Raw genomic sequence first — 57,487 nt, forward strand, 5'->3', positions numbered from 1 at the left:
CAGGAGGCCGCCGCGGACTTCGAGGCGGCGATCGAGTGCGCGGGCCGCCTAGGCGCCCGCGCCCACGGGGCCGTGCTCACCGCCCGCCTGGGCAGCGCGCTGCTGGAGGCGGGTGACCCGGAGCGCGGTGAGCGGCTGCTGCGCGGGGTCATCGAGGACTCGCGGGGCCGGCACACCGAGGCCCTGCCCGCCGCCCGGCTGTTCCTGACCGGCTGGCTCTGCTCGACCGGGCGCACGGCGGAGGCGCGCGAGCATCTGCGCGCCCTGCGCGAGGAGTTCGTCATCGCGCACTACGTCGTCTTCGACGCCTTCATCCTCGGTGCCGAGGGCTGGCTGGAGGTGGCCGAGGGCAACGACGAGCAGGCCCTGGTGGTCGTCCGGGCGGCGGTCCGGCAGGCGGGCGACCCCCTGGCCGCCGCCATGGCGCCGCACATGCGTGCCGCGTACCTCACCCTGGGCGCGGTCGCCCTCGCCGGACTCGACGCCGGGCGGCACGCCCGGGACGCGGCCCGCTGCGTCGGCGCCGCCGACTCCTGGCTGCCGCCCGGGCACCGCGCCGGGCTGGTGGAACGCGAGGTGCGCGAACGCGCGGAGGCGCGCGCCCGGGCGGTCCTCGGCGACACGGCGTACGAGACCGCGTACGCGGAGGGCGCCGGCCTCTCCGAGGAGGAGGCCGTCGCCCTGCTCGAACCCGCGTGATCAGGTCTTCGTACGGAACTTGTGGATGGCGACCGGCGCCATCACCGCGGTGATCCCCACCGACCAGGCCAGCGTCATCCACAGGTCCTGCGCGACCGGGCCGCCCACCATCAGTCCGCGGGCGGCGTCGGCCAGGGAGGACAGCGGGTTGTACTCGGTGAAGCTCCGCAGCCAGCCCGGCATCGACTGCGGCGGCGCGAAGATGGACGAGCCGAACTGCAGCGGCATCAGCACCAGGAAGCCCATGGCCTGCACCGACTGGGCGTTCTTCATCACCACACCCAGGGTGAGGAAGACCCACATCAGCGCCGACCCGAACACCGCGGACAGTCCCACGGCGGCGAACAGCCCCGGCCAGTCGGTGATGTCGAACCCGACCAGCACCCCGACGACCATGAGGATCGCCGTGGCGATCAGCATCCGCATCATCTCGACCGAGATCTTCGCGAACAGCACCGAGCCGCGTCCGATCGGCAGCGACCGGAAGCGGTCCATGACCCCGGTGTTGAAGTCCTGGTTGAACCCCGTCCCCACCCCCTGGGCCATGTTCATGCCCATCATGGCCATCAGGCCGGGCACGATGTACTGCACGTAGGCGTCCTGCCCGCCGCCCAGCGACTGCCCGATGGAGCCGCCGAAGACGTACACGAACAGCAGGGTGAAGACGATCGGGAACAGCACGGCGTCGAACATCGACTCCGGGTCCTGCCGGATCCACAGCAGGTTGCGGCGCACCAGTGCGCTGGTGTGCCGCACATGGGCGCGCAGCGGGATGCGCCCGTCGGCGCGGAGACCGGTGACGGCGGCGCCGGCCGTGGCGGTGGTGGTGGTGGCGCTCATACGGCGACGACCTCCTCGGGGGTCTCGGCGGGCACGGCGTCCTGCGGGGCACTGGCACGGTGGCCGGTGAGGGACAGGAACACCTCGTCCAGGCTGGGCAGTTCGGTGGTGAGGGAGCTGAGCGTGATCCCGTGCGCGGTGACCGCGCCGATCACGGCGGTGAGCTGCTCGTCGCTCAGCACCGGTACCAGCACGGCACCCCGCTCGGTGTCCACGGTGGTGGTGGCGAGCCCGGTGATGCCGAGGGCGTCGAGCGCCTCGGCCAGCGGGCGCAGCCGCAGCGGGTCGGCCGGGCGGATGCGCAGCGTGCGGCCGCCGACCCTGGCCTTCAGCTGCTCGATGCCGCCGCTCGCGATGACCTTGCCCCGGTCCACCACGGTCAGCTCGGAGGCGAGCTGCTCGGCCTCCTCCATGTACTGGGTGGTCAGCAGTACCGTCACCCCGTCCCCGACCAGCCGCTTGACCTCGTCCCACACCTCGTTGCGGGTACGGGGGTCGAGGCCGGTGGTCGGCTCGTCCAGGAACAGCACGGCGGGCCGGCCGATCATCGAGGCGGCCAGGTCGAGGCGCCGCCGCATCCCGCCGGAGTAGGTGGCCGCCGGCCGCCGTGCCGCCTCGGTGAGCGAGAACCGCTCCAGCAGCTCGTCGGCACGGGCCCGTGCCTCCTTGCGGGGCAGGTCGAGCAGCCGCCCGATCAGGTACAGGTTCTCCCAGCCGGGGAGCTTCTCGTCCACGGAGGCGTACTGCCCGGTCAGCCCGATCACCCGGCGCAGCTGCCGGGGCCGGCGGACCACGTCGTACCCGGCGACGGTGGCGTGCCCGGCCGTCGGCGTGAGCAGCGTGGACAGGATCCGCACCAGCGTGGTCTTCCCGGCCCCGTTCGGCCCGAGCACCCCCATGACGGTGCCCTCGCGCACCTCCAGGTCGACCCCGTCCAGCGCCTTGGTCTCCCCGTAGTGCTTGACCAGCCCCCGTACGGAAACGGCGCTCCCCGATTCCTTGTCGTTTCGCGTCATGCCGACGACTGTCCCAACGCCCGCCGACAAACCCCCGACATCCCGCCGACAGGCCGGCCGGCGGCACCGACAGCTCCCGGAGGCGCGAAGGGGTCGGCCCCGCCGACGGGGGAAGATCAGCGGGGCCGACAGGTGGTGCGGCAGTGGCTCGGTGACCCGAACGGGTCAGCGGCGGCGAAGCCGCTCAGTGCACGGAGTGCGCTTCCTCGGGGAACGTGCCGCCCACGACGTCCTCGGCGAACGCCTTGGCCGCCCCGCTCATGACCTCACGCAGGTCGGCGTACTGCTTGACGAACTTCGGCACCCGCCCGCCGGTGAGGCCCAGCATGTCGGTCCACACCAGCACCTGCGCGTCCGTCTGCGGCCCGGCCCCGATCCCGACGGTGGGGATCTGCAGCACCCGGGTCACCTCGGCCGCCAGCTCCGCCGGGACCAGCTCCAGCACCACCGCGAACGCGCCCGCGTCCTGCACGGCCTTGGCGTCCCGCAGCAGCTGCTGTGCCGCCTCCTCGCCGCGCCCCTGCACCCGGTACCCCATCGCGTTCACCGACTGGGGGGTCAGCCCGATGTGGGCCATCACCGGGATGCCGGACTCCACCAGCAGCTCGATCTGCCGGTGCGAGCGCTCGCCGCCCTCCAGCTTCACGGCGCCCACGCCCGCCTCCTTGACCAGCCGGGTCGCCGAGCGCAGCGCCTGCACCGGACCCTCCTGGTAGGAGCCGAACGGCAGGTCGGCCACGATCAGGGCGCGGGAGGTGCCCCGTACGACCGCGGCGGACAGCATGGTCATCTCGTCCAGGGTGACGGGCACGGTGGTGTCGTACCCGAGGTGGCAGTTGCCCGCGGAGTCGCCGACGAGCATGACCGGGATGCCGGCCTCGTCGAACACGGACGCGGTCATCGCGTCGTACGCGGTGAGCATGGGCCACTTCTCGCCGCGCTCCTTGGCGAGAGCGATGTCACGGACAGTGATGCGGCGCGAGCCCTTGCCTCCGTACAGCGTCTTGCCGCCGGAGGGGGAACCGGGTGCCGTCCCGGTCGGGGCAGCCGAAAGCTGCGTCATGGAACCGTCTCCCAACACGTCATCTCGAGGCGCCCTGACGGCGTCCCCGGACCACGTCCATGGTGGCACTTCGACCGGGCGAGGGCCAGAGGCAGCACCCGGGCCCGGCATCCGGGTGCAATATCCGGTGAGAACGGGGCACCACGCGCGCCTTACGAGACGGCGCCGTATCGAAAATCGTTACGCTGCGCCACATGACCTCACCTGCCGCCACCACCCCTGCCCGCCAGGTCCCGGAAGCCGTGCACCGGCGCCGCTGGGCGATCCTCGGCGTGCTGATGCTGAGCCTGCTGATCGTCGTCCTGGACAACTCCATCCTGAACGTCGCCATCAAGACGATCTCCACCCCGGCCCCGGGCGGCCTGGGCGCCACGCAGAGCGAGCTGGAGTGGGCGATCAACTCCTACACGCTCGTCTTCGCCGGCCTGCTCTTCACCGCGGGACTGCTGGGGGACCGGCTCGGCCGCAAGAAGGTGCTGATCGGCGGCCTGGCGGTGTTCGGCATCGGTTCCGCGCTCGCCGCGTTCTCCGGTTCCCCGGCCGAGCTCATCGGGTTCCGCGCCGTGATGGGGCTGGGCGCGGCGTTCGTCATGCCGGCCACCCTGGCCGTCCTGATGAACGTCTTCGAACGCGACGAGCAGCCGAAGGCCATCGGCATCTGGACCGGCGGCGTGGGCCTGGCCATCGCGATCGGCCCGATCACCGGCGGACTGCTCCTGGACCACTTCTGGTGGGGCTCGGTCTTCCTGGTCAACGTGCCCATCGTCGTCCTCGCCGCCGCCCTGATGCTGTGGCTGGTCCCCGACTCCCGCGACCCGAACCCAGGCCGGATCGACCCCGTCGGCGTCGTACTGTCCGTCACCGGCCTGGTGCTGCTCGTCTACGGCATCATCCAGGGCGGCCGGCTCGCCGACTTCTCCGACGCCACCGTGCTCGCCACCACCGGCGCCGGTCTCGCCGTACTCGTCGCCTTCGTGGTGCACGAGAAGCGCAGCGACCACCCGTCCATCGACGTCACCTACTTCCGCGACAAGGTGTTCACCGCGTCGATCGTCGCGATCACCCTGGTGTTCTTCGCCCTGATGGGGGTGACGTTCTTCGCGGTGTTCTACGTCCAGAGCGTCCGCGGCTACTCGCCGCTGGAGACGGGCCTGCTGCTGGTGCCGCTGGCCGTCGCGCAACTCGTCTCCGCGCCCAGGGCCCGCCTCGCGGTGGACCGCTTCGGCAACCGGGCCACCACGACCGCCGGCCTGCTCGTGGTCGCGGCGACACTGGCCGCGTTCACCGTCCTGGACACGGACACCCCGATCTGGGTCCTGGAGGTCGTCTTCCTCCTCATGGGCACCGGCATGGCGCACGTCATGACGCCGGTCAGCGTCCTCGTCATGCAGGCGCTGCCGCGGCAGAAGGCGGGCTCCGCGTCCGCGCTCAGCAACACCTTCCGGCAGGTCGGCAGCGCCCTCGGCATCGCCGTACTCGGCTCGGTGCTGTCCGCCGCCTACCGCGGCGGCATCGAGGACGAACTCGGCCTGCTGCCGCCCGCCGCCCGGCACGCCGCGGGCGAGTCCATCGAGGCCACCCTGGCCGTCGCGGACCGCCTGGGCGCCCGGGGCGAGGCCCTGACCGTCGCCGCCGACGAGGCGTTCCTGCACGCCATGCACGTCACGGCGCTGTGGGGGGCGGGCATCGCGGTACTGGGCGCGATCGTCGCCGCCGTGTATCTGCCCGGCCGCCCGCCGAAGCCCGAAGAGGGCGACCGGGGCAAGGAGTTGGTCGCGGCGGCGGACTGAGAGGAGAGAATCACCGCAGCCCACCGAAAGGATCCGACGACGTGAGCCCGTCCGGCACCGCCCCCCGCCAGGAGGGCCCCGCGCGGGGCCGCCCCCGCAGCGAGGCGGTCGAACACGCCATCATCGAGTCGGTGATGACGCTCCTGGAGGACGGCGTGCCCCTCGCGGAGCTCTCCATCGAACGCGTCGCCCGCACCGCCGGCGTCGGCAAGGCCACCATCTACCGCCGCTGGAGCGGCAAGGAGGAACTCTTCGTCGACGTCATGCGCGCCGCCGAGCCCCCGGACCCCGAACTCCCCGGCACCTCCGTGCGCGACGACCTGGTCGTCCTGCTGGAGTCCCTGCGGCTGCGCGGCCTTGCGGGCAGGACCTCGGCGATCCTGCACCACGTGCACGCCCAGATGAAGAGCAGCCCCGGCCTCTGGGCGGCCTACCACGACACCGTCATCGGGCCCCGGCGCAGGCTAGGCCTGGAGGTGCTGCGCCGGGGCCGGGAGAACGGCGAACTGCGCGCCGACGTCGACGTGGAACTGCTCAACGACATCGTCGTCGGCCCCGTCCTCGTCCGCACCGTCCTGCGCCCCGACGCCGACCTCCCGGACGACCTCGCCGAACGTGTCGTGGACACCCTCCTCCAGGGCCTACGCCCCGTCAGCGGCTAGTCCCCGTGCGCGTTTCGTCACAGACGGCGCTTTCACCACCCGCGCCCGGAACTACCCGAGCGTCCCCGTACGTCCTCGCCGGAGTACGGCCGCCGAGCGGCGGCGAGATCGGAGCCGATCATCCCCTAGGGTCTAACCGACACGGGGTGACGGTGTGCACGGCAGGTTGTGAGGCGACGGTATGGCGCAGCAGGCGTACGCGACGGAGACGGACGGCGGCTCGGGGCCCGAGCGCCCGGACTCCCCGTTCCGGCGCCTGATGGACCGCCTGGGCAGAGGGTGGCGCGGCGACCGCCGCATCTGGCGCCGGGGCCTGGTCCTGGCGGCCTGCGCGGGCCTGCTGGCCCTGGTCATGCTGGCCCACTCCCGCATCCCGAACCGGATCGGCAACCTCGGCAGCCTGGTCGAGACGTTCCTGCCCTGGCTGGGCCTGTTCATCCCGGTGCTGCTCGTCCTCGCCCTGGTCCGCAAGTCGGCGACGGCGCTGATCGCGACGGTCCTCCCGGCGGTCGTCTGGCTGAACCTGTTCGGCGGCCTGCTCAGCGACAAGAACGTGCCCGGCGGCGACCTGACCGTGGTCACGCACAACGTCAACGCCGACAACCCGGACCCGGCGCGCACGGCCCGCGACGTGGCCGCGGCGGGCGCGGACGTGCTGGCGCTGGAGGAGCTGAAGGCGTCGAAGGTCCCCGCCTACGAGTCGGCGCTGGCACCGACGTACAAGCACCACGCGGTGGTGGGCACGGTCGGCCTGTGGAGCAAGTACCCGATGACCGACGTGAAGGCGGTCGACATCCGCCTCGGCTGGAAGCGCGCGATGCGTGCCACGGTCTCCTCACCCGCCGGTCAGGTCGCGGTCTACGTCGCCCACCTGCCCTCGGTCCGGGTGAAGATGGAGGCCGGCTTCACGGCCCGGCAGCGCGACAAGAGCGCCGACGCGCTGGGCGAGGCCATCGCCGGTGAACCCCTGCCGAACGTCGTCCTGCTCGGCGACCTGAACGGCACGATGAACGACCGCGCCCTGAACGCCGTCACCTCCCAGATGCGCTCCACCCAGGGCGCCGTGGGCAGCGGTTTCGGCTTCAGCTGGCCGGCGTCGTTCCCGATGGCGCGGATCGACCAGATCCTGGTCAGGGGCGCCGAACCGGAAAGCTCCTGGACCCTCCCGGCCACCGCCAGCGACCACCTCCCGGTCGCGGCCCGCGTCAGACTCACGACACCGTCCGACTGAACGGCCCCCGACGGTGGGGGCACGGGGCGCTCCACAGCCCCGGTGCCCGCCGGCGCCGGCGGGGGCGTTCCCGCGCCCGGCGCCGCACCACCCACCCACCGCAGGCGCTACCCGAGCTCCCACCGCATGGAAAGCTGCGCCGCAGGCATACGACCGACCACCGTCAGCCGCCCGTCCGCGCCCCCTCGCGCCACCCGTTGGTGATCGGCAGACGGCGGTCCTTGCCGAACCCCTTCGGGGAGATCTTCGTGCCCGGCGGGTACTGCCGCCGCTTGTACTCCGCCCGGTCCACCATCCGCAACGTCTTCGCCACCAGCTCCGCGTCGAACCCGGCCGCGACGATCTCGTCGGCCCCCCGGTCCCGGTCCACGTACAGCGCCAGGATCGCGTCCAGCACCGGATAGTCCGGCAGCGAGTCCGTGTCCACCTGTCCCGGCCGCAGCTCCGCGCTCGGCGGCTTGGAGATCGAGTTCTCCGGGATCGGCGGCGTCTGCCCCCGCTCCGCAGCCGCCCGGTTGCGCCACTCCGCCAGCTGGAACACCGACGTCTTGTACACGTCCTTGATCGGCCCGTACGCCCCGACCGAGTCCCCGTACAGCGTCGAGTACCCGACCGCCAGCTCCGACTTGTTCCCGGGGGCCAGCACGATGTGCCCCTCCTGGTTGGAGATCGCCATCAGCAGCGTCCCCCGCAGCCGCGACTGCAGGTTCTCCTCCGCGAGCCCCGTCAACCCCAGCGACCCCATGTACGCGTCGAACATCGGCTCGATCGCGACGGTCCGGAAGTTCAGCCCCGTCCGCCGCGCCAGCTCCGCCGCGTCGCCCTTCGAGTGCTCCGAGGAGTACTTCGACGGCATGGACACGCCGTACACGTTCTCCGCGCCCACCGCGTCACAGGCGATCGCGGCGACCAGCGCCGAGTCGATCCCCCCGGACAGCCCGATCAGCACGGACCGGAACCCGTTCTTCGTGACGTACGCGCGCAGCCCCACGACCAGCGCGGAGTACACCTCCTCGTCGTCGTCGAGCCGCTCGGCGTACCCCCCGGCGGGCTCCGCCGCGTACGCCGGCACCGGCTCCTCGGACAGCACGAGCCGGTCGATGCGCAGCCCGTCGTCGACCACTCCCACCGGTGCGTCGGCGACGCCCGCCGGCAGCTCCAGGTCGACCACGACACACGCCTCGGCGAACTGCGGCGCACGCGCCACGACCTCGCCTGCACCGTCCACCACGATGGAGTCCCCGTCGAAGACGAGCTCGTCCTGCCCGCCCGTCATCGCCAGGTACGCGGTCGTGCACCCGGCTTCCTGCGCCCGCTTGCGCACCAGTTCCAGCCGGGTGTCGTCCTTGTCCCGCTCGTACGGCGAGGCGTTGATGGACAGCAGCAGTCCGGCCCGTGCCGAGCGCGCCGCCGGCACCCGGCCCCCGTCCTGCCACAGGTCCTCACAGATGGCGAGGGCGACATCCACACCGCGCACCCGCACCACCGGCATGGTGTCGCCGGGCACGAAGTACCGGAACTCGTCGAAGACGCCGTAGTTCGGCAGGTGGTGCTTGGCGTAGGTCAGCGCCACCTCACCCCCGTACAGCACGGCCCCCGCGTTCTGCGGCGCACCGGCCGGCTGCCCGTACCGGGGCTGGGCGGCGGCGCTGCGGTCGAGGTAGCCGACGATCACCGGAAGCTCCCCGAAGCCCTCCTCGGCGAGCCGCGCGGCGAGGGAGCGCAGCGCCGCACGGGAGGCTTCGACGAAGGTCGACCGGAGGGCGAGGTCCTCGACGGGGTACCCGGTCAGCACCATCTCGGGGAACGCCACGAGGTGCGCTCCCTGTTCGGCGGAGTGCCGGGTCCAGCGGACAATCGTTTCGGCGTTGCCGGCGAGGTCACCGACGCGCGAGTCGATCTGGTTCAGGGCGAGACGTAGTTGAGGCACGCGCCCCAGTGTAATCGTCAAACCGACACGATGTCTCGGAGTCCCGGTATCGCCACGGCCCTCGGCCCTCCGGAGCCCCGCTACGGCCGGCGGGCCGCGGCCCCCCGGTCCTCCAGCATCTCCGCCATCAGCGCGATCTCCGACTCCTGCGCCTCCACCATCCCCCGCGCCAGCCGCTTCTCGACCCCGACCTCACAGGCGCTCACGCACCCCTGCGCCATGTGGACCCCACCCTTGTGGTGGTCCGTCATGAGCTGGAGGTAGAAGATCTCCGCCTGCTTCCCGTTCAGCGTCCCCAGCCGCTTCATCTCGGCGTCGGTCGCCATCCCCGGCATCAGCGCCCCGTCCTCGCCGGAGGCGCTGTCGCCCATGCCCATCCAGGCCATGGGTGGCTCCGCGGACACCTTGGGCAGCTCCCACAGGTCGAGCCAGCCGAGCATCATGCCCCGCTGGTTGGCCTGCGTCTGGGCGATGTCGTAGGCGAGCCGCCGGACCTCCTCGTCGTCCGTCCGGTCCCGCACGGTGTACGACATCTCCACGGCCTGCTGATGGTGCACGGCCATGTCCCGGGCGAACCCGGCGTCCGCCGAGTCCGCGGCCGGTACGACGGTCGACGACCCCTCGTCCCCGGCCACCGCGTAGGTGATCGCACCGGTCGCGACGAGCGCCGTCACCGCGGCCCCCACGATCAGCGGGAACTGCCTCACTTGCTCAGTCCGTTGGTGCACGCGGCCCCGGGCTCGGGGGTCTGCTCACCCTGGACGAACTTCTGGAGGAACGCGTCCACGGCCGGGTCGTCCGCCCCGGTCACCGCACGCTGGTGCCCCCAGGCGGTCAGCAGCAGCGGCTCCTTCTGCCCGTCCACCGGGCTCATGAACGTGTACGGCGTCTTCTTCACCTTCGCCGACAGCGCGTCCACGTCGGCCTTGCCGGCGTCGCCGTTGTACGTCACCCACACGGCACCGTGCTCCAGCGAGTGCACGGCGTTGGTGTTGTTGATCTCATCGGGGTAGACGTCCCCGTCGCAGTTCATCCACACGGGGTTGTGGTCACCGCCCACGGGGGGAGTGGCGGGGTAGTCCACGGCCTTGGTCACGTGGTTCCGCCCCAGCTCGCCCTTCCAGGCGCGCACGCCGTCCTTGTCGGTGACGAACTTGCCCGCGCCCTTCGCGTCACTCGCCGTGCTGCCGCCGTCGTCCGACTGCGACTGGACGAGCACCACACCACCGACGGCGAGCCCGGCGACGACCGCCACGCTGGCGGCGATGACGAGGATCCGGTTGCGGCGCTCGCGGGCCTTCTCGGCGCGCCGCATCTCCTCTATGCGTGCCGTGCGTGCCGCGCTGCTCTTCTTGGCGGAGCCCATGGAGTGTCCTTCGGGGAGGCGGGGGACGAACGGATCAGCTGATCGTAATAGGGAAGGTGGGCGAGTCGTAGAGGGCACCGGAATCCGACCCGAACCGGAACCCGACCCGAACCGGAACCCGACCCGAACCGGAACCCGACCCGACCCGAAGGTCCGTGCCTTCGAGGGGAGGGGGACGTCGTCCACTGCGAGGGCGCGGCCGGTTCCGCCCCCCGCTGGGCATCTCGCCGCGACCGCGGGGCCCGGGCTCCGCGACACCCTCGCCCGTGACGCGCACGGACCCGAACAGGCAAGATGGACACCGGAGCGGTACACCTGTCGTGTGCGAGGCGTTCGCCCCGCCGCCGGTCGGCCGATCAAGGTCGGCAACGCGTATGAAACGCTGGTGTGGTGGGATGCCCGTGTGCCCGCTCGGACGCCCGCCCGCCTCCCGTGGCGCGGGCGCGGACAGGCGGCCTGACCGGCAAGGATGGGGAAGCGGAAGATGGACAAGCAGCAGGAGTTCGTGCTCCGGACGTTGGAGGAGCGCGACATCCGGTTCGTGCGCCTGTGGTTCACCGACGTGCTGGGCTTCCTCAAGTCCGTGGCCGTCGCCCCCGCCGAGCTGGAGCAGGCGTTCGACGAGGGGATCGGCTTCGACGGCTCCGCCATCGAGGGATTCGCCCGGGTGTACGAGTCCGACATGATCGCCAAGCCGGACCCGTCGACGTTCCAGATCCTCCCCTGGCGCGCCGAGGCCCCCGGCACGGCCCGGATGTTCTGCGACATCCTGATGCCGGACGGCTCCCCGTCCTTCGCCGACCCGCGCTACGTCCTCAAGCGTGCCCTCGCCCGCACCTCCGACCTGGGCTTCACCTTCTACACCCACCCGGAGATCGAGTTCTTCCTGCTGAAGGACAAGCCGCTGGACGGCAGCCGCCCGACCCCCGCGGACAACTCCGGCTACTTCGACCACACCCCGCAGAACGTCGGCATGGACTTCCGCCGCCAGGCGATCACCATGCTGGAGTCGATGGGCATCTCGGTGGAGTTCTCCCACCACGAGGGCGCCCCCGGCCAGCAGGAGATCGACCTGCGCTACGCGGACGCGCTCTCCACGGCGGACAACATCATGACGTTCCGCCTGGTCATGAAGCAGGTGGCGCTGGAGCAGGGCGTCCAGGCGACCTTCATGCCCAAGCCCTTCTCCGAGTATCCGGGCTCCGGCATGCACACCCACCTCTCCCTCTTCGAGGGCGACCGCAACGCGTTCTACGAGTCCGGTGCCGAGTACCAGCTGTCCAAGGTCGGCCGCTCCTTCATCGCCGGCCTGCTGCGGCACGCGGCGGAGATCTCCGCGGTCACCAACCAGTGGGTCAACTCCTACAAGCGCATCTGGGGCGGCTCGGAGCGCACCGCGGGCGCCGGCGGCGAGGCCCCCTCGTACATCTGCTGGGGCCACAACAACCGCTCGGCCCTGGTCCGGGTGCCGATGTACAAGCCCGGCAAGACCGGCTCGGCCCGCGTGGAGGTCCGCTCCCTCGACTCCGGCGCCAACCCCTACCTGGCCTACGCCCTGCTCCTCGCGGCCGGCCTGAAGGGCATCGAGGAGGGCTACGAGCTCCCGCCGGGCGCCGAGGACGACGTCTGGGCCCTCTCCGACGCGGAGCGCCGCGCGCTCGGCATCGAACCCCTCCCGCAGAACCTGGGCGAGGCCCTGGCCCTGATGCAGCGCAGCGACCTGGCCGCCGAAACCCTCGGCGAGCACGTCTTCGACTTCTTCCTGCGCAACAAGAAGCAGGAGTGGGAGGAGTACCGCAGCGAGGTCACCGCATTCGAGCTGCGGAAGAACCTGCCGGTTCTCTGACGCGCGCTCGCACACCGGGGCCGGGGGTCGTCGACCGCCGGCCCCGGCTGCTGTGCGGGCGCCTTCGCGGCACGGAAACGGAAGATCTCGTTCCGTAACGGTACGGAGCCTTGCCAGTCACTCGGGCGTGGCCCTACTGTCGCGACAGGAGCAGAAAGAAAGCGCTTTCTCGCCGATGGGTCCGGCTCACCCCGCCCCCTCTCATCGGTCTTACTGTCATGCCCATGACAGCGGCAGGACAGCAGCAGGCTCAGCAGCAGCTCAGTGCTCTGCACGCCCCCTCACCCCCTGACTCAGAGAACGGAAGGCGAAGACGAGATGAGACGATCAGTCGCCGTGCGGCTCTCCGCATTACTGGCCACGGGAGCCCTCGCCGCCGCGACCGGCGTGGCCATGTCGACGTCCACGGCATCCGCCGCGACGGGAGGTGTCACCGGCTACGCCACCCAGAACGGCGGGACCACCGGCGGCGCGGGCGGCCAGACGGTCCGTGCCACCACCGGTACCGCGATCCACCAGGCCCTGTGCGGCCGGGCCAGCAGCTCGACCCCGATCATCATCCAGGTCGAGGGCACCATCAATCACGGCAACACCGCCAAGGTGTCCGGCAGCAGCTGCAACACCGCGGCCGGCGTGATCGAGCTCAAGCAGATCAGCAACGTCACGATCGTCGGTGTCGGCAGCGGTGCCGTCTTCGACCAGCTGGGCATCCACATCCGGGAGTCCAGGAACATCATCATCCAGAACGTGACGGTGCGGAACGTCAAGAAGTCCGGCTCGCCCACGTCGAACGGCGGCGACGCCATCGGCATGGAGAGCGACGTCCGCAACGTGTGGGTCGACCACACCACGCTGGAGGCGTCCGGCGGGGAGTCCGAGGGCTACGACGGCCTGTTCGACATGAAGGACAACACCCAGTACGTCACGCTGTCCTACAGCATCCTGCGCAACTCCGGCCGCGGCGGGCTCATCGGCTCCAGCGAGAGCGACCGCTCCAACGGCTACGTCACGTTCCACCACAACCTGTACCAGAACATCGACTCCCGTGCGCCCCTGCTGCGCGGCGGCATCGCGCACGCCTACAACAACCACTACAAGAGCCTGAACGAGTCCGGGATCAACTCCCGGGCCGGCGCCCGCGCCAAGGTGGACAACAACTACTTCGAGGACTCCAAGGACGTCCTCGGCACCTTCTACACCAGCGAGGCCGGCTACTGGCAGGTCAGCGGCAACATCTTCGACAACGTGACCTGGTCCTCCCGGAGCGGCGACAACAACCCGGCCGGACCGAACCCGACGTCGAACACCTCGGTGAGCATTCCGTACGCCTACACCCTCGACGCGGCCAACTGCGTGCCGAGCGTGGTGAGCCAGACGGCCGGCGCCAACAAGGGCCTGAAGGTCTCGGACGGCAGCTGCACCCCGCAGAACCCGGGCCCGACCGACCCCGGTCCGACGGACCCGGACCCGGACCCCACCGACCCGGACCCGACCGACCCGCCCACCGGCACCAACCTCAGCCTCACCGCGGGCGCCGACGGATCCTCCAAGGCCGACGGCACCAGCTACGGCAACGTCCGTGACGGCAACCTGAGCACCTACTGGTCGCCGTCCGGCTCGACCGGCTCCGTCTCGGTCAAGTGGGGCTCCGCCACCACGGTCTCCAAGGCCAACGTCCGGCTCGCCTCCGGCTCGGGCACCATCGGCTCCTACCGTGTCCTCAACCACGACACGGGCGCCGTCCTGGCCTCCGGCAGCGGATCGGGCGTCATCAGCTTCGCCCCGACGTCCCTGAAGAAGATCACCTTCGAGATCACCAGCGCCAACGGCACCCCGAGGATCGCCGAGTTCGAAACCTACGCGAGCTGACGCGTACCGGGGGCCGCTCTCGGGGCGGCCCCCGGGCCTCAGCCGGCGGTGCGCTCCACGAAGCTGCTCCACGCGGCGGACGTGAGCGTGAGCCGGGGCCCGTCCGGGACCTTGGAGTCCCGGACGGGCACGGTACCGGGGGTGGTCGCGACCTCGACGCAGTCGTTCGGGTTGCTGCTGTCGCTGTAGCTGCTCTTGAACCAGTTCAGTTCACTTCTCCTGCTTCCGAATCCTCCCGGACGATCTCTGACCGCCGGAGCCGGGGGCCTATCTCCCGGCCCGGCCCCCCAGCACCTTGTGCAGCGGCTCCTCCGCCCGTCTGCGGTACTCCTGGATCGCCCAGCCGTTGCCGTCCGGGTCGGTGAAGTACATGAAGGTGGCGCCGTCGGACTCGGCGTACCGGACCGGTTCGGAGACGTCCAGGCCCCGTTGGACCAGTTCCGCGCGGGCCGCCTCGATGTCGGCGACGCAGAGCTGGAGCCCCTGGTAGGTGCCGGGCGCGGGCGTGGCACCGGGCGTGGCCTCCCACAGGGTGTCGCCGAGGGCGATCGAGCAGCCGGAGCCGGGCGGGGTCAGCTGGACGATGCGCATGCCGGGCACGACCTCCTGGTCGATGTCGACGTGGAAGCCGACCTTGTCCCGGTAGAAGTCCCTGGCCCGGTCGATGTCGCTCACCGGCAGCGGGATCACTTCGAGGGTCATGTCCATGGAACTCGGCTCCTTCGTCGGGTACGGCGTCAGGAGAACCGCCACCGGGTCTGGCTGAACGGCTCTCCCTTACCGAAGCCGAAGACGGTCCGCGGCGCCACCGAGAACACCACGGCGTGCCCGGGACCGTGGTGGAAGTGCCCGTCCCGCACCTCGAAGTGCCAGAAGCCGCCGTACTTCGCCTCCCACGCCGCCGCCAGCTCGCGCAGCCGCGCCTCGTCGGCGATCCGTACGGCCTCGCCCTCCACCACCACGTCGTATCCCCGGTTCCAGGTGTTGGTGCCGGTGGTCAGCACGACGTGCGGGTTCTCCGCCAGGTTGCGGGCCTTGCGCTCCTGCGGGCCGGTGCAGAAGTGCAGCGCGCCGGCCGACCAGACCGCGGGGAGCGGGGTGACGTGCGGGCGGCCGTCGGGACGGACCGTGGAGATCCAGAAGAGCTCGGCCTCGGAGATCAGCCGCTCCACCTCCGACCAGGGCGGCGGACCGGCTTCCGGATCGCTGTAGCGGCGGTCGAGGCGGGTCTCGGGGGTGACGCTCATGGGAACTCCCTCGCGGATCGGCCGTCCTGCCCTCCTCCATCAGACCCCGCCCGCGCCGGGAACTCATCGCGGGGCCGCACCGCGCCCGGTCCGCGAGCCCGTCGCGGGCCGCCCCAGGGCCGCGGGCCCCCACTCCGGCTAGGCTCATGGCCGTACGACCCTGATCCGAGGCACGAGGGAGGCCGGGGATGACGTCGGCGCCGGGGCGCAGGAGCAGTATCTTCACGCGGCTGCTGCGGCACGGCTTCACCGATCCGTCCGCCGCCGAGCGGCTGCTCGACAGTGACGGGCTGGCGCCCGTGCGCAGCGACCCCGTGCTGCTGGACGCCCTCGGCCAGACCGCCGACCCCGACCTCGCGCTCCTCGGCCTGGTGCGGCTGCTGGAGGCGCAGGACGGGCCCACCGCCCACCAGGAGCTGCTGGACACCCTGATAGCGGCCAAGCCGCTGCGGGACCGGCTGCTCGGGGTGCTCGGCGCGTCCGAGGCGCTCGCCGACCACCTGGCCCGCCACCCCAGCGACTGGCAGGCCCTGGTCACCTACGAGCCGCGCGATCTCCACCCCGGCGTCCAGGAGTTCGAAGCGGGCCTCGCCGACGCCGGCGACCCGGTCGCGCTCCGCGTCGCCTACCGGCGCTGCCTGCTGTCCATCGCCGCCCGTGACGTCTGCGGCACCATCGAGGTCGCCGAGACCGCGGCCGAGCTCGCCGACCTCGCCACCGCCACCCTGCGCGCCGCCCTCGCCCTCGCGCAGGCCGACGCGCCGGAGGACGCCGCCCTCTGCCGGCTCGCGGTGATCGCGATGGGCAAGTGCGGCGGGCACGAGCTGAACTACGTCTCCGACGTCGACGTGATCTTCGTGGGCGAGGCGGCGGGCGGGGCCGACGAGGACAAGGCGCTGCGCGCCGCGACCCGGCTGGCCTCGCACCTGATGCGGATCTGCTCCGAGACCACCGTCGAGGGCTCCATCTGGCCCGTCGACGCCAATCTCCGCCCGGAGGGCCGCAACGGTCCGCTGGTGCGCACCCTCGCCTCCCACCTCGCCTACTACCAGCGCTGGGCCAAGACCTGGGAGTTCCAGGCGCTGCTCAAGGCCCGCCCGGTCGCCGGCGACCTCGCGCTCGGCGAGGAGTACGTCGCCGCGGTCCAGCCGCTGGTGTGGGGGGCCGCCGAGCGGGAGAACTTCGTCGCCGACGTGCAGAAGATGCGCCGCCGGGTGGTGGAGAACATCCCCGCCGCCGAGATCGACCGCCAGCTCAAGCTCGGCCCCGGCGGGCTGCGGGACGTCGAGTTCGCCGTGCAGCTGCTCCAGCTCGTGCACGGCCGCGCCGACGCCTCCCTGCGCAGCGGCACCACCCTCGACGCGCTGAAGGCCCTCGCCGCCGGCGGCTACGTCGGGCGCGCCGACGCCGCCCAGCTCGACGACGCCTACCGCTTCCTGCGCTCCATGGAGCACCGCATCCAGCTGCACCGGCTGCGCCGCACCCACCTCGTCCCCGAGGGGGAGACCGATCTGCGCCGGCTGGCCCGCTCCCTGGGCCTGCGCAGCGAGCCGGTCACCACCCTGACCCGCGAGTGGAAGCGGCACGGCTCCGTCGTACGGCGGCTGCACGAGAAGCTGTTCTACCGGCCGCTGCTCGACGCCGTCGCCGCGCTCGCCCCCGGTGAGGCCCGGCTCAGCGCCGAGGCGGCCCGGGAGCGCATGGTGGCCCTCGGGTACGCCGACCCGGCCGCCGCCCTGCGCCACCTGGAGGCGCTGGCGTCCGGCGTCACCCGCAAGGCCGCCATCCAGCGCACCCTGCTGCCGGTGCTGCTCGGCTGGTTCGCCGACTCCGCCGACCCGGACGCCGGTCTGCTGAACTTCCGCAAGGTCTCCGACGCGCTCGGCAAGACCCCCTGGTACCTGCGGCTGCTGCGCGACGAGGGCGCCGCCGCCGAGAACCTGGCCCGGGTGCTCTCCGCCGGACGGCTCGCCCCCGACCTGCTGATGCGCGCCCCCGAGGCGGTGGCGCTGCTCGGTGACGGCGACGCCGGGGGACTCACCCCCCGCTCCCGCGCCTCCCTGGAGCAGGAGGTGCTCGCCGCCGTCCGCCGCGCCGACAACGCCACCCAGGGCGTCACCGCCGCCCGAGGGGTGCGCCGCCGCGAACTGTTCCGCACGTCCGCCGCCGACATCGTCGGCTCCTACGGCACCGAGTCCCAGCCCGCCGAGGCCGACCAGGGCGCCCTGGTGGACCTGGTGGGCGGCGCGGTCTCCGACCTGACGGCCGCCACCCTCGCCGGCACGCTGCGCGCGGTGGTCCGGGAGGGCTGGGGGGACACGCTCCCCACCCGGTTCGCGATCATCGGCATGGGCCGCTTCGGCGGGCACGAACTGGGCTACGGCTCCGACGCCGACGTCCTGTTCGTCCACGAGCCGCGCGACGGCGCCGACGAGCGGGAAGCGGCCGAGGCCGCGAACAAGGTCGTCGCCGAGATGCGCCGGCTGCTCCAGGTCCCCAGCGCCGACCCGCCGCTGCTGATCGACGCCGACCTGCGCCCGGAGGGCAAGTCCGGCCCGCTGGTCCGCACCCTGAAGTCGTACGAGGCGTACTACCGGCGCTGGTCGCTGGTGTGGGAGCGGCACGCGCTGCTGCGCGCCGAGCACGTCGCCGGGGACGAGGAACTGGGCCGCCGCTTCACCGAGCTGATCGACCCGCTGCGCTATCCCGCCGAGGGGCTCGACGAGGAGGCCGTCCGGGAGATCCGGCGGCTGAAGGCCCGTATGGAGTCGGAGCGGCTGCCGCGCGGCGCCGATCCCAAGCTGCACGCCAAGCTCGGCCCGGGAGGGCTGTCCGACGTGGAGTGGACCGTGCAGCTGTTCCAGCTGCGGCACGGGGCGCGGGAGCCGGGCCTGCGCACGACCCGTACGCGGGAGGCGCTGGCCGCCGCCCGCACGGCCGGGATGATCTCCGAGGAGGACGCCTGCATCCTCGACGAGGCGTGGGTACTGGCCACCCGGGTGCGCAACGCCGTGATGCTGGTGCGGGGCCGCGCGGGGGACACCTTCCCGACCACACCTCGGGAACTGGGCGCCGTGGGACGCTACCTGGGGTACGGCCCCGGGCACGCGGGCGACATGCTCGACGCGTACCGGCGCACGGCGCGACGGGCGCGGGGCGTGGTGGAGGAGCTGTTCTACGGCGGGTCGTAGCGCCCCGCAGGGGGCGTCCCCGCATCGGCACGGAGATCCGTTCCCGCACCGGCACCCGGATTCAGCCCTGTTTCGGCACCCGGAGCCGCGGCGGGGCCTTCGAATCGTCCGGGGCGTCCAGGGCCTCCGGGGCATCCGATGCCCCCGGGGAGTGCGAGGCGCCCGTGGCCGGGGCGGCCGGGGCGTCCGCCGCCCGTTTCCTCCGCGCGGGCTCGGCCACCCGCCGGGGCAGGGCGTACGGCTGACGGCCGTACCAGAGCAGCGCGATCCCGTAGCCGACGGCCAGGCAGATCACCCCGCCCACCGCGTCCAGCCAGAAGTGGTTGGCGGTGGCGACGATGACGACCAGGGTGGCCACCGGGTAGACGAGGCCCAGCACCCGCGCCCAGGGGACGGTGGACAGGGCGAAGATCGTCAGGCCGGCCCAGAGCGACCAGCCGATGTGCATCGACGGCATCGCGGCGTACTGGTTGGACATGTTCTTCAGGTCGCCGGAGGCCATCGACCCCCAGGTCTGGTGGACCAGCACGGTGTCGACGAAGTCCTGGCCGTTCATCAGCCGGGGCGGGGCCAGCGGATACAGGTAGTAGCCGACCAGGGCGAAGCCGGTCGTGGTGAAGAGCACCAGTCTGGTCGCCGCGTACCGGCCGGGATGACTACGGTAGAGCCACACCAGGACACCCAGCGTCACCACGAAGTGCAAGGTGGCGTAGTAGTAGTTCATGCCGACGATGAGCCAAGTCACCGAGTTGACGGCGTGGTTGACGGACTGCTCGAAGGCCAGCCCCAGTTGCTGCTCGAGCTGCCAGATCCAGTCGGCGTTGCGCAGGGCCTCGGCCCGCTGCTCGGGCACCGCGTTGCGGATGAGTGAGTACGTCCAGTAACTCACCGCGATCAGCATGATCTCGAACCACAGACGCGGCCGGCGCGGGGTGCGCGGACGGAGCAGCGTCCGCCGCCCCGTCGTCTCGTCCGCGACGGGGTGCGCTACGGCCTGTTCCCGGCCTTTCAGCGTGGTCACGGTCGAGTCACCCATGGGCACAGAGTCTGCCAGAAAAGACGTCCCCCTCTGATCATCCCTCGGTCGGGTGGTACCCGCATCTTCTCCGCCCTAAGGACGATTCCGGTCCCCGGGGGCCGAAGCGGTCGAACCCCGCACCACCAGTTCCGGCATGAACACGAACTCGCTGTGCGGCGCGGGCGTCCCGCCGATCTCCTCCAGCAGCGTGCGCACCGCGGCCTGGCCCATCGCCGGGACCGGCTTGCGGACCGTGGTCAGCGGCGGGTCGGTGAAGGCGATCAGCGGGGAGTCGTCGAAGCCGACCACCGAGATGTCCTTCGGCACGTCCAGGCCGCGCTGCCGGGCCGCCCGGATCGCTCCCAGCGCCATCATGTCGCTCGCGCACACCACCGCCGTGCAGTCGCGGTCCATCAGCGCGGTGGCGGCGGCCTGGCCGCCCTCCAGCGTGTACAGCGAGTGCTGGACCAGCTCCGTCTCGACCGTCTCGGCCGCCAGGCCCAGTTGCTCCTGCACGGCGCGCACGAAGCCCTCTATCTTGCGCTGCACCGGAACGAACCGCTTCGGCCCGAGCGCCAGCCCGATCCGGGTGTGGCCGAGGGAGGCGAGGTGGGTGACGGCCAGCGCCATCGCGGCCCGGTCGTCGGGGGAGATGAACGGCGCCTGCACCTTCGGCGAGAAACCGTCCACGAGGACGAACGGCACGCCCTGCGCCCGCAGTCGCTCGTAGCGCTGCATGTCGGCGGTGGTGTCGGCGTGCAGTCCGGAGACGTAGATGATGCCGGCCACCCCGCGGTCCACGAGCATCTCGGTGAGCTCGTCCTCCGTCGACCCGCCCGGGGTCTGGGTGGCGAGCACCGGCGTGTAGCCCTGGCGGGTCAGCGCCTGCCCGATCACCTGGGCCAGCGCCGGGAAGATCGGGTTCTCCAGTTCGGGGGTGATCAGCCCGACGAGGCCCTCGCTGCGCTGCCGCAGCCGGACCGGGCGCTCGTAGCCCAGGACGTCGAGGGCGGCGAGCACGGACTGGCGGGTGGTGGCGGCGACGCCCGGCTTCCCGTTCAGGACCCGGCTGACGGTCGCCTCGCTCACCCCCGCCTGAGCAGCGATATCAGCAAGCCGTGTGGTCACAGGACCGGACTGTAGCTGCCTGTTCCCGCCTTGCCCACCGATCGGGCGCCTGGTGCGCGCCGTGGGACGGCCCGTCGCGGGCTGCTGGGTCATCGCGATCCCTCAAGTCGTGGTCGGGGTCCGGTCCGCCACGTCGTCGTCGGCGACCGGTCCGCAAGGGATGATTCCCCCGGCGGCAACGGATGGCAAGTGCTTGCAGAGTCTTGCACAACAGTCCGAACCCCTGCCGTACGGGCGGAAACCCGGGTCGCGACACGGTCGAGAACAGGTCACGGCGACATAACCATCGACCCCGCTTGCAAAACTTTTCTGCAAGGTCTTTCGGAAAAGTTCCGGCGCTGTTACGTTCACGTCGCCCGGCGGCTCCATCGGCGCAGTCGGCACGATTCGCGGGACGGCAGACGGGGCCGGACCCGCACTCACGGGCTTAACCCTCAAGGAGAACCTCATGCGGCGTGGCATAGCGGCCACCGCGCTGGTGGCGTCCCTCGCCCTCGCGGCGACGGCCTGCGGCGGAGACAGCGACAGCGGCGACAAGGCCGACGGCCCGGTCACCATCACCTGGTGGGACACCTCCAACGCGACCAACGAGGCGCCGACCTACCAGGCCCTGGTCAAGGAGTTCGAGGCCGCCAACAAGAACATCAAGGTCAAGTTCGTCAACGTCCCCTTCGACCAGGCGCAGAACAAGTTCGACACCGCCGCCGGTTCCAAGGGCGCCCCCGACGTGCTGCGCTCCGAGGTCGGCTGGACCCCCGCGTTCGCCAAGAAGGGCTTCTTCCTGCCGCTGGACGGCACCGAGGCCCTCGCCGAGCAGGACAAGTTCAAGTCCAACCTGCTGGAGCAGGCCAAGTACGAGGGCAAGACCTACGGCGTCCCGTTCACCACGGACACCCTGGCCTTCGTCTACAACAAGGCGCTGTTCGAGAAGGCCGGCGTCGAGGCGCCCAAGACGTGGGACGACCTCAAGAAGGCCGCCGCCACCATCAAGGACAAGACCGGCGTCGACGGCTACTGGGGCTCCACCCAGGGCTACTACGCCCAGCCGTTCCTGTACGGCGAGGGCACCGACATGGTCGACGCCGACGCCAAGAAGATCACCGTGAAGTCGCCGGAGGCCGAGAAGGCCTACGGCACCTGGCTGAGCCTCTTCGAGGGCAAGGGCCTGCACAAGGCCGACGTGACCGCCGACGCCTACGCCCACATCCAGGACGCGTTCGTCAACGGCAAGGTCGCCTCGATCATCCAGGGCCCGTGGGAGATCACCAACTTCTACAAGGGCACCGCGTTCACCGACAAGAACAACCTCGGCATCGCCACCGTCCCGGCCGGCACCGCCGGCAAGGCGGGCGCCCCGACCGGCGGCCACAACCTCTCGGTCTACGCCGGCTCCACGAAGGAGAAGCAGGAGGCCGCGCTGAAGTTCGTGAACTTCATGACCTCGGCCAAGGCGCAGGAGACCATCGCGCTGAAGAACTCCACGCTGCCCACGCGTGACGACGCCTACACCGACAAGGTCAAGGCCGACCCGGGCATCGCCGGCTACCAGACGGTCCTCTCGGCCGCCCAGCCGCGCCCGGCCCTGCCCGAGTACAGCTCGCTGTGGGGTCCGATGGACGACGAGCTGCCGCAGATCGCCGGCGGCAAGGAGTCCCTGGACAAGGGCCTGAGCGACGCGGAGACCGCGATCACCAAGCTGGTGCCGGACTTCAGCAAGTAACGCCCGTGTGGCCGCCGGACCCGCTTCCAGGAGGGGAGGGTCCGGCGGCCACCGGCCTGTGTGCCGTCCCCCTTGATCATCCAGAAGGTGCCGAACCATGACAGTCGCCATCGACCGCGCGACCGGCAAGCGCCGCGGTGACCGCGCGCCCCGCCCCGGGCCGGTCAGCCGCCTGAAGCGCGGATACCAGAAGTACTGGTACGCCTACGCCATGATCGCGCCGGTGGCGCTGGTGCTCGGCGTCATCGTGCTGTACCCCCTCGCCTACGGCTTCTACCTCACGCTCACCGACGCCGACAGCCTCAACTCGGCCCGCACCATCGGCGTCAACGAGATCGAGGCCACCTACAAGTTCATCGGCATCGACAACTACGCCGACATCCTGTGGGGCGAGACGGCCTACGACCGCTTCTGGTCCAAGTTCATCTGGACGATCGTGTGGACGGCGGCCTGTGTCGCCCTGCACTACGGCATCGGCCTGGGCCTGGCCCTGCTGCTCAACCAGAAGCTGCGCGGCCGCACCCTCTACCGGCTGATCCTGATCCTGCCGTGGGCCGTGCCGACCTTCGTCACCGTCTTCGGCTGGCGGTTCATGCTCGCCGACGCCGGCATCATCAACTCCGGCCTGGACTTCCTCGGCCTGCCGACACCGGCCTGGCTGGAGGACACCTTCTGGCAGCGGTTCGCCGCCATCATGGTCAACACCTGGTGCGGTGTGCCGTTCATGATGATCTCCCTGCTCGGCGGGCTGCAGTCCATCGACGCCAGCCTGTACGAGGCGGCCGAGATGGACGGCGCGAGCGCCTGGCAGCGGTTCCGCCACGTCACCCTGCCCGGCCTGCGCTCGGTCAGCTCCACCGTGGTCCTGCTCGGCGTCATCTGGACCTTCAACCAGTTCGCCGTGATCTTCCTGCTGTTCGGCAACACCGCGCCGGACGCGCAGATCCTCGTGACCTGGGCCTACCAGCTCGGCTTCGGACAGCAGCCGCGCGAGTTCGCCGAGTCGGCGGCCTACGGCATGCTGCTGCTGGCCATCCTGGTCGTCTTCACCTCCTTCTACCGCCGCTGGCTGAACCGCAATGAGCAGCAGCTCGCGATCTGAGGCAGGAGTCCCCATGAGCACCTCTACCGTCACCCCCCCTGCTCCGGCGGACCGGCCTGCCGACGACAAGACCCCCGCCCGCGGGTCCCGCCGGCGCGGCGAGGTGAGCCCGCTCGCGAAGCTCACCTCGCACGGCGTCCTGGCCGTGGCGAGCCTGATCGCGCTGTTCCCGGTCGCCTGGCTGGTCTTCCTGTCCCTCGGCCCCGACAAGGACGACTATCTGCGTCCCGGCGGCATCTGGGGCAAGATGACGCTGGACAACTACTCGTTCGTCCTGCAGAACACGAACTTCTTCGACTGGCTGAAGAGCTCGCTGATCGTCTCGCTCGGCACGACGGTCATCGGCGTCCTCGTCGCCGCCACCACCGGTTACGCGGTCTCCCGCATGCGCTTCCCGGGCTACAAGAAGTTCATGTGGGTGCTTCTGCTCACCCAGATGTTCCCGGTGGCCGTCCTGATGGTGCCGATGTACCAGATCCTCTCGGACCTGCAGCTCATCGACACCTACCTCGGCCTGATCCTCGTCTACTGCTCCACGGCGGTGCCGTACTGCGCCTGGCTGATGAAGGGCTACTTCGACACCATCCCGTTCGAGATCGACGAGGCGGGACGCGTCGACGGGCTGACCCCCATCGGCACCTTCCTGCGGCTGATCCTCCCGCTGGCCCGGCCCGGACTCGCGGTCGCCGCGTTCTACAGCTTCATCACCGCGTTCGGCGAGGTCGCCTTCGCCACGACGTTCATGCTCGACGACGAGAAGTACACCCTCGCCGTCGGTCTGCAGAGCTTCGTCAGCGAGCACGACGCACAGCGCAACCTCATGGCCGCCACCGCGGTCCTGATCGCGATCCCGGTCTCCGCGTTCTTCTACCTCGTGCAGAAGAACCTGGTCACCGGCCTCACAGCCGGCGGCACGAAGGGCTGATCCCCTTCGGGCAACGACTCCCGCGCGCCTGACTTGCGCGGGTAGGCGGCCGCGGTGCCCATCCGACCCCGCTGTCACCGCGGCCGCCTCGTCTCCCGCCGACCCCCACTCGCTTCCCCGACCGCACTCGTATCAAGGACGACATGAGCCAGCAGCACTCCGCCGCCCCGGCCCCGACCCCCACGACCGACGCGGCCGTCGCCACCGTCGCACGGCGCCGCGACTGGTGGCGTGACGCGGTGATCTACCAGGTGTATCCGCGCAGCTTCGCCGACAGCAACGGCGACGGCATGGGCGACCTGGAAGGCATCCGCGCCCGCCTCCCGTACCTGCGCGACCTCGGCGTGGACGCCGTGTGGCTCAGCCCCTTCTACGCCTCCCCGCAGGCCGACGCCGGCTACGACGTCGCCGACTACCGCGCCGTCGACCCCATGTTCGGCACCCTGCTCGACGCGGACGCGCTGATCCGTGACGCCCACGGGCTGGGCCTGAGGATCATCGTCGACCTGGTGCCCAACCACTCCTCCGACCAGCACGAGTGGTTCAAGCGCGCCCTCGCCGAGGGCCCCGGCTCGCCCTCGCGCGACCGCTACCACTTCCGCCCCGGCAAGGGGGAGAACGGCGAACTGCCGCCCAACGACTGGGAGTCCATCTTCGGCGGCCCGGCGTGGACCCGCGTCACCGAGCCCGACGGCACCCCGGGCGAGTGGTACCTGCACCTCTTCGCGCCCGAGCAGCCCGACTTCAACTGGGAGCACCCGGCCGTCGGCGACGAGTTCCGCTCCATCCTGCGGTTCTGGCTGGACATGGGCGTGGACGGCTTCCGCATCGACGTCGCCCACGGCATGGTGAAGGCCGAGGGCCTGCCGGACCTGGGAGACCACGAGCAGCTCAAGCTGCTGGGCAACGATGTCATGCCGTTCTTCGACCAGGACGGCGTGCACGACATCTACCGGCAGTGGCGTCTGATCCTCGACGAGTACTCCGGTGAGCGGATCTTCGTTGCCGAGGCGTGGACCCCCACCGTCGAGCGCACCGCCAACTACGTGCGCCCCGACGAGCTGCACCAGGCGTTCAACTTCCAGTACCTGGGCACCCACTGGGACGCCGAGGAGCTGCGTGCCGTCATCGACCGCACGCTGGACGCCATGCGCCCGGTCGGCGCCCCCGCCACCTGGGTGCTGTCCAACCACGACGTCACCCGGCACGCCACCCGCTTCGGCAACCCGCCCGGCCTCGGCACCCAGATCCGGCTGGCCGGCGACCGTGAGCTGGGCCTGCGCAGGGCCCGCGCGGCGACCCTGCTGATGCTGGCGCTGCCCGGTTCGGCCTACGTCTACCAGGGCGAGGAGCTCGGCCTGCCCGACGTCGTGGACCTCCCCGACGAGGTGCGCCAGGACCCGGCGTACTTCCGGGGCGCGGGCCAGGACGGCTACCGCGACGGCTGCCGGGTGCCGATCCCGTGGACCCGCGAGGGTTCGTCGTACGGCTTCGGCGACGGCGGCAGCTGGCTGCCGCAGCCGGAGGGCTGGGGCGAGCTGAGCGTCGAGGCGCAGACCGGCACGCCCGGCTCGACCCTGGAGCTGTACCGCAGCGCGCTCGCGGTGCGCCGGGAGCAGGCCGACCTCGGCGCGGGTGACGCGGTGGAGTGGCTGCCGGCTCCGGAGGGTGTCCTGGCCTTCCGCCGCGGGGACTTCGTCTGCGTCGCGAACACCACGGGCGAGCCGGTGACGGTGCCCGCGTACGGCCGGGTGCTGATCACCAACGGCGAGGTCGCCGAGACCGGCGGCGAGGCGAAGGTCCCGGCGGACACCACCGTGTGGTGGACCGCGGGCTGACGTCCGTCCCGGAACTTTTTTCATTGAAGTTGGTACGGCCCGCTGCCCTTTCGGGTGGCGGGCCTCTAACATCTGCGTTGCCGCAAGGTTGCTGAAGTTTTCTGCAAGAAGCTTCAAGCGACCCCGGCGGCATCCCCACACCCTTCGATGAAGAAGGAACCCCACATGGCACGCAGAACCCTCGCCGTGGCCACCGCACTCGCGGCAGCCGCGGTTGTCATGACCCCGACCGGGGCGCAGGCCTCCCCGCCGGGCAGCAAGGACGTCACCGCCGTCCTCTTCGAGTGGAACTTCGCCTCGGTCGCCCGCGAGTGCACCAGCACCCTGGGCCCCGCCGGCTACGGATACGTCCAGGTCTCCCCGCCCGCCGAGCACATACAGGGCTCGCAGTGGTGGACGTCGTACCAGCCCGTCAGCTACAGGATCGCCGGGCGGCTCGGCGACCGGACCGCCTTCAAGAACATGGTCGACACGTGTCACGCGGCCGGGGTGAAGGTCGTCGCCGACACGGTCATCAACCACATGTCCGCCGGCAACGGCACCGGCACCGGCGGCTCGTCGTACACGAAGTACAACTACCCCGGCCTGTACTCCTCGTACGACTTCGACAACTGCACCTCGCAGATCACCAACTACGGCGACCGCGGGAACGTCCAGAACTGCGAACTGGTCGGGCTCGCCGACCTCGACACCGGCGAGGACTACGTCCGCGGAGCCATCGCCCGGTACATGAACGACCTGCTCTCCCTCGGCGTGGACGGCTTCCGCATCGACGCGGCCAAGCACATGCCGGCCGCCGACCTCGCCAACATCAAGTCCCGCCTGACCAACCCGGGCGCGTACTGGAAGCAGGAGGTCATCTTCGGCGCGGGCGAGGCCGTCCAGCCCACCGAGTACACGGGCAACGGCGACGTCCAGGAGTTCCGCTACGCCTACGACCTCAAGCGGGTCTTCAACAACGAGAACCTCGCCTACCTGAAGAACTACGGCGAGGGCTGGGGCTACATGAACAGCTCCGTCTCCGGCGTCTTCGTCGACAACCACGACACCGAGCGCAACGGCAGCACCCTGTCCTACAAGGACAACGCCACCTACACCCTGGCCAACGTCTTCATGCTGGCCTGGCCCTACGGCGCCCCGGACATCAACTCCGGCTACGAGTTCTCCGACCACGACGCCGGACCGCCGAACGGCGGCCAGGTGAACGCGTGCTGGCAGAACGGCTGGAAGTGCCAGCACAACTGGCCGGAGATCAAGTCCATGGTGGCCTTCCGCAACGCCACCCGCGGCCAGGCGGTCACCAACTGGTGGGACAACGGGGGCGACGCCATCGCCTTCGGCCGGGGCGCCAAGGGCTTCGTGGCCATCAACCACGAGTCCGGCTCCCTGACCCGCACCTACCAGACCTCCCTCCCGGCGGGCACGTACTGCAACGTGCAGAACAACACCCCCGTGACGGTGAACGGTTCGGGACAACTGACCGCCACCCTGGGCGGCAACACCGCCCTCGCGGTGTACGCGGGCAAGTCCGGCTGCTGAACGCGCGCCGGCCGCGCCGCCGTTCACGGACGGCGGCGCGACCGGCGTCATCGGTGCAATTCCTTACCGTTACTTTCAGAACCCTTGCTGTAAAGCTTTCAACGGCGATAACGTCACGCCGACGCTCCGGTGACGTGGCCGAAACAGGCCGTGCCGTGGCGTGGGGTCGGACCCAATGAGCCGTACGCACAAGGAGTTCACGCCTTGATACCCAGATGGCCCGCGCCCCCGGGGCGCCGCACCGCACGGGGGCGGCGCGTCGCCGCCGTCACCGTCGCCGCGCTCGCCGCGGCGCTCGTGCAGCCGCTCGCCGCCCGCGCCGCCACCCCGCCCGCGCCCCCCTCGGACGCGCAGCTCGCCAAGTCGCCGGCGCGACACGACCTGACCCGCGAGCAGTTCTACTTCGTCCTGCCGGACCGTTTCGCCAACGGCGACCCGAAGAACGACCGCGGCGGGCTGACCGGTTCGCGCCTCACCCACGGTCACGACCCCACCGACAAGGGTTTCTACCAGGGCGGTGACCTCAAGGGCCTGACGAAGAACCTCGACTACATCAAGGGGCTCGGCACCACCGCCATCTGGATGGCGCCCATCTTCAAGAACCAGCCCGTGCAGGGCACCGGCAAGGACGCCTCCGCCGGCTACCACGGCTACTGGATCACCGACTTCACCCAGGTCGACCCGCACTTCGGCACCAACAAGGACCTCGAGAACCTCATCGACAAGGCCCACGCCAAGGGCATGAAGGTCTTCTTCGACGTCATCACCAACCACACCGCCGACGTCGTCGACTACGAGGAGAAGTCCTACGGCTACCTCTCCAAGGGCGCCTTCCCGTACCTGACGAAGGACGGCGAGCCCTTCGACGACGCCGACTACGCCGACGGCAGCCGCGCGTTCCCGCGCGTGGACGCCGGTTCCTTCCCGCGCACCCCCGTGGTGCCCGAGGCGAAGAAGCGGGTCAAGGTCCCCTCCTGGCTCAACGACCCGGCGATGTACCACAACCGCGGCGACTCCACCTTCGCCGGGGAGTCCAGCGAGTACGGCGACTTCTCCGGCCTCGACGACCTGTGGACCGAGCGTCCCGAGGTCGTCGACGGCATGGAGAAGATCTACCAGCGCTGGGTCAGGGACTTCGACATCGACGGCTTCCGGATCGACACCGTGAAGCACGTCAACATGGAGTTCTGGGCCCAGTGGGCCACCGCCCTCGACGCCTACGCGGCCAAGCAGGGCCGGGACGACTTCTTCATGTTCGGCGAGGTCTACTCCGCCGACACGGACGTCACCGCCCCCTACGTCACCGAGGGCCGCCTCGACGCCACGCTCGACTTCCCCTTCCAGGAGGCGGCCCGCCAGTACGCCTCCCAGGGCGGCAGCGCCAAGAAGCTCGCCTCCGTCTTCGGCGACGACCACAAGTACACGACGGACAAGGCCAACGCCTACGAGCAGGTCACCTTCCTCGGCAACCACGACATGGGCCGCTTCGGGACGTTCCTGAAGCAGGACAACCCCGAGGCGTCCGACGCGGAACTGCTGAAGAAGGACATGCTCGCCAACGAGCTGATGTTCCTCAGCCGAGGCAACCCGGTCGTCTACTACGGCGACGAGCAGGGCTTCACCGGCGCCGGCGGCGACAAGGACGCCCGCCAGACCCTCTTCGCCTCCCGCACGGCCGACTACCTCGACGACGACCTCATCGGCTCCGACCGCACCCACGCCGAGGACACCTACGACACGCGCTCGCCGCTCTACCGGCAGATCAGCGCCCTCGCGAAGCTGCGGGGGGCCCACCCGGCCCTGACCGACGGCATCCAGCAGGAGCGGTACGCCGCCGACGGCGCGGGCGTCTACGCCTTCTCCCGCACGGCCACCGGCAAGGACACCACCGAGTACGTCGTCGCCTTCAACAACGCCGGTGAGGCGCGGAAGGCCACCTTCGCGACCGGCTCCGCCCGGATGACGTTCAAGGGCATCCACGGCACCGACGCCACCGTCACCAGCGACGCCGACAAGAAGATCACCGTCACCGTCCCGGCGGGCTCGGCGATCGTCCTCAAGGCGTCCGGCCCGCTCGGGAAGCCCGCCGCGAAGCCCACGGTCACCCTGAAGGCCCCCGAGGCCGGCGCCACCGGCACCGTCGAGCTCACCGCCGACGTCGAGGGCGGGCAGCTCAACCGGGTCGTCTTCGCCGCCCAGACCGGCAACGGGAAGTGGCGGACCCTCGGCTCCGCCGACCACGCCCCCCACAAGGTCACCCACACCATCGGCGCGGACGTGCCCGCCGGGACCGCCCTGCGCTACAAAGCCGTCGTGATCGACTCGGCCGGCCGCACCGCGAGCGCCCTGGCCGCCTCCACCACCGGCACCCCGCCCGTGGCGGAGCCGCCCACCGCCGCCTCCCGCGACTACGCGGTCGTCCACTACAAGCGCGCCGACGGCGACTACGACGACTGGGGCCTGTACGCCTGGGGCGACCTCGCGGACGGCGAGGCCACCGAATGGCCGGACAGCCACCCCTTCACCGGCCGCGACGCCTACGGCGCCTTCGCCTACGTGAAGCTGAAGCCGGGCGCGTCCGACCTGGGCTTCCTCGTCATCGACAAGGACGGCAACAAGGACGTCGCCACCGACCGCACGATCGACCTCACCAGGACGGGCGAGGTCTGGATCGAGCAGGGCAAGGAACCCGTCGCCACCGAACGGCCCGAGTACCCGGCCCAGGACACCACCAAGGCGGTCCTGCACTACCACCGCGCGGACGGGAACTACGACGGCTGGGGCCTGCACACCTGGACCGGCGCCGCGCACCCCACCGACTGGTCGAACCCCCTGGAGCCGGTGAAGACCGACCCCTACGGCGCTGTCTTCGAGGTGCCGCTCGCCGAGGGTGCCACCAGCCTCAGCTACATCCTCCACAAGGGCGACGAGAAGGACCTCCCCACCGACCAGTCCCTCGACCTCACGGCCGACGGCCACGAGGTGTGGCTGGTGAGCGGCCAGGAGGAGTACCTGCTGCCGCAGCCCGCCGGCTCCGCCGCCGCCCTCGACCTGACCACCTCCAAGGCGGTCTGGATCGACCGGGACACCCTCGTCTGGGACGGTTCCCAGGCCGCCGCCTCCACCCAGCTCCTCGCCTCCCGCACCGGCTCCGTCAAGGTCCAGGACGGGACGCTGAAGACCGGCGACGCCCGCTGGCTGCGCCTGGGGAAGACGGCCCTCACCGACGCCCAGAAGGCGAAGTTCCCGCACCTGGCGAAGGGCACCGCCTGGTCCGTCGACCCGCGTGACCGGGACCGGGTGCGCGAGGCCCTGCGCGGCCAGGTCGTCGCCACCCAGCACGCGGCCGGCGGAGCGGTGCTCGCGGCGACCGGCGTGCAGATCGCCGGCGTCCTCGACGACCTCTACGCCACCGGCGCCACCAAGGCGCGGCTCGGCCCGGTCTTCCGCGACGGCCGCCCGACCCTCTCCGTGTGGGCGCCGACCGCGAGGAACGTGTCGCTGGAGATCGGCGACCGCACCGTCCGCATGCGCCGCGACGACGGCACCGGCGTCTGGTCCGTCACCGGCCCGCCCTCCTGGAAGGGCAAGGAGTACGGCTACAAGGTCGAGGTGTGGGTGCCCAGCACCCGGGAGATCACCACCAACACCGTCACCGACCCCTACTCGGTCGCCCTGACCACCGACTCCGCGCGCAGCCTCGTCGTCGACCTCGGCGACCGGCGCCTCGCCCCCAAGGGCTGGTCGTCCCTCGCCAAGCCGAAGGCGGTGCCGCTGAAGGACGCCCAGATCCAGGAACTGCACATCCGCGACTTCTCCGTCGAGGACCGCACGGCGAAGAACCCGGGCACCTACCTGGCCTTCACCGACAAGGACAGCGACGGCAGCAGACACCTGCGGGAGCTGGCGGAGTCCGGCACCTCCTACGTGCACCTGCTGCCCGCGTTCGACATCGCCACCATCCCCGAGAAGAAGTCCGACCGGGCGACCGTCGACTGCGACCTCTCCTCCTACCCGGCCGACTCCGCCGAGCAGCAGGAGTGCGTGGCGAAGACCGCCGCCAAGGACGCCTACAACTGGGGCTACGACCCGTACCACTACACGGTCCCCGAGGGCTCGTACGCCACCGACCCGGACGGCACCGCCCGTACGGTCGAGTTCCGCGAGATGGTCAAGGCGCTCAACGAGGAGGGCCTCGGGGTCGTCATGGACGTGGTCTACAACCACACCGCGGCCCACGGCCAGGCGAAGACCTCGGTCCTGGACCGGATCGTGCCCGGCTACTACCAGCGGCTGCTCGCCGACGGTTCCGTCGCCAACAGCACCTGCTGCTCCAACACGGCCCCCGAGAACGCGATGATGGGCAAGCTCGTCGTCGACTCGGTCGTCACCTGGGCCAAGGAGTACAAGGTCGACGGCTTCCGCTTCGACCTCATGGGCCACCACCCGAAGGCCAACATGCTGGCCGTCCGCGAGGCCCTCGACGCCCTCACCCTCAAGAAGGACGGCGTCGACGGAAAGAAGATCGTCCTGTACGGGGAGGGCTGGAACTTCGGCGAGATCGCCGACGACGTCCGCTTCGAGCAGGCCACGCAGAAGAACATGGCCGGCACCGGCATCGCCACCTTCTCCGACCGGGCCCGCGACGCCGTGCGCGGCGGCGGCCCCTTCGACGAGGACCCCGGCGTGCAGGGCTTCGCCTCCGGTCTGTACACCGACCCCAACTCCTCGAAGGACAACGGCACCGAGGCCGAGCAGAAGGCCCGCCTCCTGCACTACCAGGACCTGATCAAGGTCGGCCTCTCCGGCAACCTCGCCGACTACACCTTCACCGACACCAGCGGCAAGGAGGTCAAGGGCTCCCAGGTCGACTACAACGGCGCACCCGCCGGATACGCGGCCGTCCCCGGCGACGCCCTCGCCTACGCGGACGCGCACGACAACGAGTCGCTGTTCGACGCGCTCGCCTTCAAGCTGCCGAAGGACACCCCGGCCGGCGACCGGGCGCGCATGCAGGTCCTCGCCATGGCGACGGCCACCCTCTCCCAGGGCCCGGCGCTCTCCCAGGCGGGCACCGACCTGCTGCGTTCCAAGTCCCTGGACCGCAACTCCTACGACAGCGGCGACTGGTTCAACGCCATCCACTGGAACTGCGCGGCCGGCAACGGCTTCGGCCGGGGTCTGCCGCCGGCCGCCGACAACGAGGACAAGTGGCCGTACGCGGGGCCCTTGCTGAGTTCGGTGCGGGTCGGCTGCCCGGAGATCCGGGGCACCACGGCCGCGTACCAGGACCTGCTGAGGATCCGCACGTCGGAGCGGGTCTTCTCCCTCGACACCGCGGCCCAGGTGCAGTCCCGGCTCTCCTTCCCCCTGTCCGGGAAGGACGAGACGCCCGGGGTGATCACCATGAGGCTCGGTGACCTGGTCGTGGTCTTCAACGCCACCCCCGAGCGGCAGGAGCAGCGCGTCGGCTCCCTCGCCGGGAACGGCTACCGGCTGCACCCGGTGCAGGCGGCGGGCGGGGACGCGGTCGTGAAGACCGCGTCGTACACGAAGGGGACCGGCACGTTCACCGTTCCGGCGCGCACGGTCGCGGTGTTCACCACGGCCGGCTGACCCCGCGGGACGGTGCGGTTAGTGTGAGCCCTCCTGACCTTGAACAGGAGGGCTCATGCCGCAGATCACCGTCGACTACTCCGAGCGACTCGCGGACGGCTTCGACCGGCCCGCGTTCGCGCGGGACCTGCACACCGCCGTGGTGGAGATCGCGGTCGCCAAGCCGCAGGCGTGCAAGACACGGTTCCGGCGCACCGAGGACGTCGTGGTCGGTCCCGACACCGACGGGCACGCCCTCGTGCACGTCCACATCGCCCTGCTGGCCGGCCGCGGCGACGAGACCAAGGCCCGGCTCACCGAGGCCGTGCTGGACCTGCTGCGGCAGTACGTCAAGCCGTCCGAGGGGCAGACGCTGCACGCCTCCGCCGAAGTGCGCGACCTGGACGCGTCGTACCGGAAGTTCGAGGGCGAGTAGACCCGCACGGGCCGGCGGCGCGGGTCACGACAGGTCACGGCGGCCCAGCCAGGCCGGCCGCACCGGGACACCGTCCTCGTCCACCGCGGCGGGGCCGGACACCGGCCCCGCCGGCTCGCCCGGCTCGCCCGGCTCGCCCGGCCCGGCGGGGGGCCCGGCCGGGGCCGGTTCGGGGACCCGCGGTTCCCGCGCCCGAGGTGGCGGGGCGGGGGGCGCGTCGGAGTCGGCCAGCAGTTCCCCCACGGTGAACCGGCTGGCGAAGGTCTGCCACGACCCCTCGACGACGAGCAGGAAACCGTCGGCGGTCCGCAGCAGACGACGGCGCCGGGGACTGCCCGGGTGCTCCGGCACATAACCGCGCGCCTGCCGCTCCAGCTCCGCCAGCGCCTCCTCCCGGGACCCCTCGACCTGCGCCAGCACCCGCGCCACCGTGTGCTTGCGCTGCCCGATGCCCTGCGTCGTCTCGACGACCAGGGCCCACGTCGTCCCCGGAGTCACGGACCGGCCAGCGCGATGAGCCGGACCGCCAGGTCGGTGAACGGACCGTCGCCCGGCTCGTCCTTCAGCAGTGCGCGCAGCAGCGAGGCCAGCTCCTCGTCACGGGACGCGGCGACGGCGGCGAGCGCGGCGAAGTCCTGCACCAGCTGCGCCTCCAGCTCCTCGCGCGGCACCCGCCGCCCGTCCAGCCAGATCAGCGCCGTCGACTCGACGAGCGAGACCCAGGACCGCACGACCAGCTCCAGCCGGGCCGGCGCCGGGCCCACCACACCCATGTGCGACAGCATCTGCTCGTAGGCGGCCTGCCGTACGGAGTCGACCAGCGCGTTGGTGGCCGAGGACCCGACCGCCGGGCCGCCGCGCATCAGGGCGGCGAAACCGGGGCCGTGCTCGTCGACGAAGTCGAAGAACCGGGCCATCACCCGCCGCAGCCGCGATCCCAGCGGGCCCTCGTGCGGCTCCACGAACCGGGACGACAGATCCTCCGACGCGCGCCTCAACGCGGCCTCGTACAGGCTGAGTTTGCCGGGGAAGTAGTGATAGACCAGCGGGCGCGAGATACCCGCCCGCGACGCTATCTCGTCGATGGAGACCTCGTCGGGAGAGCGCCGGCTGAACAGTTCGAGGGCCACGCCGATCAACTGCTGCCGCCGCTCCTCCACTCCCATTCTGCGACGCGCCCCGGTAGTCATGCGAACACCTTACCGATCGAATTCGGCCTCGAACGGTCCGGACTGGCCGACGGTGTTCACGCCCTCAGCGCAGCCCGCCGACCGACCGCCCGTCCTCCAGTCTCCCCCGGAGGTCCGCCCGCGCACCCTTCGTGGCGCGGACGGTCAGCAGGTTGCCCGCGGCCGACCCCTCGACGCCGCCCGTCGCCCTCACCGACGCGGTGTCGCGGCTGCCGGCGGCCAGCAGGTACCAGCCGCCCGCCCCGGACCTCCACAGCACCCCGGCGAGCACCCGCGGCTCCCGCGCCCCGCACTCCGGCACGTCCTGCGCCTTCGCCGCCACCGCCCCGGACCGGGCGCCCGGCGTGCGGAACTGCGCCAGCACCCTGGACCCGCCGCCCCGCCAGGTCTCCGCCCGCGTGCACACCCACTCCGCCGACCCGGCGGCCCCGGGCAGCGGCTGCTCGGCGAACGCCCAGGCGTTGACACTCCGCACCCCCGCCGAGCGCACCGCGGTCAGCGAGCAGGCGTACGGTGCCCAGGTGCGCAGCGCCTTCGCGCCGGAGGCGTCCCGCGGTGACCCGGGGGGCCCCGCGGTCAGCCGGGCCGGCACCAGCTCGCCCAGGTCGGTCAGCAGCCGGGTGTCCGTGCCGTCGCTCAGGCGCAGCACGTTCCACGAGGTGCAGGGGCCCCGGCGCAGCGCGGGGCTCGCCAAGGGCGAGGTCACCCCGTCGACGAGGGTCAGGGCCATCGCGCCGGAGCCCGGCCCGCGCAGGTCCCGCTCGGCGGCCGCCCGCACCCAGGGGGCGGTCAGATAGCGGACGTTGCCGTCGGCCCGGCTCAGCACCACCGCGCCCGACCCGGCCTTGCCCGCGCCGTCGGCGCGCGCGAGGTCCAGCACGGCACCCTCGGTGCCCTCCTCCGGCTCGGCGTAGCGCACGACGCGCAGACCGTCGTAGAGGATCACCACCCGCGCGGTGTCGACCGTCCCCGCGTACAGCAGCTGGGGCGGTCCCGCGGGCCCGCCGGCCGGGGTGCCCGGGGTCGCCGACACCCGCACGCTCTTCCCCGGCCGCGCCCAGACGGCCAGCGCGCGGCGCAGCAGCGCCCGGTCACCGGTGCGGTCGCCGCGCGCCGGCCACACGGAGAAGTCGGTGCGCGCGGAGGTCCGCCACGCGGCGGGGGAGATACGGGTCAGCTTCCCGGGGTCCAGCGCGGCCCGCGCGGCCGGGCTCTGCGTGTACGGGGGAGCGGCGGCGCCGTCCGCGCCCCAGCCGCCGCCCGGCAGGGCGAGCAGCGTCCCGCACACCGCCAGCGCGGCCCCGCCGACCAGCGCGGCCTTCAGGTGCCGGCGGCGGCGCAGCAGGTCCGTCGGCCGGGCCTGCAGCGAGCACGCGTCGAACTCGGGGGAGTCCAGCAGCCGGTAGGGGTCGGGGATCTGGTCGGCCTCCGCCAGCGCGCCGTCGGCGTCGGTGACGCCCGCGGCCTCGAGGACCTCGCGGACGTCACCGTCCGGGAGCCGTTCGAGGCCGCGCAGCGCGTGGGCGGCGCGTGCCGGCCCGGACAGGGCCGACATCCGCTGGTCCAGGGCGAGTTCGTCGGCGCCGCCGGGGCGCGGGAACAGCCTCAGTCCCCACACCCGCGGCAGGGGCGGCGGCAGCCGGGCCCACCGGCGGCCGCCGGCCCCGCGCCGCAGCGCCGTCCGCACCACCTGGAGCCGGACCAGCGCGTACCCCGGGTCGTCGGCCCGGCCGGCCTGCTGGGCGGGGATCAGCGGCGCGGCGGTGCGGCCGCGGGGCAGCGCCCGCTGCACCAGGCCGTGCGCGGACAGGACCCGCCTGCGCCGGCCCATGGAGGAGGGCAGCACCAGGTAGGCGAGCCGGACCAGCCGCGGATAGTGCTCGACGAGGGCGGCCTCGGCCTGCTCGACGTCGACGACCGGACCGGCCGGGGAGGAGGGCGCGGCGGACTGGGCGGCATCCTGTGACTGCACGTTCAGCAGAACGAGCGGACGGGCGGATGGTCACCTGGCCCGGCCGTCACCGCGGATCTGAGCAATGCGGGCGCCGTATCCGTATCGGAGGCCGAGGGCCCCGGGCCGGGGCTCCGTGCGGCGTGTCGCCGTCACGATGTCGCCGTCAAGGACCGGAGGAACACATGAGGGTGACCCGACCGATGCTCGCGCTGACCGGCGCGGTGGCGGCCCTGGCGCTGGCGGGCTGCGGGTCCGGCGGCGCGGACGAGGACCAGGTGCCGCCCACCGCGACGGGCAGTCTGGAGCACCTGGCCGCCGAGGCGAAGTGCGAACCGGACATGCAGACCGACGCCGACACCATCCGCCAGGCGCTGTGCCGGAAGGGCGACGAGAAGTACGTCCTGGCCACCTTCGCCACCGACCGCGGCCAGCGCGAGTGGCTCAACACCGCCAAGGACTACGGCGGTTACTACCTCGTCGGCCGCAAGTGGGTGGCCGTGGGCGAGGAGAGGACCGTCACTGCCCTGCGGAGCGCGCTCGGCGGGACGATGGAGGAGGGCTCCGAGCACATGAACCCCGGTGGCAGCCACAACCAGGGCGGTCACCACGGCTGACCCGGCGGGCGCGGACGGACGGAGGGGCCGGCGGCGGGATCTCCCACCGCCGGCCCCTCCGTCCGTCACCGGACTACCGCACTACTGGCAGTCCTGGCCGCTGTTGATGCACTCGACCATCTGGTTCATCAGGTCCTCGTCGAAGAAGTTGATGAAGTCGTTGTGGTCGGTGATCGGCTTGTGCAGCTGCTCCGGGAAGGAGTCCACCGCGAACGGGTTCACGACCTGCCCGTCCTGGATCCGCGGGGCCGGGATGTCGTCGTACACCAGGCGGACCTGGAGCTGGGGGATGGCCTGGAAGCCGTTCGAGCAGGTGCCGTCCGCCTCGACGAAGTCGACGTGCGTGCGGTGGTTGGCGCTGTCGATGTTCTGGCCGTCCCAGCAGCTCTGGAAGGCGGAGGTCCGCACCACGCTGCTGCCCTCGGGGCAGATCGGGTACTTGTCCGTCACCTGCCGGTCCTCGAAACCGGTGCAGCTCCAGGCGGTGTTGGCGTTGTTCAGGCCGTTGGTGAAGGCCTTCGCGTCACCGGTGATGATGCGCAGCGCCCTCGGCATCGCGACGACATCGCTCGTGCGGTTGCCGACGAACTTCAGCTCCGCCGCGGACGGCGCCACGATCTTGCCGACGTTGCCGTCCTGGCCGCCGCCCGGCCGGCCCTGGTCGATGTCCTGCGTACCGTCCTGGATCCGCAGCACCGGCCAGAAGTACGACGACCGGTCGCCCTGGTTCTGGCAGGTCGTGTCGCCGCCCGCCAGGTCCTGGTCGCTGGCGAAGGCGGTGTTGGCCTGGTTGCCGACGTAGTCGTGCTGGTGCTGCGCGCCGTTGCTGACGCCCGGGGCGACGATCACGTTGTCCGAGTTGCGCAGCGCGTTCTCGTTGGTGCCGCACTCGGTGGTGAAGGTGCCCGTCGAACCGCCGTCGCCGTTCGCGGCCAGACCGTTGGGCAGGTTGCGGGAGTTCGGCTGGACGTCCTCGATCTTGACGAAGTCGTCCGCCACGGGCCCGTTCTGGGCCTGGCCGCCGTTGCCCTGCTCCCCGCCGTTGTCCTGGCCGCCGCCGTCGTTCTGACCGCCGCCCCCCTGGTCCTGGCCGCCGCCACCGCCGTTGTTGTCGCCCGGCTGGTCGACGGGAACACCCTGGCAGCGGGCGAACCGGCCGAAGTCGCGCGGCGCCTTGCCGCCCGCCCGGTTGATGTTGATGCCGATGCGGTCCAGCGTGGCCGTCCGCTTGGACTTCAGCGGCCCGAGGATGGCGTTGTCGACGTAGTTCGCGTCGCCGGCCTGGGCCTGGCGGGTCTCCGCCAGACGCGTGTAGGCCTCCGTGATCTGCCGGTCGAGCGCCGCCAGTTCCTTCGCGACGCCCTTGCGGGCGCTGCGCGGCACCTTGGTCAGCTTCTGGCCGACGTCCGGACAGTTGATCGTCGCGACCTGCGCGTTCCGCGACTTGGTCCGGTTGTGCTGACCTCCGTCCTCGTGAGCCGAGGCGTAGAAGTTCGCCCAGACCAGCCCGCCCCCGCCGAGCGCCAGGGCCGCCGCCCCGGCGGTCACCTTGGTCGCCAGCGGCATACGACGTTTTCTTGTGTTGCGTCCCATGGAACTCCTCTTGACCTTCCTTACGGGGGCATCCCATTGCGGGGCATCGAGCGGCCCGACAGGAGTGAAGCGGCTCCCTTGAGTACGCGAGCCGCCCCACGGGTGTTCAGCCGTCCCGCGAATCGATGGAAAGTCAGTACGGCCACAGGGGTTTCAACGGGCGCTGCACAACCGGCAGTTGTGGATCAGGCACCTGGGGTGAAGGGGTGGGTCCGGTTTCACCGGCCGTGGTCGAGATAGGCCAGAACCGCCAGCACGCGCCGGTTGTCGTCGTCCGAGACCTCCAGGCCCAGTTTGGCGAAGATGTTCGCGGTGTGCTTGGCGATCGCCCGTTCCGTCACCACCAGCCGGCCCGCGATCGCCGCGTTCGTCCGCCCCTGCGCCATCAGCTCCAGCACCTCCCGTTCCCGGGGCGTGAGCCGCGCGAGCGGCCGGTCACCGCCCGACTGCCGCGCCAGCAGCTGCTGGATCACCTGCGGATCCATCGCCGTGCCTCCCCGCGCCACCCTCCGCACGGCGTCCACGAACTGCTCCGCGTCGAACACCCGGTCCTTCAGCAGATAGCCGACGCCACCACTGCCGTCGGCGAGCAACTCCCGCGCGTACAGCTGCTCCACGTGCTGCGACAGCACCAGCACCGGCAGCCCCGGGCGCCTGCGGCGTGCCTCCAGCGCGCACTGCAGCCCCTCGTCGGTGTGCGTCGGCGGCAGGCGGACGTCGACCACGGCGACGTCGGGTTCCCGCTCGGCGAGCGCCCGGGCCAGCTCGGGCCCGGACTCGACGGCCGCGGCGATCTCGAAGTCATGGGCCTCGAGCAGCCGGACGAGTCCGTCGCGCAGCAGGAAGAGGTCTTCGGCTAGGACAACGCGCAAGGGATCTCCATGGTGACCATGGTGGGGCCGCCCGCGGGGCTGCTGACGGCCAGGACGCCGTCGAATGTACCCAGGCGCCGCTCCACCCCCGCCAGCCCCGAGCCGGCGCCGACGACCGCGCCGCCCTTGCCGTTGTCGCCGACCGTCACCCGCAGATGGCCGTCGGCGTGGTGCAGGTCGACCCAGAGGCGGTCCGCCCCGGAGTGCTTCACCGCGTTGGTGAGGACCTCGCTCACCGCGAAGTACGCGGCCGACTCCACCGGCGCCTCCGCCCGCCCGGGCAGCTCCACGTTCACCTCGGTGGTCACCGGCAGCCGCAGCGCCAGCGCCCGCACCGCGTCACCGAGACCGCGCTCGGCCAGCACCGGCGGGTGGATGCCGCGCACCAGTTCCCGCAGTTCGGTCAGCGCCTCGGCGGAGGACTGCCGGGTCCGCGCCAGCAGTTCACGGGCCTTCGCCGGGTCCTTCTCGATGAGCGCCTCGACCGTCCCCAGGTCCATGCCCATGGCGACCAGCCGTGCCTGCGCCCCGTCGTGCAGGTCCCGCTCGATGCGCCGCAGCTCGGCGGCGGAGGTGTCCACGGCGTCCCGCCGGGTCTCGGTCAGCACCCGTACGCGCTCGGCCAGTTCGGTCTGGTTGGACCCGAGGACGGCCCGGGTGAGCCGGAAGTGCGCCTGGAACGCGGACACGGCGTAGCGGTGGGCGACGACGAGCAGGACCGCGCCCAGCGCACCGGCGCCCAGCGCCGAAACCTGGTCGTCGACCGGGACGAAGCCGTACCAGTACGGCCCGTACTCGGCGTACGGGCCCCCGGCCATGGTGCGCCACAGCCCGGCCGCCAGTGCGAAGCCCTCCAGCGGGTAGAGCACCAGCACGGCCGGGAGCAGCGCGGTCACGAAACCCGCCGTCATGTCCACCGGCAGCCACCGCAGGTCCCGCAGGACCGCCGGGTCCCGCAGCAGGGTGAAGGTGCGCGTCCACGGGTTGGCGTCCTCGGGAACCGGCCGGTAGGCCGGGGGGATGCGCACGCCGCCCCACTCGGCCGACAGCACCCTGCGCCAGTCGGCGAAGGCCCGGACGCCGGTCAGCACCCAGGGCGTGGTGACGAGCCCGATCCCGACGGGAACGAGGGCGATCGACAGGAGGGACAGGGCGAGGCACAGCACGGACAGGGGCAGTGAGACGACCGCCAGCACGAGCCCCCGCCAGGCCGCGCGCACCATCCCCCGGGCCCTCGAAGTGGTGCCGTCGCGCTTCGTGTTGGTGTTCATGGACATCAGTCTCATCGAGCGTCCCGGCGCGGTCACTGGGCCGGGCCCCCCGCCCGGGGGGTGGTGCTGCCTACACCCCGTCCGCGATGCCCAGCACCTTCGCCTCCACCTCCGGGTCGAGGCCCTTGGACGTCCGGTCCGGCCGCCGCGGCGCGGTGCCGCCGATCTCCGTCAGCCACCGCCAGGTGTCGGCCACGGTCTCGGCGACCGGGCGGCACCGCAGTCCGGCCGCGACCGCCCGGGAGACGTCCGCGGAGTGCAGCGCGTCGTGCAGGTCGCTGCCGGGCGGCACCCACACCGGCAACTGCGTCCACGGCTCGATGCCCGCGGAGAGGATCGTCTCCGGCGCGGTCCACCGCAGCTCGGCCGGGCCGCCGGTCGCCCGCACACAGGCCTCCAGCAGCTCGCCCGTCGTCGCGTGCCCCTGCGGCGAGATCAGGTTGTACGGCCCGCTCAGCCCCTGCTCGGCCGCCCCGAGGATCCACTCCGCGAGGTCGCGGACGTCGACGTACTGCAGCGGCAGCTCGCGCGGGCCCGGGGCGAGGACGGGGCCACCGCGCGCCATCCGGTTCAGCCACCAGGGCAGCCGCCCCACGTTCTCGTACGGTCCGAGGATCAGCCCGGCCCGTACCAGCAGCGACCGGTCCGCGCCGAAGGCGTCCACGGCGGCCAGCTCCCCGCCCCGCTTGTCCCGCGCGTAGTCCGTGAGGTCCGCGTCGGCGGAGGCGCCCTCCACGACCGGTGCCCGCTCGGTGTACCCGGCGGGCGGGGCCCACGCGTACACCGAGCAGCTCGACACGTACACGTACCGTCCGGCGCGGTCCCGCAGCAGCCGCGCCGCGTCCCGCACCGCGCGCGGCGCGGCCGACCAGGTGTCGACGACGACGTCCCACTCACCGGGGTCCTCGTCGAGCGCCGCCAGACCGTCGAGCGCGGTGCGGTCGCCCAGCAGCGTCCGCACACCCGCCGGGGCCTCGTGCCGGCCCCGGTGGAAGACGGTCACCTCCCAGCCACGCCCCACGGCCGCCTCGGCGACCGCCCGGCCCGCGAACTCCGTACCACCCAGCAACAGAAGTCTCATACCGGCGACTCTGCCCGCCCGGGCGGCGGGAGGGAACGGGAATCTGCTGACGGCAGAGGGGCCGTGCGCGCTCAGCGACCCGCCGGCGGAACGTACTTGTAGCCGACCCGGCGCACCGTGCGGATCGTGTCCCGGTGCTCGGCGCCCAGCTTGCGGCGCAGCCGGGCGATGTGGACGTCGACGGTACGGCCGTCGCCGACGTGGCCGTACCCCCACACCGTGCCGACCAGGTGGTCCCGGGTGTGCACCCGGCCCGGGTGCGCCACGAGGTGGGCGAGCAACTCGAACTCCAGGTAGGTGAGGTCGAGCGGGCGTCCGTCCACCTGAGCGGTGCGCTGGTCCGGGTCGACCCGGACCAGCGGATCACCGGGAGGCCCGGCGGGTTCGGGTGCCGCCGCCGCGAACGGCGGCTGCCGGTCGGCGGGGACCAGCACCAGGTAGCCGACCATCGGGGGCCGCCCGGGCAGCACGGGCACCGCGTTCGGCGGCGCGGGCAGCCAGGTGGCGCCGGGCGGCAGCAGATCGGCGACCGTCACCACCTCGTCCCGTTCGACGGCACGCAGCCGTGGCGGGGCGGGAACGGCGGGGGAGACGGAGGGGAGGGAGGACAGGGAACGGGTGGTCGCCATGAGACGTCAGCTCTTTCGCGCGAAGGGTTCGTCGTGGACGTACGCGGTGCGCGGCGGCCGAGGGCCGGGGAGAAATCCGGGCGTCAGAGGGCCGGCGCGTTCGTCGCGCGACAACACACCCGGTCGAAGTCGTGGTGCTGACGGGACGGCCAGAACGGCTCGAGGTCACTGCGCCTCGTCGCGTCGCACTTCCGGTAGCCGGCCATGTTCCTATTGAAGCAGACGACGCGAGGGGCGCCCACCGTGAACGGTGGACGCCCCTCGTGAGGACCGCGGTACCGATCAGATCTGGCCGGCCTTCTCCAGCGCGGTGCAGCACGTGTCGACGAGCAGGCGGGTCACCACGTACGGGTCGACGTTGGCGTTCGGACGGCGGTCCTCGATGTAGCCCTTGCCGTCCTTCTCCACCTGCCACGGGATGCGCACCGAGGCGCCGCGGTCCGAGACGCCGTAGGAGTACTCGTTCCACGGGGCGGTCTCGTGCAGGCCGGTGAGGCGGTCGTCGATGCCGGCGCCGTAGTTCTTGACGTGGTCCAGCGGCTTGGAGCCCTCACCCAGCGACTCGGCGGCGGTGATGATCGCCTCGTAGCCCTCGCGCATCGCCTTGGTGGAGAAGTTGGTGTGCGCGCCGGCGCCGTTCCAGTCGCCCTTGACCGGCTTGGGGTCCAGGGTGGCGGAGACGTCGAAGTCCTCGGCGGTGCGGTAGAGCAGCCAGCGGGCCACCCACAGCTGGTCGGAGACCTCCAGCGGGGCCAGCGGGCCGACCTGGAACTCCCACTGGCCGGGCATGACCTCGGCGTTGATGCCGGAGATGCCGAGGCCCGCCTTCAGGCAGTTCTCCAGGTGCGCCTCGACGACGTCCCGGCCGAAGATCTCGTCCGAGCCGACGCCGCAGTAGTAGCCGCCCTGCGCGGCCGGGAAGCCGCCCTCGGGGAAGCCGAGCGGGCGGGCGCCCTTGAAGAAGGTGTACTCCTGCTCGATGCCGAAGACCGGCTCCTGGGCGGCGAACTTCACGGCGACCTCGGCCAGCGCGGCACGGGTGTTCGACGCGTGCGGCGTCATGTCCGTGTTCAGGACCTCGCACAGCACCAGGACGTCGTCACCGCCGCGGATGGGGTCCGGGCAGACGAAGACCGGCTTGAGGACGCGGTCGGAGGCGTGCCCCTCGGCCTGGTTGGTGGAGGACCCGTCGAAGCCCCAGATCGGCAGGTCCGCGCCCTTGGCGTCGTCGCCCAGGATCTTCGTCTTGGAACGCAGCTTGGCGGTCGGCTCGGTGCCGTCGATCCAGATGTACTCGGCCTTGAAGCTCACGGTCCACATCCTTCGGGGGTGGGTCTGGCGCGCTTGTGCGGGTGCTGCGGCGCTGCGGCACTGGGGCGCCGCCGTCGATGTCACGCAGCTTGTCAACAGGCGATTTCCCGGCCATTGCCCGGATGTGAACCCCGTGTTACCTGGCGACGGCGCGCCCCGTCCCCCTCAGGGAGGGGAGCGGAGGAGGGCGCGGTGTATGCGATGGACGCGAAGGGGCCCGCCGCTCCCGACCGTGAGCAGCGGGCCCCGGACGGGGATCCGGGCCTCACCCCACCTTCTCGATCACCGCGCGGCGGATCAGGAACTTGCCGGGCTCACGGACCTGCTCGAAGGCGGCGTCGTTGAGCAGCACGCAGCTGCCGGACACCGAGGTGACCTCCACCGTCGTGGACTTGTTGTTGTCCAGGTTGGTGACCTTCAGCTTCGTCCCGGCCGGGAACTGGTTGCTGGACGCGGCCGGGGCGCCGGCCTCACCGGAGAGGGTGACGGTCGACCCGTTGCACACCTGCTCACCGGAGGCCGCGGCACCCTCACCACCGGCCTGGCCCCCGCCCTGGCCCTGGCCGCCCTGGGCCGGCTGCGACGGGGCGGGCTGCTCCGGCTGCGCGGTCTGGGAGCCCTGAGCCGACTCCCCAACCGTGCACCCGGACGCCTCCTGCTGGACCCGGATCTGGGCGATGACCGCCTCGCGGTTGGCGATCCGTGCCTGGGACTGGGCGTCGGGGGCGGCCCGCTGGCCCTCGATGAACTTCTCGTTGTTGCCGAGCGCGGTGGCCAGGCCCTGGCACACCGTCGAGTTCGCCGCCGACTTGGTGGTGGCCGCCGGCGGGGTGGCGTTCGACGTGGTCGCCATGACGACGGCACCGCCGCCCGCCACCGTGGCGGCGCTCAGCAACAGCGCGAGCTTCTTCTTCGGACCGAGACTTCTCCTGCGCGACATGCGCGCCTCCTGAAGAGGTAGGGGGGCGTACGCCGCTATGTACGAGATACCGAACGGAGTTGCTCAGTCGTCCCGTCAGGTCGCCGAAGTGGCTTGCGTCACACGTCCGTTCGGCGGGAGAGGGCGTCCCGGACGGCCTCCTCCGAGCGGGCCACGACCGCCGTCCCGTCGTCCGCGGTGATGATCGGGCGCTGGATCAGCTTCGGGTGCGCGGCCAGCGCGGCGATCCAGCGGTCCCGCGTCCCCGCGTCCCGCGCCCACTCCTTGAGGCCCAGTTCCGTCGCGACGGCCTCCTGGGTCCGTGTGATGTCCCACGGCTCCAGTCCCAGCCGCTCCAGCACCGCGCGGATCTCGCCCTCGCCCGGCACCTCCTCCAGGTAACGGCGGACGGTGTAGTCGGCCCCCTCGGCGTCGAGCAGGCTGACGGCGGCGCGGCACTTCGAACAGGCCGGATTGATCCAGATCTCCATGCCGCACACGGTACGCCGCCCCCTCGTTGTTCGATTTTCGAGCCGTCGCGCGCGTGTCCTGCGGGGCGGGTGGGCCAGGCGGTAAATCCTCCTCTCACCAGCGCAATTGATGGCTCGTGACGGTCTGCTGATTGTCAGTGCCGGGCAGTAGAATGGAAGCAGTGTTCGAGGGATTCGCCGGGGTCGCCGTGGACCCCGGCCGACCGCCCCGACCGCGACAGGAGGATGCCCGTGCCCGCTGCCGCACTGAAGCCGAAGCCCCTGCCCACCCAGTCCACCGCGACGCGCCCCGTGCCGCTGGAACTGCCCTGCGCCCCGGTGGAGAAGAGCCCTCTGCCGGCGGGCCGCCCGCGCGAGTGGTACGTCACGCACAACCGCCGGCTCAAGGCGATGAGGCTCGCCATCGCCCTGCTCGACTCCGGCGTTTACCTGCCCGGCCAGGCACGCAACGAGAGGATCCGCCGCACGGCGGCACTGATCGGTGTCCACCCGCCGTCGGACACGACGTGCCACATGGTGCGCGCGTTCATGCGCTACAACCGCTGAGAGCCGGACCGGTGCCGGGCGCCTCCCCCGGGGGGGCGCCCGGCACCGCCGTGCCGCACGCTGAGGCAGTATGGGCGGGTGAGGGGCCGAGGGCACCCTCATCCCCGAAGTAGGCGTGCACGGCCGGTACTTGTACCGGAAAGGGCCGCGCGGGCGTGCCCTACCGGAGACGAGAGGCAGGACGGTTGGCTGAGCAGAGGACGGTATCGGTCCCGTCGTCCTGGATGACGCCGTCCGGCCGGTACGGACGCGCCGTCGCCCGGGCGTGCGACCTCGGGATGGCCCTGGTGGTCCTGGTCGCGGCGGAGTACTACAGCGCCGACTACGACCTGCTCCTCGGCGGTGCGATGGCACTGAGCCTGCTGGCCCGCAGGCGGTTCCCCGGTACGGTGATGGCGGTCGTACTGGCCCTGGGCGCCGTCCAGTTCGCCCTGTCCGAGCTGCCCGACCTCGAGCTGGCCTCGGCGCCCGCCTCGTACGACGCGGCCGTGCTGTTCGCCATGATGTCGGTCGTCCATCACTCCAGGACCACCTGGATGCCGTACCTCGCGGGTGCCGCGGTGCTGCTGGCCACGGCGGCCGGGACGGTGGGCATGCCCGCTGCGGGCGTCGAGCCGTTCGTCGACCTCGAGATGCTCCTCATCTACTGGGGACTGACGCTGACGGTCTGGCTGACCGCCTTCGCCCTGCACACACGGCGCCTCTACGCCGAGAGCCAGGCCGCCCGCGCCTGGCACGCCGAGCGGGAACAGGAGCAGCGGGTCCGGCTGGCCGCGACCCGGGAACGGGCCGAGATCGCCCGTGAACTGCACGACGTGGTGGCGCACAGCCTGGCCGTGATGATCCTTCAGGCGGACGGCGCCGGATCCGTGCTGCGCAAGTCGCCGGACATGGCCGAATCCGCGCTGAAGACGATCGCCGCCACGGGCCGGGACGCCATCGACGACATGCACCGCATCGTCCGCGTGCTGCGCGAGGGAAACCCGGACTCCGGCACCCCGGACCCCGCCGACGGCGGCCCGCCACGACGCCTGATCACCCTCGACGAGGTCGGGGTCGTCGCCGACCGCGCACGGGCCGCCGGGCTGACCGTGGACGTGTCGATCGAGGTCGGCGAGGGACGGCTGTCGCCGGCGGAGGAGATGACGGCCTTCCGCATCGTCCAGGAGTGCCTCACCAACGTGCTCCGCCACGCCGGGGCCGGAGCCGGGGTCGACATCCGGCTCCGCGAAGAGCGGGGCACACTGCTGATCGACGTGACCGACGACGGAGCGGGCACCCTCGCGGGCAGCGGCGTCGGCGGCCGCTCCGGGGGGAACGGACTCGTGGGGATGCGGGAGCGGGCGGAACTCGCCGGCGGCACCTTCGAGGCCGGCCCCCGGCTGGGCAGTGGGTGGCACGTACAAGCATCGATTCCGACAAGGGCGACGTGATGGCACAGGCAGACGGACCGATCCGCGTGGTCGTGGTGGACGACCAGCCCCTGATCCGGGCCGGCTTCTCCATGGTCCTGGCCGGCCAGGAGGACATCGACGTCGTCGGGGAGGCGGAGAACGGGGCGGACGCCCTCGACCTGCTGCGAAAGGTCGAGGCGGACGTCGTCATCATGGACATCCGCATGCCCGTCATGGACGGCATCCAGGCCACGGAACAGCTGATGCGGTGGGACGCCCCGCCCGGCGTGCTGGTGCTGACCACCTTCGACAACGACGACGACGCCTTCGCGGCGCTGCGCGCAGGAGCCGGTGGCTTCCTGCTGAAGAACGCCCCGGCCACGGAGGTCGTGAACGCCATCCGGGTCCTGGCCGCGGGGGAGTCGGTGGTGGCGCCGCGCATCACCCGGCTGCTCCTCGACCGGGTCTCGGACCGGCTCGCGCCGGCGAACGGGCAGGCCGAACGGCTGGACGTCCTCACCGGGCGGGAGCGGGACGTGCTCACCCTGGTCGCCCGGGGGCTGTCCAACGCCGAGATCGCGGCGGACCTCTACGTCGCGGAGGCCACGGTGAAGACGCACCTGGGCAACCTCATGGCCAAACTGCACCTGCGGGACCGCGCCCAGGCCGTCGTGTTCGCCTATGAGTCCGGGCTGGTCCGCCCCTCCCCCTGAGGGTGCAGAAGCGTCCCCGGGCTCTGCCCCCGGGGACGCAGGAACCCCCCGGTCCGGTGTGTCAGATCCGCGGCGTCCGATCTCGGATCCCTGGCCGATGTCCGGCGGGCCGCCGGAATCCAGACTTCTCACTGTCGCCAAACGCGGCCGAGAAGACACCGGAGGACCCGATGAACACCACGCCGACCACCCCCGCCACGCCGGACCGCAAGCGGAACCGTCTCGTCATCGGCGCGGCCACCGCCGTGGTCACCGGGGCCCTGATCGCCGGGGCGGGCTACTGGTGGCTGGACCGCGACGAGCTCAGCCAGGCGTCCGCCGCAGACTGCCGCCTGGCGCAGCGCATCATCACCGAGGCCGAGGCGATCTCCACCGGCCCCGCGCCGGACGCGGAGACGTGGTGGAGGAAGACCGGCGACGAGCGCCGCGCGAGGATGAAGGACGGCTACCTCGGGGCCAAGATCTCCCAGTACGAGGGGTGGGCGCTCGCGACCGCCCAGAAGTCCCCCGAAGCACCGTCCGCGAAGGACGTGAGGAACCTCCAGGAAGAGGCGCGGGGCCACTGCTCGGACTCCGGCGTCACCCTGTCCATGCCGCCGCTCGGCGCCTGACCCGGATCGCGGGAACCGCCCCCATGGCCGCCCACACCGCCGCCCGCGCCCGCACACCGGACGACGACGTCATCACCGCCACCGCCCTGACGAAGACCTACGGTCGGGGCACCGCCGAGGTCCGGGCCCTCGACGGGGTGTCCGCCGGCATCCGGCGTGCCCGCTTCACCGCCGTCGTCGGCCCCTCCGGGTCGGGCAAGTCGACCCTGATGCACTGCGTCGCCGGACTCGACACCGTCACCTCCGGCAGCATCGTCCTGGACGGAACGGAGATCACCGGGCTGTCCGACCGGCAGCTGACCCGGCTCCGCCGCAAACGCATCGGGTTCGTCTTCCAGTCCTTCAACCTGCTGCCGCAGCTGACGGCCTACGAGAACATCGTGCTGCCCGTCACCATGTCCGGCGGGCGACCGGACCGCGACCTGGTGGACCACCTCTGCGACGTCCTCGGCATCGCCCACCGGATGGCGCACCGGCCCGCCGAACTCTCCGGCGGTCAGCAGCAGCGGGTCGCCGTGGCCCGCGCCCTGGTGGCCCGGCCCGCCGTGATCTTCGCCGACGAACCCACCGGCAACCTCGACTCCCGGGCCGGCGCGGAAGTCCTCACCATGCTGCGCCGCTCCGTCGACGAGCTCGGCCAGACGGTCGTCATGGTCACCCACGACCCCACGGCGGCGCGGTACGCGGACCGGGTGCTGACCCTCGCGGACGGACGGGTCGTCCGGGACGAGGACGCCGTCCCCACCGGGCGGGCCGCCGCACTCGTCACCGGCACCGGGGCGGGGCGGCGATGAGGAACCCCTGGCGCGCGACCGTCCTGGGCTCCCAGGTGGCGGAGCTGCTGCGGCGGCCCGGACGGTTCGCGGCGACCGGACTGTCGCTGCTGATCGCCGCGTTCGTCGTCTTCGGCACCGTCATGGCCCAGCAGGTCATCACCGCGACCGTCGTCGACGACTTCCGCGGGACACCCGAAGCGGTGTCGCTGGTGATCGAACCCGGCGGCGGTCAGGACATCGGCGAGGACCGCCTCCGCGAGATCCGCACGACGCCCGGAGTCACCGAGGCCGTCGGCCGGCTCGACGCAGGCACCCCGCTGGACGGCAGCGCCGTCGAACGCTACCTCGCGCTGTCCGCGGACCCCGGAACCGGCGCCCTGGCCGAGGTCCGCCTGGTCAAAGGCACCTACCCCGCCGGGCCGGGCCGGCTCGCCGTCGACACGCGGGCCGCGCGGGAATACGGTCTCGCACCGGGCTCGTCGCTCGTCCTGCTGCGGCCCGGGGCCGACGGCGACGGCACCCGAAGGGTGACGGTCGAGGTCAGCGGCATCGTCCGCGGCACCGCCACCGACGACGCCGAGCCCACGGGGTACGCCCCCGGCCCGCACCTCAAAGACCTGCTCGGCGCGTCCGGCTACTCCCGCGTCGACGTCCGCACCGACACCGCGTCCTTTGCGTCGGCGGATCCGGAGCGGCTGGCGGAGCGGATCCGGCAGGCGGTGCCCGGAGCGCTGGTGCGGTCCGGGGACGAGGTGCGGGACGAGGAGACCCGCGCGGCGGTGGCGGAGGCGGGCGACACCCTGGAACTGGTCACCGTCTTCCTCGCCGTCGCCGTCGGCGCGGCCGTTCTCGTCGCGACCTCCACCTTCCGCATCGTCTTCGCACGGCGGGTACGCCAGCTGGCGCTGCTGCGCGCCATCGGGGCGACCCCGCGCCGGCTCGCCGCCGCGCTGATCGTCGAAGGGGCGGTGGCCGGCCTGCTGGCCGGCGCGGCCGGTGTACTGGCGGCCTGGGGCTGCGGGCAGCTCGTCCCCCCGGTCGCCGGGCGGTTCGGGCACGACCTGTCCGTCCCCGCCCACCTCCCGCCGGCGGAGGCCGTGCTCACCGTGCTCGGCACCGGTCTCCTCGCGGTCCTCGCCGTCCTCGCCCCGTCCCTGACCGCCTCCCGCGTCTCCCCGCTGCAGGCGCTGCGCACCGCGGAGTCCGGGGAGGCCGCGGCGAACGGCATCGGCCGGACCGTGCTGGGACTTCTCTGCGCGGCGGGCGCCGCGCTCCTCGCCCGGCAGCAGTACGCCGGGCTGCCCCGGCCGGGCGACACGGAGTACGACCGGTTCGAGGCACTGACCGTCGTGGTGCTCTCGGGAGGGCTGGCCTTCCTGGCCGTCATCGCCCTCGGCCCCCGGCTGGTCCGGCCGGTGCTGGCGGCCGTCGCCGTGCCCCTGCGCCGCACCGGTGCGGCGGGCCGGCTCGCGGTCGCGGGCGTCGGGGGCGCGCCGGGCCGGGCGGCCTCGGTCTCGGTCGTCGTGGCCCTCGGTGTCTGCCTCGTCGGCTCGACCCTGACCTGCCTCGCCTCCCTGAACGCCTACGACCGCCACCGGCAGGCCGTGGAGGCGCCCGCGGACCTCCGCCTGTACGAGAGGGACGGCGGGACGCTGGACCGGTCGCTGGCCGCCGACCTGGCCTCCCGCCCCGAACTGGCCGACGTGACCGCGTTCCGCACGGCGGAGGCCGTCGGGGGCGCCCGCAGCGCGACCGTCTCCGACCTGGACCTCGCCACCGTCCGCTCCGGCGGCGCCCTGACCGCCCGCACCGGCTCCCTCGACCACCTCGAACCCGCCCACGTCGTCGTGGACGCCGATCACGCCCACCGGCTCGGCGTCGAGGCCGGCGACCACGTGACGCTGCAGTTCGAGGGCCGCCCCGTCCGCTTCACCGTGGCGGCGACCCTGCCCGGAGCCGGACCCTACGGCGGGAACTTCTTCGTCACCGCCGCGGACCTCACCCACGCGGGAACGGACACCGCGCCCACCACGGTCACCGCGAACGCCGCGGAGGACGGTGCCCGGGGACGGATCCGCGCACAGCGGGCCGTCACCGACACGCTGACCGGCCCGGAGCGCGGCGACGGCCGCGTCGTCGCGGAGGACCCGGCCGCACAGGCCACGGGCTCGGACGACCTGCGGACGATGGCCACGACGGTGGTCCTGGTCCTCGGCCTGACCGTCCTGGTCGCGGTCGCCGGAGTCGCGACCACGGCGAGCCTCACCGTCGTCGAACGCACACGGGAGTTCGGCCTGCTGCGGGCCCTGGGGCTCGGCGGGGCGGCCGTGCACCGCATGGTCACGGTGGAGTGCGCGCTCCACGGCGTACTGGGCGGGGTCCTCGGTCTGGCCCTCGGCGTGCCGTACTCCTGGCTGGTGGTCCGGGTCGCCGAGACGAGCGCCCCGTTCACCGTCCCGGTGGGGCAGCTCGCGGCGGTCGTCACCGCCCTCGTCCTGGTGACCGCGGCGGCGGGAACGGTGCCCGCCCTCCGCGCCTCCCGCATCCCGCCGACGGTCGCCGTCGCACAGGGCGTCTAGGGGATGTCAGACACCCCCCTGGCGGCCGCGCGTGGAGCCGGGCGCCCGCCCACGGTCGCGGGCGCCCGGGGTGCGCGGGCCGGCTCTACAGCCCCGGCGCGCCCCACACGGGGAACCAGCGGCCCAGGTCGCCCTCGACGGGCAGCTCACCGGCGAGTACCGCCCGTACCCGCAGTTCCAGCGCGTTGTCGCGCCGCTGCCGGTCACCGGGCAGCGGGGCGAAGGGGTAGAACGTGCCGCGCTTGTAGAGGTAGACGAGCGCGAGCCGCCGCCCGTCGTCGTCACGGAAGGCGGCCAGCGAGCAGAGCAGCTGCGGTCCGAAGCCGTCGGCCTCCATGACGCTGTTCACCGCGTGCACGTCGTTCACCACGAGCGGCAGTTCGTCGGGGGAGCGGCGGGTGACGAGCCAGGAGTAGCCGTAGGAGTCGCGGCTCAGCTCCACCGGGGTCCGGCCGGCGTCCGCGTCCAGCAGGGCGCGGATCTCGCGGTGCGTCTGCTCGAAGGCCGCGCCCTCGACCGTCGCGAAGCACACCGCGCCCTGCCCGGTCGGCCTGAAGCCGGCCGCGGCCTCCAGGCTCACCGCCGCCGACGGCAGCGCGAAGAGCCGGTCGAGATCCGGGCCCACGACCCGTGACCGGCCGAGCAGGACGTCCAGCAGCCCCATGGCCGCTCAGGACTTCCCGGGCAGCGCCGCCTCACCCAGCTCGGCGGAGATGCGGCCGAGCTGGTCGAGCCGCTGCTCCAGGCTGGGGTGCGTGGCGAAGAACCGCCCGACGCCCGGCTCGGCGCCGAAGGCGGGCGTGAAGTAGAACGCGTTGAAGGCCTGGGCCGTGCGCAGGTCCTTGGTCGGGATGCGGGCGATGTCGCCGGTGACCTTGGTGAGCGCGGACGCCAGCGCCGAAGGGCGCCCGGTGAGCAGGGCGGCGGCCCGGTCCGCCGCCAGCTCCCGGTACCGGGACAGGGCCCGGATCAGCAGGAAGCTGATCGCGTACACGGCCGCGGAGACGGCCATGACGACCGTCAGGACGGCCAGGGTGTTCTGGTCCCGCCGGCCGCCGAAGATCTGCGAGTAGAAGGCGAATCGCACCAGGAGCCCCGCGATCACGCCCAGGAAGGACGCGACCGTGACCACGGCGACGTCCTTGTGCGCCACGTGCGACAGCTCGTGCGCGAGCACGCCCTCCAGTTCGGCCGGCTCCAGCCGCCGCAGCAGCCCCGTGGTGACGCAGATCACGGCATTGTCGGGGTTCCGGCCCGTCGCGAACGCGTTCGGCATGTCCATCGCCGACACGGCGACCACCGGCTTGGGCATGTCGGCCAGCGCCGACAGCCGGTCGACCACTCCGTGCAGCTCCGGATAGTCGTCCCGCTCCACGATCCGGCCGCGCATCGCGAACAGCGCGATCCGGTCGGAGAACCAGTACTGCGCCCCGAACAGCAGCGCCACGATCACCACGACCAGCACCCAGGACTTCAGCAGCGCGATCAGCGCGGCGACGAATCCCACGTACAGCAGACCGAGCAGGAACAGCGTGATCCCCATCCGCACGGTCAGTCCACGGTCGCTCCGGAAGCGGCTGCGCATCTGCCTCACCTCGCCTCGGGCACTCGTCCCGATGTCCAGTGTGCACCCGCCGGGGCGCTGGGAGGGGGCCTAGTAGGAGCCCCGGAAGTTGACGTACCCCAGCAGCACGATGATCGCGGCCACGCAGCCGAGCACCACCGCGGTGGAGACCCACGAGGAGCGGCCGGAGGAGCCCCGGTGCTCCGGGTCGGCCCGGAACGGCACCGGTCCGGGCGGGTTGTCCTTCCAGCGGGCGGCGAGCATACGGGCCCGGGCCGACGGCTCCTTGTGCTCGGCGCCGTCCGCCCACGTGAGGTCGAACTCCCGCTCCTCTTCGTCCCTTTCGGACATCCCCGTGACTTTCTCTCGAACAACGGTGTCAGACCAAGGATCCCTCCCCGGGCGCGCAGAGGGAAGCTTTCCGGACACACGACGGCGCCCCCGCCCCCGGACGGCCGGGGACGGGGGCGCCGTCGTGACGCGGGCGGATCACACGTCGAAGTACAGCTCGAACTCGTGCGGGTGCGGGCGGAGCTGGAGCGGGGCGATCTCGTTCTGGCGCTTGAAGTCGATCCACGTCTCGATCAGGTCCGGCGTGAACACGTCGCCCTGGAGGAGGAACTCGTGGTCGGCCTCGAGACGGTCCAGCACGGCACCGAGGGAGGTGGGGACCTGGGCCACGTTGGCGTGCTCCTCGGGAGCCAGCTCGTAGAGGTCCTTGTCGATCGGCTCGGCCGGCTCGATCTTGTTCTTGACGCCGTCCAGGCCCGCGAGGAGCAGGGCCGAGAAGGCCAGGTACGGGTTGCCGGAGGCGTCGGGGGCGCGGAACTCCACGCGCTTGGCCTTCGGGTTCGACCCGGTGATCGGGATGCGCATCGCGGCGGAGCGGTTGCGCTGCGAGTACACCAGGTTCACCGGGGCCTCGAAGCCCGGCACCAGACGGTGGTAGGAGTTCACCGTCGGGTTGGTGAAGGCCAGCAGCGACGGGGCGTGCCGGAGGATGCCGCCGATGTAGTAGCGGGCGGTGTCCGACAGGCCGGCGTAGCCCTGCTCGTCGTAGAAGAGCGGCTCGCCGCCCGTCCACAGCGACTGGTGGACGTGCATGCCCGAACCGTTGTCACCGAAGATCGGCTTCGGCATGAAGGTCGCGGTCTTGCCGTTGCGCCAGGCGACGTTCTTGATGATGTACTTGAAGAGCTGCAGGTCGTCGGCGGCGGCGAGCAGCGTGTTGAACCGGTAGTTGATCTCCGCCTGGCCGGCGGTGCCCACCTCGTGGTGCTGGCGCTCGACCTTCAGGCCCGACTTGGCGAGCTCCAGGGACATCTCGGCGCGCAGGTCGGCGAAGTGGTCGACCGGCGGGACCGGGAAGTAGCCGCCCTTGTAACGGACCTTGTACCCGCGGTTGTCCTCCAGGGCGCCGGTGTTCCAGGCGCCCGCCTCGGAGTCGATGTGGTAGAAGGACTCGTTCTCGGAGGTCTTGAAGCGCACGCTGTCGAAGACGTAGAACTCGGCCTCGGGTCCGAAGTACGCGGTGTCCGCGATCCCCGTGGAGGTCAGGTACGCCTCGGCCTTCCTGGCCACGTTGCGCGGGTCGCGGGAGTAGGCCTCGCCCGTGATCGGGTCGTGGATGAAGAAGTTGATGTTCAGCGTCTTGTCGCGGCGGAACGGGTCGATCCGCGCGGTCGACAGGTCCGCGCGCAGCGACATGTCGGACTCGTGGATGGCCTGGAACCCGCGGATCGACGAGCCGTCGAACGCCAGCTCCTCGTCGGGGTCGAACGCCTCGGCGGGGATCGTGACGTGCTGCATCACACCCGGCAGGTCGCAGAACCGGACATCGATGAACTTGACGTCCTCGTCCGCGAGGTACTTCTTGGCGTCGTCGGCGTTCTGGAACATCCAGCTCCTCCTACTCCCGACCGTCCCGCCGGGGTGGTAGATCGTCTGTGCTGCCGGGTGTGGGCGGCACTCGCTGCACTCGACCCTAGGGACGGGTCATTTCTCGTGCGTGACCCATTTGTTTCGCACAAGTTAACCAGCCCCTCTTCCACGGTAGCCCCGCCGCACCCCGCCGTCCTGTGGTCATATCCGTGCGCAGTACCGTGGACGGGTGGACAACAGGCAAGCAATCGGATCATGGCTGTCCGGGCCGCGCGCGGCCCTGGAGGACGCCGGTGCCGACTTCGGTTACCGGGGCGAGCAGCTGGGACTGCCGGAGGACGGGCCGGGCTCGATCGCCCGCCCCGGCCGCAGGCTCGGCGCCCTCGCGGTGGACTGGGGTCTGTGCATGCTGATCGCATACGGTCTCATCACCGACGGCTACGACGGACAGTCGACCGGCAACTGGGCGCTGCTGGTGTTCCTGGTGCTGAGCGTCCTGACCGTCGGCACGGTCGGATTCACCCCGGGCAAGCGCCTGTTCGGGCTGCGGGTCGTCGCCCTCGACAGCGGCCGGGTGCAGCCGCTGCGCGGGCTGGTGCGTTCGGCCCTGCTGTGCCTGGCCGTCCCCGCCCTCGTCTGGGACCGCGACGGCCGCGGACTGCACGACCGGCTGGCCCGCACGGTCGAGGTGCGGATCTGAGGTCCGCACCCGGGACGGCTGATCCGCTTCGGGACGTCCGGTCCGGCTGATCCGCTCCCGGGACATGACGGATACGCCGATGGGGCGCCGGAATCCTTCCGGCGCCCCATCGGCGTATCCACACGGGGGTGGGGGGGGCTCAGCGGCCCCGCTGGCCGCCGCCGCCCTTCGGCAGCTTCATTCCCTTGGGCATCGGGCCCTTGGGGAGCGGCATGTTGCTCATCAGGTCGCCGAGGGCGCGCAGCCGGTCGTTGGTCACGGTGACCTGCGGGCCGGTGAGCACCCGGGGCAGCTTGAGCATCGTCGTGCGCAGCTTCTTCAGCTCCACCTGGCCCTCGCCCGTGCCCACGATCAGGTCGTGCACCGGTACGTCCGCGACGATGCGGTTCATCTTCTTCTTCTCGGCCGCCAGCAGGCTCTTCACCCGGTTCGGGTTGCCCTCGGCCACCAGCACGATGCCGGCCTTGCCGACCGCGCGGTGCACCACGTCCTGGCTGCGGTTCATCGCCACCGCCGGGGTGGTCGTCCAGCCCCGGCCGATGTTGTCGAGCACGGCCGCGGCGGCGCCCGGCTGTCCCTCCATCTGCCCGAAGGCAGCCCGCTCGGCCCGGCGCCCGAACACGATCGCCGTCGCGAGGAAGGCGAGCAGGAAGCCCAGGATGCCGAGATAGATGGGGTGCCCGATCAAGAAACCGATCGCGAGGAAGACACCGAAGGTGACGATTCCGACAGCCGCGAGTACAAGAC

49 protein-coding genes (2 of these 49 cut by a window edge) are annotated in these 57,487 nt (G+C 71.8%); 22 read left to right on the forward strand and 27 right to left on the reverse strand.

Annotated elements, in window-relative coordinates; all coding sequences use genetic code 11:
- On the forward strand, positions 1-699 hold the 3' end of the coding sequence (locus tag IE172_RS03485; protein WP_229885760.1) for an AfsR/SARP family transcriptional regulator. 2,574 nt of this gene lie to the left of the window's left edge; 699 of the gene's 3,273 nt are visible here — the last part of the coding sequence; its start codon lies off the left edge, out of view; the stop codon is at positions 697-699.
- On the opposite strand, the gene IE172_RS03490 is transcribed toward IE172_RS03485, so the two are convergent.
- The 3 genes from IE172_RS03490 to panB all read right to left on the reverse strand — a co-directional run bounded on the left by IE172_RS03490 (position 700) and on the right by panB (position 3,618).
- Entirely contained in the window at positions 700-1,539 is an 840-nt protein-coding gene (locus IE172_RS03490) for an ABC transporter permease (protein ID WP_190095542.1), read from the reverse strand.
- Positions 1,536-2,555, reverse strand: coding sequence for an ATP-binding cassette domain-containing protein (locus tag IE172_RS03495; RefSeq protein WP_190095543.1), 1,020 nt, complete (start codon positions 2,553-2,555; stop codon positions 1,536-1,538). The genes IE172_RS03490 and IE172_RS03495 overlap by 4 nt, the downstream gene beginning before the upstream one ends.
- Before the next feature lie 184 nt (positions 2,556-2,739).
- A complete protein-coding gene (gene panB, locus IE172_RS03500) occupies positions 2,740-3,618 on the reverse strand; it encodes a 3-methyl-2-oxobutanoate hydroxymethyltransferase (RefSeq protein WP_190095544.1) in 879 nt (292 codons plus the stop codon).
- 194 nt (positions 3,619-3,812) lie between these two features.
- On the opposite strand from panB, the gene IE172_RS03505 reads away from it, so the two are divergent.
- The 3 genes from IE172_RS03505 (at position 3,813) to IE172_RS03515 (ending at position 7,301) form a co-directional block, all read left to right on the forward strand.
- A complete protein-coding gene (locus IE172_RS03505; RefSeq protein WP_190095545.1) occupies positions 3,813-5,408 on the forward strand; it encodes an MFS transporter in 1,596 nt (531 codons plus the stop codon).
- 41 nt (positions 5,409-5,449) lie between these two features.
- Entirely contained in the window at positions 5,450-6,070 is a 621-nt protein-coding gene (locus tag IE172_RS03510; RefSeq protein ID WP_190095546.1) for a TetR/AcrR family transcriptional regulator, read from the forward strand.
- Between the two features lie 259 nt (positions 6,071-6,329).
- Positions 6,330-7,301 carry an endonuclease/exonuclease/phosphatase family protein gene (locus IE172_RS03515; protein WP_403377250.1) on the forward strand — a complete coding sequence of 324 codons (972 nt, stop codon included), beginning with the start codon at positions 6,330-6,332 and terminating at the stop codon, positions 7,299-7,301.
- A 163-nt stretch (positions 7,302-7,464) separates the two neighbouring features.
- Here the strand turns inward: IE172_RS03515 and IE172_RS03520 are convergent, their stop codons facing one another.
- From IE172_RS03520 to IE172_RS03530, 3 genes are all read right to left on the reverse strand, one after another.
- The gene (locus tag IE172_RS03520) at positions 7,465-9,231 is read right to left on the reverse strand and encodes an NAD+ synthase (RefSeq protein WP_190095548.1); all 1,767 of its coding nucleotides are present in this window, start codon (positions 9,229-9,231) and stop codon (positions 7,465-7,467) included.
- Positions 9,232-9,311: 80 nt separating this feature from the next.
- Positions 9,312-9,938 (reverse strand): DUF305 domain-containing protein, encoded by a 627-nt coding sequence (locus tag IE172_RS03525; RefSeq protein ID WP_190095549.1) that lies wholly within the window; start codon positions 9,936-9,938, stop codon positions 9,312-9,314.
- Positions 9,935-10,597 (reverse strand): thioredoxin-like domain-containing protein, encoded by a 663-nt coding sequence (locus tag IE172_RS03530; RefSeq protein WP_190095550.1) that lies wholly within the window; start codon positions 10,595-10,597, stop codon positions 9,935-9,937. The genes IE172_RS03525 and IE172_RS03530 overlap by 4 nt, the downstream gene beginning before the upstream one ends.
- Positions 10,598-11,081: 484 nt before the next feature.
- Between IE172_RS03530 and glnA2 the strand changes: the two genes are divergently transcribed.
- Together glnA2 and IE172_RS03540 are read left to right on the forward strand one after the other, a co-directional pair.
- The gene (gene glnA2, locus IE172_RS03535; protein WP_190095551.1) at positions 11,082-12,443 is read left to right on the forward strand and encodes a gamma-glutamylpolyamine synthetase GlnA2; all 1,362 of its coding nucleotides are present in this window, start codon (positions 11,082-11,084) and stop codon (positions 12,441-12,443) included.
- A 318-nt stretch (positions 12,444-12,761) separates the two neighbouring features.
- A complete protein-coding gene (locus tag IE172_RS03540) occupies positions 12,762-14,312 on the forward strand; it encodes a pectate lyase family protein (RefSeq protein WP_190095552.1) in 1,551 nt (516 codons plus the stop codon).
- Between the two features lie 38 nt (positions 14,313-14,350).
- Here IE172_RS03540 and IE172_RS03545 read toward each other — a convergent pair whose 3' ends face one another.
- From IE172_RS03545 to IE172_RS03555, 3 genes are read right to left on the reverse strand one after another with little or no spacing between them, the layout of a single operon-like run.
- Positions 14,351-14,521, reverse strand: a complete 171-nt coding sequence (locus IE172_RS03545) for a DUF397 domain-containing protein (protein ID WP_190095998.1) — start codon at positions 14,519-14,521, stop codon at positions 14,351-14,353.
- 58 nt (positions 14,522-14,579) lie between these two features.
- Positions 14,580-15,020: a VOC family protein gene (locus IE172_RS03550; protein WP_190095553.1), complete on the reverse strand. Its 441-nt coding sequence runs from the start codon at positions 15,018-15,020 to the stop codon at positions 14,580-14,582.
- A 29-nt stretch (positions 15,021-15,049) separates the two neighbouring features.
- Positions 15,050-15,559 carry a pyridoxamine 5'-phosphate oxidase family protein gene (locus IE172_RS03555; RefSeq protein ID WP_190095554.1) on the reverse strand — a complete coding sequence of 170 codons (510 nt, stop codon included), beginning with the start codon at positions 15,557-15,559 and terminating at the stop codon, positions 15,050-15,052.
- Positions 15,560-15,747: 188 nt separating this feature from the next.
- Between IE172_RS03555 and IE172_RS03560 the strand changes: the two genes are divergently transcribed.
- Positions 15,748-18,750 (forward strand): bifunctional [glutamine synthetase] adenylyltransferase/[glutamine synthetase]-adenylyl-L-tyrosine phosphorylase, encoded by a 3,003-nt coding sequence (locus IE172_RS03560; protein WP_190095555.1) that lies wholly within the window; start codon positions 15,748-15,750, stop codon positions 18,748-18,750.
- A gap of 61 nt (positions 18,751-18,811) precedes the next feature.
- Here IE172_RS03560 and IE172_RS03565 read toward each other — a convergent pair whose 3' ends face one another.
- Both IE172_RS03565 and IE172_RS03570 read right to left on the reverse strand, forming a co-directional pair.
- A complete protein-coding gene (locus IE172_RS03565) occupies positions 18,812-19,786 on the reverse strand; it encodes a phosphatase PAP2 family protein (RefSeq protein WP_190095556.1) in 975 nt (324 codons plus the stop codon).
- A 75-nt stretch (positions 19,787-19,861) separates the two neighbouring features.
- Positions 19,862-20,896: a LacI family DNA-binding transcriptional regulator gene (locus tag IE172_RS03570; RefSeq protein ID WP_190095557.1), complete on the reverse strand. Its 1,035-nt coding sequence runs from the start codon at positions 20,894-20,896 to the stop codon at positions 19,862-19,864.
- Positions 20,897-21,344: 448 nt separating this feature from the next.
- Here IE172_RS03570 and IE172_RS03575 point away from each other — a divergent pair, with 448 nt between their 5' ends.
- The 7 genes from IE172_RS03575 (at position 21,345) to IE172_RS03605 (ending at position 34,051) form a co-directional block, all read left to right on the forward strand.
- Positions 21,345-22,616, forward strand: a complete 1,272-nt coding sequence (locus IE172_RS03575; RefSeq protein WP_190095558.1) for an extracellular solute-binding protein — start codon at positions 21,345-21,347, stop codon at positions 22,614-22,616.
- Between the two features lie 97 nt (positions 22,617-22,713).
- Positions 22,714-23,718, forward strand: a complete 1,005-nt coding sequence (locus IE172_RS03580; RefSeq protein WP_190095559.1) for a carbohydrate ABC transporter permease — start codon at positions 22,714-22,716, stop codon at positions 23,716-23,718.
- Between the two features lie 13 nt (positions 23,719-23,731).
- Positions 23,732-24,643 (forward strand): sugar ABC transporter permease, encoded by a 912-nt coding sequence (locus tag IE172_RS03585; RefSeq protein ID WP_190095560.1) that lies wholly within the window; start codon positions 23,732-23,734, stop codon positions 24,641-24,643.
- 143 nt (positions 24,644-24,786) lie between these two features.
- Complete coding sequence (locus tag IE172_RS03590; RefSeq protein ID WP_190095561.1) at positions 24,787-26,481, forward strand: glycoside hydrolase family 13 protein; 1,695 nt, start codon at positions 24,787-24,789, stop codon at positions 26,479-26,481.
- A gap of 165 nt (positions 26,482-26,646) precedes the next feature.
- A complete protein-coding gene (locus tag IE172_RS03595) occupies positions 26,647-28,020 on the forward strand; it encodes an alpha-amylase (protein ID WP_190095562.1) in 1,374 nt (457 codons plus the stop codon).
- Positions 28,021-28,224: 204 nt separating this feature from the next.
- Positions 28,225-33,636, forward strand: coding sequence for a pullulanase-type alpha-1,6-glucosidase (pulA, locus tag IE172_RS03600; protein WP_190095563.1), 5,412 nt, complete (start codon positions 28,225-28,227; stop codon positions 33,634-33,636).
- 55 nt (positions 33,637-33,691) lie between these two features.
- The gene (locus IE172_RS03605) at positions 33,692-34,051 is read left to right on the forward strand and encodes a 5-carboxymethyl-2-hydroxymuconate Delta-isomerase (RefSeq protein ID WP_190095564.1); all 360 of its coding nucleotides are present in this window, start codon (positions 33,692-33,694) and stop codon (positions 34,049-34,051) included.
- Positions 34,052-34,075: 24 nt separating this feature from the next.
- Here the strand turns inward: IE172_RS03605 and IE172_RS03610 are convergent, their stop codons facing one another.
- The 3 genes from IE172_RS03610 to IE172_RS03620 all read right to left on the reverse strand — a co-directional run bounded on the left by IE172_RS03610 (position 34,076) and on the right by IE172_RS03620 (position 37,213).
- Positions 34,076-34,549: a hypothetical protein gene (locus IE172_RS03610; protein WP_190095565.1), complete on the reverse strand. Its 474-nt coding sequence runs from the start codon at positions 34,547-34,549 to the stop codon at positions 34,076-34,078.
- On the reverse strand, positions 34,546-35,241 hold the full coding sequence (locus IE172_RS03615) for a TetR/AcrR family transcriptional regulator (protein ID WP_190095566.1): 696 nt from the start codon (positions 35,239-35,241) through the stop codon (positions 34,546-34,548). Before IE172_RS03615 ends, IE172_RS03610 begins: the two co-directional genes overlap by 4 nt.
- Before the next feature lie 64 nt (positions 35,242-35,305).
- Positions 35,306-37,213: a hypothetical protein gene (locus tag IE172_RS03620; protein WP_190095567.1), complete on the reverse strand. Its 1,908-nt coding sequence runs from the start codon at positions 37,211-37,213 to the stop codon at positions 35,306-35,308.
- A gap of 164 nt (positions 37,214-37,377) precedes the next feature.
- Between IE172_RS03620 and IE172_RS03625 the strand changes: the two genes are divergently transcribed.
- The gene (locus IE172_RS03625) at positions 37,378-37,809 is read left to right on the forward strand and encodes a hypothetical protein (protein WP_190095568.1); all 432 of its coding nucleotides are present in this window, start codon (positions 37,378-37,380) and stop codon (positions 37,807-37,809) included.
- 81 nt (positions 37,810-37,890) lie between these two features.
- Here IE172_RS03625 and IE172_RS03630 read toward each other — a convergent pair whose 3' ends face one another.
- The 8 genes from IE172_RS03630 to IE172_RS03665 all read right to left on the reverse strand — a co-directional run bounded on the left by IE172_RS03630 (position 37,891) and on the right by IE172_RS03665 (position 45,976).
- Positions 37,891-39,402 (reverse strand): DUF1996 domain-containing protein, encoded by a 1,512-nt coding sequence (locus IE172_RS03630; RefSeq protein WP_190095569.1) that lies wholly within the window; start codon positions 39,400-39,402, stop codon positions 37,891-37,893.
- A gap of 218 nt (positions 39,403-39,620) precedes the next feature.
- Positions 39,621-40,274 carry a LuxR C-terminal-related transcriptional regulator gene (locus IE172_RS03635; RefSeq protein WP_190095570.1) on the reverse strand — a complete coding sequence of 218 codons (654 nt, stop codon included), beginning with the start codon at positions 40,272-40,274 and terminating at the stop codon, positions 39,621-39,623.
- A complete protein-coding gene (locus tag IE172_RS03640; protein ID WP_403376844.1) occupies positions 40,259-41,545 on the reverse strand; it encodes a sensor histidine kinase in 1,287 nt (428 codons plus the stop codon). The genes IE172_RS03635 and IE172_RS03640 overlap by 16 nt, the downstream gene beginning before the upstream one ends.
- Positions 41,546-41,615: 70 nt before the next feature.
- Entirely contained in the window at positions 41,616-42,626 is a 1,011-nt protein-coding gene (locus tag IE172_RS03645) for an SDR family oxidoreductase (RefSeq protein ID WP_190095571.1), read from the reverse strand.
- 71 nt (positions 42,627-42,697) lie between these two features.
- Positions 42,698-43,255, reverse strand: coding sequence for a winged helix-turn-helix domain-containing protein (locus IE172_RS03650; RefSeq protein WP_190095572.1), 558 nt, complete (start codon positions 43,253-43,255; stop codon positions 42,698-42,700).
- Positions 43,256-43,537: 282 nt separating this feature from the next.
- Positions 43,538-44,566, reverse strand: coding sequence for a glutamine synthetase (glnII, locus tag IE172_RS03655; protein ID WP_190095573.1), 1,029 nt, complete (start codon positions 44,564-44,566; stop codon positions 43,538-43,540).
- Positions 44,567-44,831: 265 nt separating this feature from the next.
- The gene (locus tag IE172_RS03660) at positions 44,832-45,506 is read right to left on the reverse strand and encodes an SCO2207 family protein (protein WP_190095574.1); all 675 of its coding nucleotides are present in this window, start codon (positions 45,504-45,506) and stop codon (positions 44,832-44,834) included.
- Positions 45,507-45,604: 98 nt separating this feature from the next.
- The gene (locus tag IE172_RS03665) at positions 45,605-45,976 is read right to left on the reverse strand and encodes an arsenate reductase family protein (RefSeq protein ID WP_190095575.1); all 372 of its coding nucleotides are present in this window, start codon (positions 45,974-45,976) and stop codon (positions 45,605-45,607) included.
- 231 nt (positions 45,977-46,207) lie between these two features.
- On the opposite strand from IE172_RS03665, the gene IE172_RS03670 reads away from it, so the two are divergent.
- From IE172_RS03670 to IE172_RS03695, 6 genes are all read left to right on the forward strand, one after another.
- A complete protein-coding gene (locus tag IE172_RS03670) occupies positions 46,208-46,522 on the forward strand; it encodes a hypothetical protein (protein ID WP_190095576.1) in 315 nt (104 codons plus the stop codon).
- Between the two features lie 224 nt (positions 46,523-46,746).
- Positions 46,747-47,955, forward strand: a complete 1,209-nt coding sequence (locus IE172_RS03675; RefSeq protein WP_229885761.1) for a sensor histidine kinase — start codon at positions 46,747-46,749, stop codon at positions 47,953-47,955.
- A complete protein-coding gene (locus IE172_RS03680; protein ID WP_190095578.1) occupies positions 47,955-48,629 on the forward strand; it encodes a response regulator in 675 nt (224 codons plus the stop codon). The genes IE172_RS03675 and IE172_RS03680 overlap by 1 nt, the downstream gene beginning before the upstream one ends.
- A 170-nt stretch (positions 48,630-48,799) precedes the next feature.
- Entirely contained in the window at positions 48,800-49,240 is a 441-nt protein-coding gene (locus tag IE172_RS03685) for a hypothetical protein (protein ID WP_190095579.1), read from the forward strand.
- A 23-nt stretch (positions 49,241-49,263) separates the two neighbouring features.
- On the forward strand, positions 49,264-50,034 hold the full coding sequence (locus tag IE172_RS03690; RefSeq protein ID WP_190095580.1) for an ABC transporter ATP-binding protein: 771 nt from the start codon (positions 49,264-49,266) through the stop codon (positions 50,032-50,034).
- The gene (locus IE172_RS03695; protein WP_190095581.1) at positions 50,031-52,595 is read left to right on the forward strand and encodes an ABC transporter permease; all 2,565 of its coding nucleotides are present in this window, start codon (positions 50,031-50,033) and stop codon (positions 52,593-52,595) included. Before IE172_RS03690 ends, IE172_RS03695 begins: the two co-directional genes overlap by 4 nt.
- An 85-nt stretch (positions 52,596-52,680) precedes the next feature.
- Here the strand turns inward: IE172_RS03695 and pspAB are convergent, their stop codons facing one another.
- The 4 genes from pspAB to glnA all read right to left on the reverse strand — a co-directional run bounded on the left by pspAB (position 52,681) and on the right by glnA (position 56,058).
- Complete coding sequence (gene pspAB / locus IE172_RS03700; RefSeq protein ID WP_190095582.1) at positions 52,681-53,259, reverse strand: PspA-associated protein PspAB; 579 nt, start codon at positions 53,257-53,259, stop codon at positions 52,681-52,683.
- Positions 53,260-53,265: 6 nt separating this feature from the next.
- Positions 53,266-54,180 carry a zinc metalloprotease HtpX gene (gene htpX / locus IE172_RS03705; protein ID WP_190095583.1) on the reverse strand — a complete coding sequence of 305 codons (915 nt, stop codon included), beginning with the start codon at positions 54,178-54,180 and terminating at the stop codon, positions 53,266-53,268.
- Between the two features lie 69 nt (positions 54,181-54,249).
- Positions 54,250-54,510 (reverse strand): SCO2583/SCO2584 N-terminal domain-containing protein, encoded by a 261-nt coding sequence (locus IE172_RS03710; protein ID WP_190095584.1) that lies wholly within the window; start codon positions 54,508-54,510, stop codon positions 54,250-54,252.
- Positions 54,511-54,648: 138 nt separating this feature from the next.
- The gene (gene glnA / locus IE172_RS03715) at positions 54,649-56,058 is read right to left on the reverse strand and encodes a type I glutamate--ammonia ligase (RefSeq protein ID WP_190095585.1); all 1,410 of its coding nucleotides are present in this window, start codon (positions 56,056-56,058) and stop codon (positions 54,649-54,651) included.
- 211 nt (positions 56,059-56,269) lie between these two features.
- On the opposite strand from glnA, the gene IE172_RS03720 reads away from it, so the two are divergent.
- A complete protein-coding gene (locus tag IE172_RS03720) occupies positions 56,270-56,740 on the forward strand; it encodes an RDD family protein (protein WP_190095586.1) in 471 nt (156 codons plus the stop codon).
- A 139-nt stretch (positions 56,741-56,879) separates the two neighbouring features.
- Here the strand turns inward: IE172_RS03720 and IE172_RS03725 are convergent, their stop codons facing one another.
- A protein-coding gene (locus IE172_RS03725; RefSeq protein WP_190095587.1) for a DUF4191 domain-containing protein crosses the window boundary here: on the reverse strand, positions 56,880-57,487 show its 3' portion. It continues 100 nt past the right edge of the window; the window shows 608 of its 708 coding nt (coding positions 101-708); its start codon lies beyond the right edge, outside the window; the stop codon is at positions 56,880-56,882.

The organism is Streptomyces griseoflavus, from assembly GCF_014649995.1.
In the GTDB taxonomy this organism is placed as follows: domain Bacteria; phylum Actinomycetota; class Actinomycetes; order Streptomycetales; family Streptomycetaceae; genus Streptomyces; species Streptomyces griseoflavus.

Excerpts from the sequence above, each read along its gene's own strand:
- IE172_RS03630 (WP_190095569.1), bottom strand. The coding sequence starts at position 39,402 with ATGGGACGCAACACAAGAAAACGTCGTATGCCGCTGGCGACCAAGGTG.
- glnA2 (WP_190095551.1), top strand. The coding sequence starts at position 11,082 with ATGGACAAGCAGCAGGAGTTCGTGCTCCGGACGTTGGAGGAGCGCGAC.
- IE172_RS03565 (WP_190095556.1), bottom strand. The coding sequence starts at position 19,786 with ATGGGTGACTCGACCGTGACCACGCTGAAAGGCCGGGAACAGGCCGTA.
- IE172_RS03495 (WP_190095543.1), bottom strand. The coding sequence starts at position 2,555 with ATGACGCGAAACGACAAGGAATCGGGGAGCGCCGTTTCCGTACGGGGG.
- IE172_RS03690 (WP_190095580.1), top strand. The coding sequence starts at position 49,264 with ATGGCCGCCCACACCGCCGCCCGCGCCCGCACACCGGACGACGACGTC.
- pspAB (WP_190095582.1), bottom strand. The coding sequence starts at position 53,259 with ATGGGGCTGCTGGACGTCCTGCTCGGCCGGTCACGGGTCGTGGGCCCG.
- IE172_RS03580 (WP_190095559.1), top strand. The coding sequence starts at position 22,714 with ATGACAGTCGCCATCGACCGCGCGACCGGCAAGCGCCGCGGTGACCGC.
- IE172_RS03675 (WP_229885761.1), top strand. The coding sequence starts at position 46,747 with ATGACGCCGTCCGGCCGGTACGGACGCGCCGTCGCCCGGGCGTGCGAC.
- IE172_RS03490 (WP_190095542.1), bottom strand. The coding sequence starts at position 1,539 with ATGAGCGCCACCACCACCACCGCCACGGCCGGCGCCGCCGTCACCGGT.
- IE172_RS03665 (WP_190095575.1), bottom strand. The coding sequence starts at position 45,976 with ATGGAGATCTGGATCAATCCGGCCTGTTCGAAGTGCCGCGCCGCCGTC.
- IE172_RS03555 (WP_190095554.1), bottom strand. The coding sequence starts at position 15,559 with ATGAGCGTCACCCCCGAGACCCGCCTCGACCGCCGCTACAGCGATCCG.
- IE172_RS03540 (WP_190095552.1), top strand. The coding sequence starts at position 12,762 with ATGAGACGATCAGTCGCCGTGCGGCTCTCCGCATTACTGGCCACGGGA.
- IE172_RS03605 (WP_190095564.1), top strand. The coding sequence starts at position 33,692 with ATGCCGCAGATCACCGTCGACTACTCCGAGCGACTCGCGGACGGCTTC.
- IE172_RS03710 (WP_190095584.1), bottom strand. The coding sequence starts at position 54,510 with ATGTCCGAAAGGGACGAAGAGGAGCGGGAGTTCGACCTCACGTGGGCG.
- IE172_RS03615 (WP_190095566.1), bottom strand. The coding sequence starts at position 35,241 with ATGACTACCGGGGCGCGTCGCAGAATGGGAGTGGAGGAGCGGCGGCAG.
- IE172_RS03585 (WP_190095560.1), top strand. The coding sequence starts at position 23,732 with ATGAGCACCTCTACCGTCACCCCCCCTGCTCCGGCGGACCGGCCTGCC.
- IE172_RS03640 (WP_403376844.1), bottom strand. The coding sequence starts at position 41,545 with ATGAACACCAACACGAAGCGCGACGGCACCACTTCGAGGGCCCGGGGG.
- IE172_RS03680 (WP_190095578.1), top strand. The coding sequence starts at position 47,955 with ATGGCACAGGCAGACGGACCGATCCGCGTGGTCGTGGTGGACGACCAG.
- IE172_RS03645 (WP_190095571.1), bottom strand. The coding sequence starts at position 42,626 with ATGAGACTTCTGTTGCTGGGTGGTACGGAGTTCGCGGGCCGGGCGGTC.
- IE172_RS03595 (WP_190095562.1), top strand. The coding sequence starts at position 26,647 with ATGGCACGCAGAACCCTCGCCGTGGCCACCGCACTCGCGGCAGCCGCG.
- IE172_RS03515 (WP_403377250.1), top strand. The coding sequence starts at position 6,330 with ATGGACCGCCTGGGCAGAGGGTGGCGCGGCGACCGCCGCATCTGGCGC.
- IE172_RS03650 (WP_190095572.1), bottom strand. The coding sequence starts at position 43,255 with ATGGCGACCACCCGTTCCCTGTCCTCCCTCCCCTCCGTCTCCCCCGCC.
- htpX (WP_190095583.1), bottom strand. The coding sequence starts at position 54,180 with ATGCGCAGCCGCTTCCGGAGCGACCGTGGACTGACCGTGCGGATGGGG.
- IE172_RS03625 (WP_190095568.1), top strand. The coding sequence starts at position 37,378 with ATGAGGGTGACCCGACCGATGCTCGCGCTGACCGGCGCGGTGGCGGCC.
- IE172_RS03550 (WP_190095553.1), bottom strand. The coding sequence starts at position 15,020 with ATGGACATGACCCTCGAAGTGATCCCGCTGCCGGTGAGCGACATCGAC.
- IE172_RS03685 (WP_190095579.1), top strand. The coding sequence starts at position 48,800 with ATGAACACCACGCCGACCACCCCCGCCACGCCGGACCGCAAGCGGAAC.
- IE172_RS03560 (WP_190095555.1), top strand. The coding sequence starts at position 15,748 with ATGACGTCGGCGCCGGGGCGCAGGAGCAGTATCTTCACGCGGCTGCTG.
- IE172_RS03575 (WP_190095558.1), top strand. The coding sequence starts at position 21,345 with ATGCGGCGTGGCATAGCGGCCACCGCGCTGGTGGCGTCCCTCGCCCTC.
- glnA (WP_190095585.1), bottom strand. The coding sequence starts at position 56,058 with ATGTTCCAGAACGCCGACGACGCCAAGAAGTACCTCGCGGACGAGGAC.
- IE172_RS03695 (WP_190095581.1), top strand. The coding sequence starts at position 50,031 with ATGAGGAACCCCTGGCGCGCGACCGTCCTGGGCTCCCAGGTGGCGGAG.
- IE172_RS03590 (WP_190095561.1), top strand. The coding sequence starts at position 24,787 with ATGAGCCAGCAGCACTCCGCCGCCCCGGCCCCGACCCCCACGACCGAC.
- IE172_RS03505 (WP_190095545.1), top strand. The coding sequence starts at position 3,813 with ATGACCTCACCTGCCGCCACCACCCCTGCCCGCCAGGTCCCGGAAGCC.
- IE172_RS03530 (WP_190095550.1), bottom strand. The coding sequence starts at position 10,597 with ATGGGCTCCGCCAAGAAGAGCAGCGCGGCACGCACGGCACGCATAGAG.
- IE172_RS03660 (WP_190095574.1), bottom strand. The coding sequence starts at position 45,506 with ATGTCGCGCAGGAGAAGTCTCGGTCCGAAGAAGAAGCTCGCGCTGTTG.
- panB (WP_190095544.1), bottom strand. The coding sequence starts at position 3,618 with ATGACGCAGCTTTCGGCTGCCCCGACCGGGACGGCACCCGGTTCCCCC.